This is a genomic window from Lentzea sokolovensis, assembly GCF_033949975.1.
Classification (GTDB): Bacteria; Actinomycetota; Actinomycetes; order Mycobacteriales; family Pseudonocardiaceae; genus Lentzea; species Lentzea sokolovensis.
Map to the genome: position 1 here is coordinate 1 of NZ_JAXAVU010000011.1, position 55,709 is coordinate 55,709.

Annotated in this window: 59 protein-coding genes, 3 tRNA genes, 1 rRNA gene and 1 other RNA gene (1 of these 64 running past the window's edge); 43 read left to right on the forward strand and 21 right to left on the reverse strand. The window is 68.3% G+C overall.

What is annotated here, in order from left to right; translation table 11 throughout:
• Nucleotides 1-71: 71 nt before the first annotated feature.
• The 3 genes from rrf to SK854_RS26730 all read left to right on the forward strand — a co-directional run bounded on the left by rrf (nt 72) and on the right by SK854_RS26730 (nt 1,916).
• Nucleotides 72-188: ribosomal RNA gene (gene rrf, locus SK854_RS26720) — 5S ribosomal RNA — on the forward strand.
• 100 nt (nt 189-288) lie between these two features.
• Entirely contained in the window at nt 289-1,116 is an 828-nt protein-coding gene (locus tag SK854_RS26725; protein WP_319977872.1) for a GNAT family N-acetyltransferase, read from the forward strand.
• The gene (locus tag SK854_RS26730) at nt 1,104-1,916 is read left to right on the forward strand and encodes a GNAT family N-acetyltransferase (protein ID WP_319977873.1); all 813 of its coding nucleotides are present in this window, start codon (nt 1,104-1,106) and stop codon (nt 1,914-1,916) included. The genes SK854_RS26725 and SK854_RS26730 overlap by 13 nt, the downstream gene beginning before the upstream one ends.
• Here the strand turns inward: SK854_RS26730 and SK854_RS26735 are convergent.
• Nucleotides 1,909-2,358, reverse strand: coding sequence for an Lrp/AsnC family transcriptional regulator (locus SK854_RS26735; protein WP_319977874.1), 450 nt, complete (start codon nt 2,356-2,358; stop codon nt 1,909-1,911). The two genes, SK854_RS26730 and SK854_RS26735, sit on opposite strands and share 8 nt — an antisense overlap.
• A gap of 81 nt (nt 2,359-2,439) precedes the next feature.
• On the opposite strand from SK854_RS26735, the gene SK854_RS26740 reads away from it, so the two are divergent.
• The 6 genes from SK854_RS26740 to SK854_RS26765 all read left to right on the forward strand — a co-directional run bounded on the left by SK854_RS26740 (nt 2,440) and on the right by SK854_RS26765 (nt 8,913).
• Complete coding sequence (locus SK854_RS26740; RefSeq protein WP_319977875.1) at nt 2,440-2,871, forward strand: rhodanese-like domain-containing protein; 432 nt, start codon at nt 2,440-2,442, stop codon at nt 2,869-2,871.
• Nucleotides 2,872-2,896: 25 nt separating this feature from the next.
• Nucleotides 2,897-3,652, forward strand: a complete 756-nt coding sequence (locus SK854_RS26745; protein WP_319977876.1) for a type 1 glutamine amidotransferase — start codon at nt 2,897-2,899, stop codon at nt 3,650-3,652.
• Nucleotides 3,653-3,738: 86 nt separating this feature from the next.
• A complete protein-coding gene (locus SK854_RS26750; RefSeq protein ID WP_319977877.1) occupies nt 3,739-4,872 on the forward strand; it encodes an inorganic phosphate transporter in 1,134 nt (377 codons plus the stop codon).
• The gene (locus tag SK854_RS26755; protein ID WP_258953450.1) at nt 4,869-5,054 is read left to right on the forward strand and encodes a hypothetical protein; all 186 of its coding nucleotides are present in this window, start codon (nt 4,869-4,871) and stop codon (nt 5,052-5,054) included. Before SK854_RS26750 ends, SK854_RS26755 begins: the two co-directional genes overlap by 4 nt.
• A gap of 29 nt (nt 5,055-5,083) precedes the next feature.
• The gene (locus tag SK854_RS26760) at nt 5,084-7,984 is read left to right on the forward strand and encodes a bifunctional [glutamine synthetase] adenylyltransferase/[glutamine synthetase]-adenylyl-L-tyrosine phosphorylase (protein ID WP_319977878.1); all 2,901 of its coding nucleotides are present in this window, start codon (nt 5,084-5,086) and stop codon (nt 7,982-7,984) included.
• A complete protein-coding gene (locus SK854_RS26765; RefSeq protein ID WP_319977879.1) occupies nt 7,981-8,913 on the forward strand; it encodes an NADP-dependent oxidoreductase in 933 nt (310 codons plus the stop codon). Before SK854_RS26760 ends, SK854_RS26765 begins: the two co-directional genes overlap by 4 nt.
• A 64-nt stretch (nt 8,914-8,977) precedes the next feature.
• On the opposite strand, the gene SK854_RS26770 is transcribed toward SK854_RS26765, so the two are convergent.
• Nucleotides 8,978-9,211, reverse strand: coding sequence for a hypothetical protein (locus SK854_RS26770; RefSeq protein WP_030481542.1), 234 nt, complete (start codon nt 9,209-9,211; stop codon nt 8,978-8,980).
• 137 nt (nt 9,212-9,348) lie between these two features.
• Between SK854_RS26770 and SK854_RS26775 the strand changes: the two genes are divergently transcribed.
• Both SK854_RS26775 and SK854_RS26780 read left to right on the forward strand, forming a co-directional pair.
• Nucleotides 9,349-9,888 (forward strand): hypothetical protein, encoded by a 540-nt coding sequence (locus SK854_RS26775; protein ID WP_319977880.1) that lies wholly within the window; start codon nt 9,349-9,351, stop codon nt 9,886-9,888.
• 119 nt (nt 9,889-10,007) lie between these two features.
• Nucleotides 10,008-10,505 (forward strand): NADAR family protein, encoded by a 498-nt coding sequence (locus SK854_RS26780; protein ID WP_319977881.1) that lies wholly within the window; start codon nt 10,008-10,010, stop codon nt 10,503-10,505.
• Here SK854_RS26780 and SK854_RS26785 read toward each other — a convergent pair.
• Nucleotides 10,453-11,013 carry an NUDIX hydrolase gene (locus tag SK854_RS26785; RefSeq protein ID WP_319977882.1) on the reverse strand — a complete coding sequence of 187 codons (561 nt, stop codon included), beginning with the start codon at nt 11,011-11,013 and terminating at the stop codon, nt 10,453-10,455. The genes SK854_RS26780 and SK854_RS26785 overlap by 53 nt on opposite strands.
• A gap of 102 nt (nt 11,014-11,115) precedes the next feature.
• Here SK854_RS26785 and SK854_RS26790 point away from each other — a divergent pair, with 102 nt between their 5' ends.
• Nucleotides 11,116-11,379: a hypothetical protein gene (locus tag SK854_RS26790; protein WP_319977883.1), complete on the forward strand. Its 264-nt coding sequence runs from the start codon at nt 11,116-11,118 to the stop codon at nt 11,377-11,379.
• A gap of 56 nt (nt 11,380-11,435) precedes the next feature.
• On the opposite strand, the gene glnA is transcribed toward SK854_RS26790, so the two are convergent.
• Nucleotides 11,436-12,860, reverse strand: a complete 1,425-nt coding sequence (gene glnA / locus SK854_RS26795) for a type I glutamate--ammonia ligase (RefSeq protein WP_319977884.1) — start codon at nt 12,858-12,860, stop codon at nt 11,436-11,438.
• 169 nt (nt 12,861-13,029) lie between these two features.
• Between glnA and SK854_RS26800 the strand changes: the two genes are divergently transcribed.
• Nucleotides 13,030-13,503 carry an RDD family protein gene (locus SK854_RS26800; RefSeq protein ID WP_319977885.1) on the forward strand — a complete coding sequence of 158 codons (474 nt, stop codon included), beginning with the start codon at nt 13,030-13,032 and terminating at the stop codon, nt 13,501-13,503.
• A gap of 71 nt (nt 13,504-13,574) precedes the next feature.
• On the opposite strand, the gene SK854_RS26805 is transcribed toward SK854_RS26800, so the two are convergent.
• The gene (locus tag SK854_RS26805; protein ID WP_319977886.1) at nt 13,575-14,306 is read right to left on the reverse strand and encodes a DUF4191 domain-containing protein; all 732 of its coding nucleotides are present in this window, start codon (nt 14,304-14,306) and stop codon (nt 13,575-13,577) included.
• Nucleotides 14,307-14,366: 60 nt separating this feature from the next.
• On the opposite strand from SK854_RS26805, the gene SK854_RS26810 reads away from it, so the two are divergent.
• The 5 genes from SK854_RS26810 to SK854_RS26830 all read left to right on the forward strand — a co-directional run bounded on the left by SK854_RS26810 (nt 14,367) and on the right by SK854_RS26830 (nt 18,436).
• Nucleotides 14,367-16,436, forward strand: a complete 2,070-nt coding sequence (locus SK854_RS26810) for an ATP-dependent DNA helicase UvrD2 (RefSeq protein ID WP_319977887.1) — start codon at nt 14,367-14,369, stop codon at nt 16,434-16,436.
• 146 nt (nt 16,437-16,582) lie between these two features.
• Nucleotides 16,583-16,855 carry a hypothetical protein gene (locus tag SK854_RS26815; RefSeq protein WP_319977888.1) on the forward strand — a complete coding sequence of 91 codons (273 nt, stop codon included), beginning with the start codon at nt 16,583-16,585 and terminating at the stop codon, nt 16,853-16,855.
• 98 nt (nt 16,856-16,953) lie between these two features.
• On the forward strand, nt 16,954-17,274 hold the full coding sequence (locus tag SK854_RS26820) for a WhiB family transcriptional regulator (RefSeq protein WP_093598193.1): 321 nt from the start codon (nt 16,954-16,956) through the stop codon (nt 17,272-17,274).
• Nucleotides 17,271-17,489, forward strand: a complete 219-nt coding sequence (locus SK854_RS26825; RefSeq protein ID WP_319977889.1) for a hypothetical protein — start codon at nt 17,271-17,273, stop codon at nt 17,487-17,489. Before SK854_RS26820 ends, SK854_RS26825 begins: the two co-directional genes overlap by 4 nt.
• Nucleotides 17,490-17,563: 74 nt before the next feature.
• A complete protein-coding gene (locus tag SK854_RS26830; RefSeq protein WP_319977890.1) occupies nt 17,564-18,436 on the forward strand; it encodes a class I SAM-dependent methyltransferase in 873 nt (290 codons plus the stop codon).
• 910 nt (nt 18,437-19,346) lie between these two features.
• Here the strand turns inward: SK854_RS26830 and SK854_RS26835 are convergent.
• The 4 genes from SK854_RS26835 to SK854_RS26850 form a co-directional block, all read right to left on the reverse strand.
• Complete coding sequence (locus SK854_RS26835) at nt 19,347-19,889, reverse strand: hypothetical protein (protein WP_319977891.1); 543 nt, start codon at nt 19,887-19,889, stop codon at nt 19,347-19,349.
• 85 nt (nt 19,890-19,974) lie between these two features.
• Nucleotides 19,975-21,285: an ABC1 kinase family protein gene (locus tag SK854_RS26840; protein WP_319977892.1), complete on the reverse strand. Its 1,311-nt coding sequence runs from the start codon at nt 21,283-21,285 to the stop codon at nt 19,975-19,977.
• Complete coding sequence (locus tag SK854_RS26845; protein WP_319977893.1) at nt 21,282-22,046, reverse strand: TOMM precursor leader peptide-binding protein; 765 nt, start codon at nt 22,044-22,046, stop codon at nt 21,282-21,284. Before SK854_RS26845 ends, SK854_RS26840 begins: the two co-directional genes overlap by 4 nt.
• An 82-nt stretch (nt 22,047-22,128) precedes the next feature.
• The gene (locus tag SK854_RS26850) at nt 22,129-22,284 is read right to left on the reverse strand and encodes a DUF5679 domain-containing protein (RefSeq protein WP_169746029.1); all 156 of its coding nucleotides are present in this window, start codon (nt 22,282-22,284) and stop codon (nt 22,129-22,131) included.
• Nucleotides 22,285-22,479: 195 nt separating this feature from the next.
• Between SK854_RS26850 and SK854_RS26855 the strand changes: the two genes are divergently transcribed.
• A complete protein-coding gene (locus SK854_RS26855) occupies nt 22,480-23,007 on the forward strand; it encodes a M48 metallopeptidase family protein (RefSeq protein WP_319977894.1) in 528 nt (175 codons plus the stop codon).
• Between the two features lie 99 nt (nt 23,008-23,106).
• Here SK854_RS26855 and SK854_RS26860 read toward each other — a convergent pair whose 3' ends face one another.
• Nucleotides 23,107-24,417: a zinc-dependent metalloprotease gene (locus SK854_RS26860; RefSeq protein WP_319977895.1), complete on the reverse strand. Its 1,311-nt coding sequence runs from the start codon at nt 24,415-24,417 to the stop codon at nt 23,107-23,109.
• Between the two features lie 44 nt (nt 24,418-24,461).
• On the opposite strand from SK854_RS26860, the gene SK854_RS26865 reads away from it, so the two are divergent.
• On the forward strand, nt 24,462-25,541 hold the full coding sequence (locus tag SK854_RS26865) for a YlbL family protein (protein WP_319977896.1): 1,080 nt from the start codon (nt 24,462-24,464) through the stop codon (nt 25,539-25,541).
• A 279-nt stretch (nt 25,542-25,820) separates the two neighbouring features.
• Here SK854_RS26865 and SK854_RS26870 read toward each other — a convergent pair whose 3' ends face one another.
• Nucleotides 25,821-26,360, reverse strand: a complete 540-nt coding sequence (locus SK854_RS26870) for a PPA1309 family protein (RefSeq protein WP_319977897.1) — start codon at nt 26,358-26,360, stop codon at nt 25,821-25,823.
• Between the two features lie 89 nt (nt 26,361-26,449).
• On the opposite strand from SK854_RS26870, the gene SK854_RS26875 reads away from it, so the two are divergent.
• The 3 genes from SK854_RS26875 (at nt 26,450) to SK854_RS26885 (ending at nt 29,884) form a co-directional block, all read left to right on the forward strand.
• Nucleotides 26,450-29,455 (forward strand): UPF0182 family protein, encoded by a 3,006-nt coding sequence (locus tag SK854_RS26875; protein ID WP_319977898.1) that lies wholly within the window; start codon nt 26,450-26,452, stop codon nt 29,453-29,455.
• A 53-nt stretch (nt 29,456-29,508) separates the two neighbouring features.
• Nucleotides 29,509-29,582: transfer RNA gene (locus SK854_RS26880), tRNA-Met, on the forward strand.
• A gap of 228 nt (nt 29,583-29,810) precedes the next feature.
• Nucleotides 29,811-29,884 (forward strand) — tRNA-Met (locus SK854_RS26885).
• 196 nt (nt 29,885-30,080) lie between these two features.
• On the opposite strand, the gene SK854_RS26890 is transcribed toward SK854_RS26885, so the two are convergent.
• Nucleotides 30,081-30,290 carry a hypothetical protein gene (locus SK854_RS26890; protein ID WP_089922009.1) on the reverse strand — a complete coding sequence of 70 codons (210 nt, stop codon included), beginning with the start codon at nt 30,288-30,290 and terminating at the stop codon, nt 30,081-30,083.
• Nucleotides 30,291-30,677: 387 nt separating this feature from the next.
• On the opposite strand from SK854_RS26890, the gene SK854_RS26895 reads away from it, so the two are divergent.
• The 7 genes from SK854_RS26895 (at nt 30,678) to SK854_RS26925 (ending at nt 35,765) form a co-directional block, all read left to right on the forward strand.
• On the forward strand, nt 30,678-31,178 hold the full coding sequence (locus tag SK854_RS26895) for a PadR family transcriptional regulator (RefSeq protein WP_030470382.1): 501 nt from the start codon (nt 30,678-30,680) through the stop codon (nt 31,176-31,178).
• Between the two features lie 61 nt (nt 31,179-31,239).
• Nucleotides 31,240-32,343 carry a peptide chain release factor 2 gene (gene prfB / locus SK854_RS26900; RefSeq protein ID WP_319977899.1) on the forward strand — a complete coding sequence of 368 codons (1,104 nt, stop codon included), beginning with the start codon at nt 31,240-31,242 and terminating at the stop codon, nt 32,341-32,343.
• Nucleotides 32,316-32,729, forward strand: a complete 414-nt coding sequence (locus SK854_RS26905; RefSeq protein ID WP_319977900.1) for a hypothetical protein — start codon at nt 32,316-32,318, stop codon at nt 32,727-32,729. Before prfB ends, SK854_RS26905 begins: the two co-directional genes overlap by 28 nt.
• Before the next feature lie 69 nt (nt 32,730-32,798).
• Nucleotides 32,799-33,488 (forward strand): cell division ATP-binding protein FtsE, encoded by a 690-nt coding sequence (ftsE, locus tag SK854_RS26910; RefSeq protein WP_030470385.1) that lies wholly within the window; start codon nt 32,799-32,801, stop codon nt 33,486-33,488.
• A gap of 40 nt (nt 33,489-33,528) precedes the next feature.
• Complete coding sequence (gene ftsX / locus SK854_RS26915; RefSeq protein ID WP_319977901.1) at nt 33,529-34,431, forward strand: permease-like cell division protein FtsX; 903 nt, start codon at nt 33,529-33,531, stop codon at nt 34,429-34,431.
• Nucleotides 34,432-34,461: 30 nt separating this feature from the next.
• On the forward strand, nt 34,462-34,938 hold the full coding sequence (smpB, locus tag SK854_RS26920; protein WP_093598230.1) for an SsrA-binding protein SmpB: 477 nt from the start codon (nt 34,462-34,464) through the stop codon (nt 34,936-34,938).
• Nucleotides 34,938-35,765: an amidohydrolase family protein gene (locus tag SK854_RS26925; protein WP_319977902.1), complete on the forward strand. Its 828-nt coding sequence runs from the start codon at nt 34,938-34,940 to the stop codon at nt 35,763-35,765. The genes smpB and SK854_RS26925 overlap by 1 nt, the downstream gene beginning before the upstream one ends.
• Here SK854_RS26925 and SK854_RS26930 read toward each other — a convergent pair.
• Nucleotides 35,750-36,391: a response regulator transcription factor gene (locus tag SK854_RS26930; protein ID WP_319977903.1), complete on the reverse strand. Its 642-nt coding sequence runs from the start codon at nt 36,389-36,391 to the stop codon at nt 35,750-35,752. The two genes, SK854_RS26925 and SK854_RS26930, sit on opposite strands and share 16 nt — an antisense overlap.
• Nucleotides 36,379-37,620 carry a sensor histidine kinase gene (locus tag SK854_RS26935; protein WP_406601836.1) on the reverse strand — a complete coding sequence of 414 codons (1,242 nt, stop codon included), beginning with the start codon at nt 37,618-37,620 and terminating at the stop codon, nt 36,379-36,381. Before SK854_RS26935 ends, SK854_RS26930 begins: the two co-directional genes overlap by 13 nt.
• Nucleotides 37,621-37,742: 122 nt before the next feature.
• Here SK854_RS26935 and ssrA point away from each other — a divergent pair.
• From ssrA to SK854_RS26950, 3 genes are all read left to right on the forward strand, one after another.
• Nucleotides 37,743-38,120: a transfer-messenger RNA gene (ssrA, locus tag SK854_RS26940) on the forward strand.
• 229 nt (nt 38,121-38,349) lie between these two features.
• Complete coding sequence (locus SK854_RS26945; RefSeq protein WP_319977905.1) at nt 38,350-38,538, forward strand: hypothetical protein; 189 nt, start codon at nt 38,350-38,352, stop codon at nt 38,536-38,538.
• Nucleotides 38,535-38,780, forward strand: a complete 246-nt coding sequence (locus tag SK854_RS26950) for a hypothetical protein (protein WP_319977906.1) — start codon at nt 38,535-38,537, stop codon at nt 38,778-38,780. The genes SK854_RS26945 and SK854_RS26950 overlap by 4 nt, the downstream gene beginning before the upstream one ends.
• On the opposite strand, the gene SK854_RS26955 is transcribed toward SK854_RS26950, so the two are convergent.
• Nucleotides 38,755-39,681: a saccharopine dehydrogenase NADP-binding domain-containing protein gene (locus tag SK854_RS26955; protein WP_319977907.1), complete on the reverse strand. Its 927-nt coding sequence runs from the start codon at nt 39,679-39,681 to the stop codon at nt 38,755-38,757. The genes SK854_RS26950 and SK854_RS26955 overlap by 26 nt on opposite strands.
• Before the next feature lie 53 nt (nt 39,682-39,734).
• Here SK854_RS26955 and SK854_RS26960 point away from each other — a divergent pair, with 53 nt between their 5' ends.
• From SK854_RS26960 to menC, 4 genes are read left to right on the forward strand one after another with little or no spacing between them, the layout of a single operon-like run.
• A complete protein-coding gene (locus SK854_RS26960) occupies nt 39,735-40,679 on the forward strand; it encodes a GlxA family transcriptional regulator (RefSeq protein ID WP_319977908.1) in 945 nt (314 codons plus the stop codon).
• 28 nt (nt 40,680-40,707) lie between these two features.
• Complete coding sequence (locus SK854_RS26965; RefSeq protein WP_319977909.1) at nt 40,708-42,120, forward strand: amino acid permease; 1,413 nt, start codon at nt 40,708-40,710, stop codon at nt 42,118-42,120.
• Nucleotides 42,110-42,817, forward strand: coding sequence for a hypothetical protein (locus SK854_RS26970; RefSeq protein ID WP_319977910.1), 708 nt, complete (start codon nt 42,110-42,112; stop codon nt 42,815-42,817). The genes SK854_RS26965 and SK854_RS26970 overlap by 11 nt, the downstream gene beginning before the upstream one ends.
• Nucleotides 42,814-43,917, forward strand: a complete 1,104-nt coding sequence (gene menC, locus SK854_RS26975) for an o-succinylbenzoate synthase (protein WP_319977911.1) — start codon at nt 42,814-42,816, stop codon at nt 43,915-43,917. Before SK854_RS26970 ends, menC begins: the two co-directional genes overlap by 4 nt.
• Here menC and SK854_RS26980 read toward each other — a convergent pair.
• The 3 genes from SK854_RS26980 to hrpB form a co-directional block, all read right to left on the reverse strand.
• Nucleotides 43,902-44,504: an HD domain-containing protein gene (locus tag SK854_RS26980; protein WP_319977912.1), complete on the reverse strand. Its 603-nt coding sequence runs from the start codon at nt 44,502-44,504 to the stop codon at nt 43,902-43,904. The two genes, menC and SK854_RS26980, sit on opposite strands and share 16 nt — an antisense overlap.
• The gene (locus tag SK854_RS26985; protein WP_319977913.1) at nt 44,501-45,559 is read right to left on the reverse strand and encodes a macrolide family glycosyltransferase; all 1,059 of its coding nucleotides are present in this window, start codon (nt 45,557-45,559) and stop codon (nt 44,501-44,503) included. Before SK854_RS26985 ends, SK854_RS26980 begins: the two co-directional genes overlap by 4 nt.
• An 81-nt stretch (nt 45,560-45,640) precedes the next feature.
• Nucleotides 45,641-47,920, reverse strand: coding sequence for an ATP-dependent helicase HrpB (hrpB, locus tag SK854_RS26990; protein ID WP_319977914.1), 2,280 nt, complete (start codon nt 47,918-47,920; stop codon nt 45,641-45,643).
• Nucleotides 47,921-47,946: 26 nt separating this feature from the next.
• Between hrpB and SK854_RS26995 the strand changes: the two genes are divergently transcribed.
• The 5 genes from SK854_RS26995 to SK854_RS27015 are packed head-to-tail and all read left to right on the forward strand — an operon-like array spanning nt 47,947 to nt 51,956.
• Nucleotides 47,947-48,327 (forward strand): glycosyltransferase, encoded by a 381-nt coding sequence (locus SK854_RS26995; RefSeq protein WP_319977915.1) that lies wholly within the window; start codon nt 47,947-47,949, stop codon nt 48,325-48,327.
• Nucleotides 48,251-48,988 (forward strand): glycosyltransferase family 2 protein, encoded by a 738-nt coding sequence (locus tag SK854_RS27000; protein ID WP_319977916.1) that lies wholly within the window; start codon nt 48,251-48,253, stop codon nt 48,986-48,988. The genes SK854_RS26995 and SK854_RS27000 overlap by 77 nt, the downstream gene beginning before the upstream one ends.
• On the forward strand, nt 48,981-49,790 hold the full coding sequence (locus SK854_RS27005) for a GNAT family N-acetyltransferase (RefSeq protein ID WP_319977917.1): 810 nt from the start codon (nt 48,981-48,983) through the stop codon (nt 49,788-49,790). Before SK854_RS27000 ends, SK854_RS27005 begins: the two co-directional genes overlap by 8 nt.
• Before the next feature lie 50 nt (nt 49,791-49,840).
• Nucleotides 49,841-51,127 (forward strand): MFS transporter, encoded by a 1,287-nt coding sequence (locus tag SK854_RS27010; protein ID WP_319977918.1) that lies wholly within the window; start codon nt 49,841-49,843, stop codon nt 51,125-51,127.
• Between the two features lie 46 nt (nt 51,128-51,173).
• Nucleotides 51,174-51,956: a DsbA family protein gene (locus SK854_RS27015; RefSeq protein WP_319977919.1), complete on the forward strand. Its 783-nt coding sequence runs from the start codon at nt 51,174-51,176 to the stop codon at nt 51,954-51,956.
• On the opposite strand, the gene SK854_RS27020 is transcribed toward SK854_RS27015, so the two are convergent.
• The gene (locus tag SK854_RS27020; RefSeq protein ID WP_319977920.1) at nt 51,949-53,187 is read right to left on the reverse strand and encodes a phenylacetate--CoA ligase family protein; all 1,239 of its coding nucleotides are present in this window, start codon (nt 53,185-53,187) and stop codon (nt 51,949-51,951) included. The genes SK854_RS27015 and SK854_RS27020 overlap by 8 nt on opposite strands.
• A 123-nt stretch (nt 53,188-53,310) precedes the next feature.
• Between SK854_RS27020 and SK854_RS27025 the strand changes: the two genes are divergently transcribed.
• Nucleotides 53,311-53,383: transfer RNA gene (locus tag SK854_RS27025), tRNA-Ala, on the forward strand.
• A 464-nt stretch (nt 53,384-53,847) separates the two neighbouring features.
• Here SK854_RS27025 and SK854_RS27030 read toward each other — a convergent pair.
• Together SK854_RS27030 and SK854_RS27035 are read right to left on the reverse strand one after the other, a co-directional pair.
• A complete protein-coding gene (locus tag SK854_RS27030) occupies nt 53,848-55,140 on the reverse strand; it encodes a hypothetical protein (RefSeq protein ID WP_319977921.1) in 1,293 nt (430 codons plus the stop codon).
• 10 nt (nt 55,141-55,150) lie between these two features.
• Nucleotides 55,151-55,709, reverse strand: the 3' portion of a protein-coding gene (locus SK854_RS27035) for a hypothetical protein (RefSeq protein ID WP_319977922.1). The gene runs 41 nt beyond the window's last position; only the last 559 of its 600 coding nucleotides appear in the window; its start codon lies off the right edge, out of view; the stop codon is at nt 55,151-55,153.

Below are 55,709 nucleotides of genomic sequence, written 5' to 3' on the forward strand. Positions count from 1 at the left end.
TACGCATCCACTGTGCGGTTCTGGAAGAACCGAGCGGCATTCCGATCGCCGCAGGTATAATTCCATAGAGTTTCGGTGATCATAGCGTTGGGGAAACACCCGGTCCCATTCCGAACCCGGTAGTTAAGCCCTTCTGCGCCGATGGTACTGCACTGGTTACGGTGTGGGAGAGTAGGTCGTCGCCGAACATTCTTTCCAGAAGACCCCTGAGGGTCGAGCACTTCGGTGCTCCCCTCAGGGGTTTTTTGCGTGCCGATTTTCGCTTGCGCGCTCTGGTCTGATGGACCCATGGACGCGGTCGTGCACGCCACCCTGGAATCGTTCGACGCCGCCACCCACGATCGGCTGTCAGCCGATCCGGTGCGAAACACGGTGGCACTCACCTCGCTCGACCGCATCCGCCGCTCGCCGGCCACCGACCTCCTGCCGACCCTGATCACCTTCCACGACAACGGCGAAGTGATCGGTTCCCTGATCCGCACCCCGCCGTGGCCGTTCCAAGCGGCCGACCTCCCACTCCCCGCGGTGGAACTGGCGGCGAACCTAGCCGCGAGAATCGATCCGGACGCCCCAGGAGTGACTGGCCCGCGCGACAGATCCGAGGCCTTCGCCACAGCGACGGGCAAGAACTACACCGAGTCCCTGACCACCAGGCAGTACCGCCTGGGCACCCTCGCCCAGCCCACCGTAGAAGGCGCCGGACGGCTGGCCACCGAGGAAGACGTCGAACTCCTGGGCACCTGGCGCGAAGCGTTCCTCAGCGAAGCCGTGCCAGAAGCACCGAACGAGCCGGCGACCGAAGCCATGCGCGCCTCCCTGCGCCTGGGCAACGGCCACGCCCTCTGGGTGAGCAACGGCACACTGGTCGCCTGGGCCGTGGCCAGCCTCCCGCAGGCCGGCATGACGAGGCTCGGCCCGGTCTACACCCCGCCAGAACACCGCAAGCACGGCTACGGCGCCGCGGTCAGCGCGTTCGCGAGCCAGTGGGCGCTGAACCAGGGCGCCACCGACGTCCTGCTCTTCGCGGACCTGACCAACCCGGTCTCGAACTCGATCTACCAACGCATCGGCTACCAACCACTCGACGACTGGGCGGAGTTCTGGTGGAAGCACTGAGCCACAACGACATCAAGGACTTTCTTGCGGCAGCGGGCGACCTGCTCGCCGCCGACCCCGTGAACAACAGCGTGCACCTGACCGGTGTGGACGCGGCGCTGCGGGGACAGAGGACTCCGATCACGCTGATCTCGTTGCACGACAGCGGAACCGTGGTCGGCGCGGTCACCCAGATGGAGGGTCGTCCGCTGCACGTCGCCGCGATGCCGGTGCCTGCGGCTCCTGCGGTCGTGGACGCACTTCGGGACCGTGAGATCAACGAGGTCAGCGGAACACGGGACCGCGTCGAGGCCTTCCGCACGCTGTGGCGTGACGGTGGGAAGGAGCTCTACGCGCTGCGGCTCTACCGGCTGGAGGACCTGACGGTGCCGGACGTGCCGGGGGAGTCGAGGCTCACCACTCCCGCCGACGACGACCTGATCACCGAGTGGTGGATCGCCTTCGTGGCCGAACTGGACGGGCTTCCGCGGGAAGAGGCCGAGAAGCGGGCGATGGACAGCCGGTGGATGTCCGCGGGGCACGTCCTGTGGCTGGTCGACGGCGTCCCGGTGTCGTGGGCGGGCAGCACCTCCCCGGTCGGCGGGGTGTCGCGGGTCGGCCCGGTCTACACCCCACCCGAGCACCGGCGGCACGGCTACGCGGCCGCGGCCACCGCGGCGGTCAGCCAGTGGGCGTACGGCGAGGGCGTCGACCACGTCGTGCTCACCGCGGACCTCGCCAACCCCACGGCGAACTCCGTCTACCAGGGCCTCGGTTTCCGCGCGATCTCCGACTGGTCCGAGTACAGCTGGATCAGCTGAACAGCTCGGGCGCCAGCGGGCGGTTCCGGACGTGGGAGGAGAACACGAGCGAGGTCGTGGTGTCGCCGTAGCGCTGCATCACCTCGACGAGCTCCTCCAGCTCGACCATCGACCGGCAGACGACGCGCAGCAGCCAGCAGTCGTCACCGGTCACGTGGTCTGCGTCGAGGATCTGCGGCAGCACCAGCACCTGCGTGCGGAACCGCGGCGTGTCCAGCGACCGCACCCGCACGCGCACGATCGACTCGATCGGCAGGCCGAGCCGTGTGGGGGAGACGACCGCGGTGAAACCCGTGATCACGCCGAGCGACTCCAGGCGCCGGACCCGTTCGGTCACGGCCGGCGCGGACAGCGACACCTCGCGGCCCAGCGAGGTGAACGACATCCGCCCGTCCTGCTGCAGCAACGACAGGATCTTCCAGTCCACCGCGTCGAGTTCCACCTGGAAATCATAGGGAGAACGCCCAGAACGCCTGGACTTCCGCATGTCGGAGACAGGCACGTGCCCAGCAGGATCAAACGCATGACGAACGCACTGCGCTTCCCCGCCGCCGATCCCCGGACGGCCGCAACCCACTTCGCCGCCGAGCTCGCGTTCGAGGCCGACCCCGACGACGTGCACCGCGACCTCCAGGAAGGCAACACCCAGGGCTACGTCCTCGTGGAGACGCGCGCCCCGGAGGCGTTCGCGCAGGCCCGCATCCCCGGCGCGATCAACCTGCCCTACCGCGACCTGCCGTCCGAGCTCGACCTCGATCCGAGCCTCGTCTACATCTGCTACTGCGAGAGCTTCCAGTGCAACGCCGCCACCAAGGGGGCCCTCGCGCTCGCGCAACGGGGCTACCGGGTGAAGCGGCTGTCCGGCGGCATCACGGCCTGGCGCGAGGCGGGCTATCCGGTCGAGTCGGATCAGCTCGTCGGAGCAGGTGTATCCAAGGTCGCGTGTCATTGCTGACCTGGGCCCACCTAGGCTCAGGTGCGTGAACGCACCGCGCCTGCTCGTCCTTCAGCCCTCGCAGTCAGACCCGTTGGCCAAGCTCGGGGACTGGCTGGAGGCCGAGGGCATCGAGCTCGACCTCGTGCCGCTCAAGGACATGCCCGCGCCGCAGAACCTCGACGGCTACCAGGGCGTCGTCTGCCTCGGTGGTGAGATGGGCGCGCTCGACGACCTCGACCACCCGTGGCTCGCCGACGCCCGCCGGCTGCTGTCGAGCGCCGTGTCGAAGCGGCTGCCCACCCTGGCGATCTGCCTCGGCGCGCAGCTGCTCGCGGCCGCCACCGGTGGCCAGGTGCGCAAGGGGCCGCAGGGGCCTGAGGTCGGCGTGCTGCTGGTGGCGAAGCGCGACGCGGCGGCCGCCGACCCGTTGTTCGCCGACCTGCCGTTCACACCCGACGTCCTGCAGTTCCACAACGACGAGGTGCACCTGCTGCCGCCCGGCGCGGAACACCTCGCGGCGTCCCCGAAATATCCGAATCAGGCGTTTCGGGTGGGGGAGAGCGCTTACGGCCTTCAGTTCCACATCGAGACGACCCCGGAAATCGTCTTGAACTGGGCCTCGAAGGATCCTGATTCGGCATCCTGTGCGCGAGCTCACCACTTCGACCAGGAGTTCCTCGAAGAGGCCCACCGCGACTTCGAAGAGGTGTGGCAGCCGTTCGTCGGCAGATTCGCGAAACTCGTTCGGGGAGAACTGTTGCCGGCACTGGGTTCGGGCACACAACTTCCGTTGGTGTGACGTTACTTTCGTAGGTTTTAAGACATCCTCCGTTGGCGGTACCGTAATCTCCTGGACAGCTTGTTCGATCCAGCCGGAGGATCAGTGTGGATCCCGCACTTGTAGTGATCATCGTCGTTGTCACTGCTCTCATCTTCGACTTCACCAACGGGTTCCACGACACGGCCAACGCCATGGCCACCTCCATCGCCACGGGTGCCCTGAAGCCCCGCACGGCGGTCGCGCTGTCGGCGGTTCTCAACCTCGTAGGCGCGTTCCTGTCCGTTGAGGTGGCCAAGACCATCTCCGGCGGCATCGTCGACGACGCCCAGATCACCCCCGCCATCATCTTCGGCGGGCTGGTCGGCGCGATCATGTGGAACCTCGTCACCTGGTACGTCGGCCTGCCGTCGAGCTCGTCGCACGCGTTGTTCGGCGGCCTGATCGGCGCGGCCTGGGTCGCGTCCGGTGTGGACGCCATCCACTTCGCCAAGGTCGTCGACAAGGTCCTGGTGCCCGCGATCGTCGCGCCGCTGGTCGCCGGCCTGGTCGCGGCCATCGCCACGATCGTCGTCTACCGGCTGAAGAAGGCCGCGGACCCGCGCGTCTCGCACACCGGCTTCAAGGTCGGTCAGGTCGCGTCCGCCTCGCTGGTCTCCCTCGCGCACGGCACGAACGACGCGCAGAAGACCATGGGCATCATCACGCTCGCGCTGATCACGTCCGGCTCGCTCGCCCCCGGTTCCGGCCCACCCACCTGGGTGATCGTCAGCGCCGGTCTCGCGATCGCGGCGGGCACGTACCTCGGCGGCTGGCGCATCACGCACACGCTGGGCCGCGGCCTGACGACCATCGAGCCCGCACAGGGCTTCGCGGCGCAGACCTCGACCGCCACGGCCATCCTCGCGTCTTCGCACCTCGGCTTCGCGTTGTCCACCACGCACGTCGCGTCCGGCGGCATCATGGGCTCCGGCCTGGGACGCGACCGCCGCGGCGTCAACTGGGGCACCATGGGCAAGATGGCCGCGGGCTGGCTGTTCACGCTGCCCGCCGCCGGCATCGTCGGCGCCCTCGCGGGCAAGTGGGCGTCGACCGGCACGGTCGGCATCATCGGCGTCGCCGCCATCGGCGTCGCGGTGTCGATCTTCATCTGGATCCTGGCGCGGCGCGAGCCGATCAAGCCGGAGCACATCGTCGACGAGGTCGCCGCCCAGGCCGAGCTGCACAAGGTGGCGGCATGAAGGTCGACTGGACGGCGCTGCTCCAGGTCTTCGGCGCCACGCTGCTGGCCACGGTTCTCGTGGTGACGTTGTTCGTGGTCGGCATCCGCGCTCTGTCGGGTGACAAGAAGGTTCCCGCGTACGCGAGCTTCGCCGGTTGCGTGGCGGTCGTGCTCTACGGACTCTCACTGATCGTCTTCTAGCGGTGTGCGGGCATTAGGGTTGGCTCACGATGAGCGAACCAGTCCGCCACGCGTCCCCAGCAAGATTCGGGCTCACCGAGCCGCGCAGCGAGGAAGTGCTGCGCGGTCTGGGCCTGTGGGCTGACCGCCGGCCCACCGACGGCTCCGAGCCGGTCCTGGCGGCGCTCTCCCGTTCCCCGGACCCCGACCTCGCGCTGCGGGGCTTGGAGCGCCTGCACGCCGTCGCCGACTGGGACGCTCTGTCGGCCGCGGTGCACAAGGACGTCGCGGTGCGCGGGCGTCTGCTCGCCGTGCTCGGCTCGTCCACGGCGCTGTCGGACTTCCTCGTCGTGAACCCCGACCGGTGGCGTTCGCTGACCGACGAGGTCGACGTGTCGCTGGAGCTCGCCGACGACGACGTGCTGCGCACCGAGTACCGGGCGAAGCTGCTGCTCGTCGCCGCGAACGACCTGGCGCACGTCGTCGAGCCTGAGCTGCCGTTCGTCCCCTATGACACGGTGGCCGCGCAGCTGTCCGATCTGGCCGTGTCGGCGTTGCAGGCGTCGTTGAAGCTCGCTTCGGAGAAGGTGAACGGCGCCGACCGCTGTCGGCTCGCGGTGATCGCGATGGGCAAGTGCGGCGCGAACGAGCTGAACTACGTGAGCGACGTCGACGTCGTGTTCGTCGCCGAGGGCGATCTGGGCGTGGCGACCCGGCTGGCCAGCACGGTGATGCAGATCGCGGGCCAGTCGTGCTTCGAGGTCGACGCGGCGCTGCGGCCGGAGGGCAAGGCGGGCGCGCTGGTCCGCACGCTGGACGGGCACGCGTCGTACTACAAGAAGTGGGCGCGGACCTGGGAGTTCCAGGCGCTGCTCAAGGCGCGGCCGGTCGCCGGGGACGCCGAGCTGGGGCAGGCGTACCTGGAGGCCGTGCGGCCGTACGTGTGGACGGCGGCCGAGCGCGAGAACTTCGTCGAGGACGTGCAGGCGATGCGGCGCCGGGTCGAGGACCACGTGCCGTCGGGGCTGGCCGACCGCGAGCTGAAGCTCGGCCGCGGTGGACTGCGCGACGTCGAGTTCGCGGTGCAGCTGTTGCAGCTCGTGCACGGGCGCTCCGACGAGGACCTGCGCATCCAGGCGACGACGGCCGCGTTGGCCGTGTTGGGCCAGGGCGGGTACGTCGGGCGTGAAGACGCGGCCGAGTTCGGGCGCTCGTACCGGTTCCTGCGCACGTTGGAGCACCGGCTCCAACTGCAGCGTTTACTGCGCACGCACCTGTTCCCGGCCGACGACGACGTGACGGCGTTGCGCTGGCTGGCGCGGTCGACGGGGCTGGCGGCGGACGGGCAGAAGTCCGAGGGACAGGTGCTGCTCACGGAGTTCCGCAAGCACGCCAACCAGGTCCGGCGGCTGCACGAGAAGTTGTTCTACCGGCCGCTGCTGCAGTCCGTGGCGGGCGTGCCGACCGAGGCGCTGCGGCTGACCACGAAGGAGGCCGTGGCGCGGCTGGCGGCGTTGGGCTACACGTCGCCGGACGGGGCGTTGCGGCACATCCAGGCGTTGACGCAAGGGATGTCCCGGCGCGCTCGCATCCAGGGCGCCCTGCTGCCGGTGTTGCTCGACCTCTTCGCCGGCACGCCCGATCCCGACGGCGGGCTGCTCGCGTACCGGAAGGTGTCCGAGGCGCTCGCGGAAACCCCCTGGTACCTGAGGCTTCTGCGCGACGAGGGCGCCGTCGTCGAACGGCTCGCGGTGCTACTCGGCACCTCGCGCTTCGTGCCTGACCTGCTCGTGCGGGCACCGGAGGTGTTGAGGCTGCTCGCCGACACCGACGCGTTGGTCGGCGGTGATCCGCACTCGATCGGGAAACCCTTGCGCAGTGCCGTTTCCCGGTACGGCGAGGCGGCGCGGGCGATCGCGGCCGCACGATCGTTGCGGCGTCACGAGTTGCTGCGGATCGCCGCCGCGGACCTGCTGGGGTTCATGCCGCTGGAAACGGTGTGCGTCTCGCTGTCCGAGGTGTGGGGTTCGGTGCTGCGCAGTGCGCTGGACGCGGCGGTGCGCTCGTCCGGTGAAGCGGTGGCCGCGATCTCCGTGATCGGCATGGGCCGGCTCGGCGGGCACGAGCTCGGGTACAGCTCGGACGCGGACGTGATGTTCGTGTGCCGGCCGTTCGAGGGCGTGTCCGACGCCGAGGCGGTGAAGTGGGCGAGCGGGGTCGTGGAGAAGATCCGGCGGCTGCTCGGCGCCCCGTCGCAGGACCCGCCGCTGCAGGTCGACGCCGACCTGCGGCCGGAGGGCCGGCAGGGACCGCTGGTGCGGACGCTGGACTCCTATCGCGCGTACTACCGGCAGTGGGCCGAGCTGTGGGAGAAGCAGGCGCTGCTGCGGGCCAGGTTCATCGCGGGTGACGCCGAGCTGGGCGCCGAGTTCGAGGCCTTGATCGAGCCGCTGCGGTATCCGCCGGACGGCCTGGACGCCGCGTCCGTGCGGGAGATCCGGAGGATCAAGGCGCGGGTCGACGCGGAACGGCTGCCGCGCGGCGCTGACCCGAGCACGCACACCAAGCTCGGACGCGGCGGGCTCGCGGACGTCGAGTGGACCGTGCAGTTGTTGCAGCTGCAGCATTCCGGTGCCGTGCCCGGCCTGCGCACACCGTCCACAATGGCCGCGATGGAGGCCGCTGTCTCCGCTGGCCTGCTGGCCGCGGAGGACGCCGCCGCGCTGACCACCGCGTGGAACCTCGCGACGCAGGCCCGCAACGCCCTGATGCTGGTGCGGGGCAAGGCATCCGATCAGCTGCCGACGTCCGGGCGCGATCTCGTGGCGGTCGCGTCCGTGATGGGGTACCCGCCAGGCGGCGATCCGGGGGAATTCGTGGAGGAATATCGCAGGACCACTCGTCGTGCACGTGCGGTGGCGGAGCGTGTCTTCTACGGTGAGGGACTGTGAAAGCCATCGCGTTTACCCAGTTCGGCGACGCCGACGTCATGTCGTTGCAGGAGCTGCCCGACCCGCTGCTGGGACCTGACCAGGTCCTGGTGGAGGTGCGCGCGGCCGGCGTGAACCCGGTGGACTACAAGATCAGAGCCGGGTACCTGCAGGGTCTGATGCCGCACCACCTGCCGTTGATCCCGGGTTGGGACGTGTCGGGCGTCGTGCGAGCGGTCGGCATCGGCGTGCAGGACTGGAAGCCGGGCGACGAGGTGCTCGCCTATGCCCGCAAGGACCACGTCCAGTTCGGCACCTACGCCGAGTTGATCTCGGTGCCGGACCGGATGATCGCGCGCAAACCGTCCACCGTGGACTTCGTGACCGCGGCCGCGTTGCCGCTGGCAGGGCTGACGGCGTTGCAGGCGTTGAAGGCCGTCGGCACCGGTTCCGGCGACGTCGTCCTGGTGCACGCCGCCGCCGGTGGCGTCGGGCATCTCCAGGTGCAGATCGCACGCGAACTGGGCGCTTCGCGGGTGCTCGGCACCGCTTCGCCGCGCAACCACGAGTTCGTGCGCTCACTGGGAGCGGAACCGGTCTCCTACGGTGACGCGCTGGTCGACGCCGTGGCGGAGATCGTCGGCGGCGACGGCCTGGTCGACGTGGTGGTCGACAACGCGGGAGGGCTCGCGTTCGACCAGTCGTTGCAGCTGGTGCGCGACCGGGCGCGGATGACGTCCATTGTGGACGGACCGCGGGCGCTGGAGAACGGCGTGGTCAACACCTGGGCGCGGCCGAACGCGGAGCAGACGCAGTGGCTCGTGGATCTGGTCGCTGACGGAAAGCTGCGCGTCGAGGTGCAGCAGACTTTTCCGTTGGAGGAGGCCGTGAAGGCGCACAGGCTGCTCGAAGGTGGCCATGTACGAGGAAAAGTTGTACTGACCGTCTGAAATCTTCAGGTATTTCTTCAGGTTTGGGGGCACACCTGCCGGTGTGCCCCCTTTTCTGAACTGCTCAGTCCTCGTCGGAATCGGGGTCCACCGCGGGAGCGCTGGTGTAAACCTCGACCACCCACTCCTCCTCCAACGCTTCCGCGTCGTCGGCGTCGGGCACGAGCCGGTTGTAGACGCGGACACCGAGGTCGAGCACGTCAGCGGCCTGAACCGCTTCGAGAGCGTCCGGTGCCGAGTCGAAGATGTGAGTGGTGAGCAGCTGCGGAGCCGTGAATTCGGCGACATCTTGAGACACGGGCGGACCCTAGCGCATTGACGTTTCACCCAATCGAGATGAGACTAGGCCCGCTCAGTGGGGGAGCTGTAGTTCGTCACGGGGGTCTAGCAGAGGAAGTCATGCAGCATCGCAGGGTCACGCGCCGAGGAAAAACCGTGATCGCCATCGCGGGCGTGGCGGCTGGTGTGCTGGCACTACTCGGTGTGATCGAATATGCACTGAACGGCAGCAACTCCGCCGCGCAGCCCAACGTCACCGCCACGACGACCACGTCGAACGTCGTCGAAACCCCTGATGGCGCACTGGAAACCACCGAGCCGTCCGCGGACGTGAAGGTGCAGACGGGTTCGTTCAAGCAGCAGCGCGGCATGCTGACCGTAGAGGTCACTCGCGTGGAAGCGGCGAACGGCCGCGTGAAGCTGTTCGTGACGGCCACCAACGCCTCCCAGGCCAGAATGACCCTCCCCGTGGTCGGCATCGCTGTCCTGGACGATCTGAACCGCACCTATGCGGCGTCGAGCAGCAAGTGGGACGGCCCCGTCACGCAGGGCACCACCGCCTCGGGCACCGTCATCCTCGACGAGAAGCTCGGCACCGGTGTGAACTCGCTCACGCTGACGTTCTCGTCGATCTCCGGCCAGTTCGCGCCGACCGGCGCCGCCATCACGGTCACCGGAATCCCGCTGCCGAAGTGATCGGGCCCCGCTGCGCGGGTACGCCTGGTGCAACGGACCGACGCGTGGCGCGAGCCGGAAATGCCGGAGCCGGACGAAAACCCCGAGGACGTACGACGCCAGGCCGTTAGCCTGTCGCCGTGAAGTACCTGTTCTTCTGGGGCCACCAGCCCGAACGTGACGGCAGCATCGGCAAGGGCTGCCTCTCGCAGTGGTGGCCGTGCACGTTCGTCGTCGACGGCCAGGAGTTCGCCTCCGCCGAGCACTACATGATGTGGCGCAAAGCTTTGCTCTTCGGCGACGCGTCCGTTGCTTCGAGGGTGCTGGCCGCCCGCACGCCGGGCGAGGCCAAGGCGCTGGGCCGCGAAGTGTCGGGTTTTTCCGACTCCGCGTGGGAATCCACGCGGCTGGAGATCGTCGTCGAGGGAAACCTGGCGAAGTTCGGCCAGGACCCCGCGCTGCGTTCCTACTTGTTGGGCACGGGTTCCCGCGTCCTGGTCGAGGCCAGCCCGCAGGACCGCGTGTGGGGCATCGGCCTCGTGGCGTCGGACCCGCGTGCCCAGGACCCGTCCTCCTGGCTGGGCCTCAACCTGCTCGGCGAGGCCCTGATGGAGGTCCGCTCCAGGCTGTCAGCGTGAGGTAGGTGGTGAGTGCCGCCAGCGTGATCCCGCAGGGAACGAGTCCTTTTCGGATCAACCCGGGAATCTCGTCGAGCGGCACCCACTCCACCCGCGCGGCCTCGGCGGGATCGTGCTCGCCGGTCTTGGCCGCGTCCGTGCCGGTGAAGACGTGCGTGGTGTGAGAACTGAGGCCGTTCAACGGGTTGATCGTCACCAACGGCTCGACGCGGACCCGGTATCCGGTCTCCTCCTCGGTCTCCCGCACGGCCGCGGTCTCGGCCGTCTCACCCGCTTCGAGCCGACCGGCCGGAATCTCCCAGCCCCACACGTCGGTCGTGAAGCGATGGCGCCACATCAGCAACACGTGCTCGTCCCGCACCACGACCACCGCGGTCGAGGCGAACGGCAACCGCAGCACGTGATGCTCGAACCGCTCGCCGTCAGGGATCTCGACGTCGTCGAGGTCGACGCTCATCCACTCCGACTCGTAGATCCTGCGGGTGCCGTGCACCGTCCACTGCGTCACGCCGCAACCTCTATCACGCGGCCGTCGCCTCCTGCTCGATGAACCCCGCGGCCGCCCCGCCCGTGTGTCAGGGAGTCGGGGAGATCTGGCAGAGGAGAAGTGATGTTCAGCTACTCAGGGCCTGCCCGGCTCGTCTACGCGGACGGCAACGCGGTCGAGCTGGACCGGGTGGACCTGATCGAAACGGTGAACGACGGCGGGCTCTGGCAGTTGTCCGGCGCAGGGACCGCCATGACCGAGCTGACCGGTGGCGAGGCCCGGATCAAGCTGCCGACCGGCGGCGAGGCGGAGGTCCTGGTCTCGAACGTCCGGGTCAGCGAGGGGATGAACGGGGTGTCGTCCACCGTGACGCTGCTCGGTACCTAGACAGGCCGAAGGCCCGGCGGGAATCCCGCCGGGCCTTCGACTCAAAGCTCAACCGATCACACGTCGTAGTAGAGCGCGAACTCGTAGGGGTTCGGGCGCAGACGCAGCGGGTCGATCTCCTGTTCACGCTTGAACGAGATCCAGGTGTCGATCACGTCCGGGGTGAAGACGCCGCCCTCGAGCAGGAACTCGTGGTCGGCCTCCAGGTTGTCCAGCACCGCGTCGAGGGTGGCCGGGACCTGCTTGACGTCGCGGGCCTCCTCGGGCGGGAGCTCGTAGAGGTCCTTGTCGATCGGGGCCGGCGGCTCCATCTTGTTCTTGACGCCGTCGAGGCCCGCCATGACCATCGCCGAGAAGGCGAGGTACGGGTTGCCCGAGGAGTCGGGGCAGCGGAACTCGATGCGCTTGGCCTTCGGGTTGTTGCCCGTGATCGGGATGCGGACGCACGCCGAGCGGTTGCGCTGGGAGTAGACCAGGCTGACCGGGGCCTCGTAGCCGGGGACCAGGCGGTGGTAGGAGTTCACCGTCGGGTTGGTGAAGGCCAGCAGCGACGGCGCGTGGTGCAGGATGCCGCCGATGTAGTGGCGGGCGGTGTCGGACAGACCCGCGTAGCCGCTCTCGTCGTGGAACAGCGGCGAGCCGTCCTTCCACAGCGACTGGTGGGTGTGCATGCCCGAGCCGTTGTCGCCGAACAGAGGCTTCGGCATGAAGGTGACGGTCTTGCCGGCCTGCCAGGCGGTGTTCTTGATGATGTACTTGAACAGCATCAGGTCGTCCGCGGCGTGCAGCAGCGTGTTGAACTTGTAGTTGATCTCGGCCTGGCCGCCGGTGCCGACCTCGTGGTGGGCGCGCTCGACGGTGAAGCCCTGGGCCTCCATGTTGAGGACCATCTGGTCGCGCAGGTCGGCGTAGTGGTCGTTCGGGGTGACGGGGAAGTAGCCACCCTTGTACTTGACCTTGTAGCCGAGGTTGCCGCCCTCTTCCTCACGGCCGGTGTTCCACCAGCCGGAGACCGCGTCGACCTTGTGGAAGGAGCCGTTCGCGGTGGTGTCGAACTGGACCGAGTCGAAGATGTAGAACTCGGCCTCGGCGCCGAAGTACGCGGTGTCCGCGATACCCGAGTCGGTGATGTACTGCTCGGCCTTGCGCGCGATGTTGCGCGGGTCGCGGCTGTACGCCTCACGCGTGAACGGGTCGTGCACGAAGAAGTTGACGATCAGCGTCTTCTCGATGCGGAACGGGTCCAGCCGCGCGGTGTACAGGTCGGGCAGCAGCAGCATGTCCGACTCGTGGATGGACTGGAAGCCGCGCACGGAGGAGCCGTCGAAGGCGAGTCCCTCTTCGATCGCGTCGGCGTCGAACGCCTTGGCGGGCAGCGTGAAGTGCTGCATCACGCCCGGCAGGTCGCTGAACCGCACGTCGACGAACTTGACGCCCTCGTCGGTGATGAACTTCAGCACCTCGTCGGAATTCTTGAACACCCTCGTCGACTCCTTGACTATGGAATACGGCTGGCCATCGCGTGCGACCGTATGCGGGCGGTGTTGCCCGTCCGTCACTCCGATGTTTCGCCAGTGTTAACGGGGACGCTCAACCGGGCAAGGCGACCTGCCGGTGCTCACCCGTTGAGCACGGCTTTACTCTGGTGGGGTGAGCAGGTGGACCGGTTCGTGGCTGTCTGGACCTAATTCGGTGCTGTCGCCGGGTGACGACTCGAACGACGGCACGCAACAGCGCTGGCGAGGCGAGCGGCACGGCTTCCCCGAGAAGGGGCCGGGCTCCATCGCCTCGATCGGGCGGCGCACGTCGGCCATCTTCGTCGACTTCCTGCTGGCGGCCGGCGTCGCGGCGGTGTTCACCCAGCCCGACCTGCCGAAGAACTGGAGCCTGCTGGCCTGGTTCGTGATCACCGTGGTCGCGGTGGCGTTCTTCGGGTTCACGCCGGGGCACGCGTTGCTCGGGCTGCGGGTGGCGCGGATCGACGGCAAGACGTTCGTGCACCTGCCGCGCGCACTGCTGCGCACCGTGCTCATCTTCCCGCTGATCCCGGCGCTGGTCTGGGACGCGGACGGCCGCTGCCTGCACGACAAGGCCGCGGGCACCGTCGTCATCAAGGTCCGCTAGCGCACCTAGAACGTGAAGAGGCCCGCCGCACGAGATGTGCGGCGGGCCTCTTCGTGCTGGTGGGAGCGGGTTCAGCCCCGGCGGCGCATGGCGCGCTGGACGTTGCGCATCTTGGCGCCGGCCGGCATCGGGCCCTTGGGCAGTGCGGCGCCGCGGCTGGCCAGTGCGGCGAGGCGGGTCTCCAGCGTGTCGACCTGGGCGGCCGTGATGTTGCGCGGCAGCTTCATCAGCTTCGACTGGAGCTTCTTCAGCGGGACCTGGCCGTCTTCGGTGCCGATGATGAAGTCGTAGATCGGGGTGTCGCCGACGACGCGGGAGATGCGCTTCTTCTCCTGCGCGAGCAGCGGCTTCACCCGCTGCGGGGCGCCCTCGGCGACCAGGACGACGCCCGGCCGGCCCAGCACGCGGTGCACGGCGTCGAGCTGCGTGGTGCCCGCGACGGCGGGCGTGACGCGCCAACGGCCGCGAAGGTTCTCCAGGGCCCAGGCACCGGCACCCGGCTGGCCGTCCGCCTTGCGGAAGACGTTGCTCTGCACGCGGCGGCCGAAGATGATCACGGCCAGCAGCGCGCCGATCGCGACGCCCAGCGGCACGAACATCCAGACCGCGTCGAAGACGATGCCCAGGACCACGGCGATCGCGGTGACGCCCAGCAGGGCGCCCAGCATCATCGGGATCAGCGCCTTGTCCTCGCGGCGCTGCATCTTGAACGCCTCGAAGATCTGCTTGCGCCGTTCGCGTGAGGCCGCGCGGCGAACCTTCGCCGCTTCCTTTGCCGCCGCCTTGTCCTGCTTACCAGCCATGTGGACAGGATACGGCGCGGTGGTATCAGACTCGCATCGGCCGTCTGCGAGACTGCCGGGATGGACGCGTTGCTGGAGGGTCTTGATCCTGAACAGCGCGCCGCGGTCGAGGCCCCACGTGGCCCCGTGTGCGTGCTCGCGGGCGCCGGTACCGGCAAAACGCGCACCATCACCCACCGCATCGCCTACCTGTGTCAACGCGGTCACGTCGCTCCGTCGCAGGTCCTGGCCGTCACGTTCACCAAGCGGGCCGCGGGGGAGATGCGCACACGTTTGCGCTCTCTGGACGTGCAGGGCGCACAGGCCGTGACGTTCCACGCCGCCGCATCACGCCAGCTCCGCTACTTCTGGCCGCGCGTCATCGGCGGTCCGCGCTGGGAGCTGGTCGACCAGAAGATCCGCGTCGTCGCCCGCGCCGCGTCCCGGCTGGGACTGCCTACGGAGCCGGACGCGCTGCGCGACCTCACCAGCGAGATCGAGTGGGCGAAGGCGTCGCTGCTGACGCCGGAGGACTACCCGGTCGCCGCCGCTCGCGCCGCGCGGGACATCCCGGCGCCCGCCGAGCAGATCATGAAGCTCTACACGACCTACGAGCAGCTCAAGAACGAGGCGCAGCTGCTCGACTTCGACGACCTGCTGCTCTACACGGCCGGCGCGCTGGAGGACAACGCGGAGGTCGCGCAGGAGTTCCGCGACCGCTACCGCTGCTTCGTCGTGGACGAGTACCAGGACGTGACGCCGTTGCAGCAGCGCGTGCTCGACTCGTGGCTGGGCAATCGCGACGACGTGACCGTGGTCGGCGACGCGAACCAGACCATCTACTCGTTCGCGGGCGCCTCTCCGCAGCCGCTGCTGAACTTCGGGCGGAGGTTCCCCGAGGCGGTCGTCGTGCGGCTGGAGCGCGACTACCGGTCGACGCCGCAGGTCGTGGAACTGGCCAACGACGTGATCAAGTGGGCGCGTGGGCGTCCCGCCGGCTCACGGCTGCAGCTGATCGGGCAACGCCCGGAGGGACCGAAGCCGCGGTTCCACGAGTTCGACGACGAGCCGAGCGAGGCCGACGCCGTCGCGGGCCGCATCAAGACGCTGCTCGACGAGGGCGTCGCGGCGTCCGAGATCGCGGTCCTCTACCGCGTCAACGCGCAGTCCGAGGCGTACGAGCAGGCACTCGCCGGGCTCGGCATCCCGTACCTCGTGCGCGGCGGCGAACGCTTCTTCGAGCGCGCCGAGGTGCGCCAGGCGATGATCACGCTGCGCTCGTCGGGTGACGTCTCGGGGAGCCTGCCCGAGGTCGTTCGCTCGGTGCTGCACCGCGTCGGGCTCACCGACGAGCCGCCGACCGGTGGCACGGCGCGGGAACGCTGGGAGTCGTTGCTCGCGCTGGTCGAGCTCGCCGAGGAGTTCGCCGTCACCGTGCCCGACGCCGACCTGCCGCGGTTCTGCGTGGAACTGGACGTGCGGGCCGAGGCACAGCACCCGCCGACGGTCGAAGGCGTGACGCTGGCGTCGCTGCACGCGTCGAAGGGCCTCGAGTGGGATGCCGTGTTCCTCGTCGGACTGGTCGAGGGCACGATGCCGATCCAGTACGCCGACGGCGACGACGCGAAGATCGAAGAAGAGCGCCGCCTTCTCTACGTAGGTGTCACGCGCGCGCGTGAGCACATCTGGCTGTCGTGGGCGCTGGCGCGCGCGGCCGGTGGGCGCAAGTACCGCCGCCGTTCGCGGTTCCTCTACAACCTCGTTCCCGAGAACCACCCGGCCGCACGCGTATCCGCCGCCGCTCAGCGCCCTCCTCTCATGAAGAAGGAGAAGCCGACCTGCCGCGTGTGCGCGTCGACGCTGGTCGACGCGCAGGCCGTCAAGCTCGGCCGATGCAGGTCCTGCCCGTCCGATGTGGACGAAGAGCTGCTCGAGTCGCTGCGCCGATGGCGTGCGGGACGGGCGCGGGAGCTGAAGGTGCCCGCGTACGTCGTCTTCACCGACGCGACCCTGGTGGCGATCGCGGAGCAGCGACCCACGGATTCGGCCGGACTCGTCGCGATCTCGGGCATCGGCGCCTCCAAGCTTGATAAGTTCGGCGACGACGTGTTGGGCCTGGTCCGAGACGGTGTCGGGTACTCCGCCACCTGATCGGGACAAGTTTCGTTAAATAGGTTGCGAGCCCCCGGGACGGGGTCATAACCTGCTCATGCCGGGTCCGGAGGACCCGTCTGGGGAAGAAGAACTACTACTAGCTCTCGATGCAGAGCTCTCTCGTTCGGAGGAGGTGGCCCGTTGTGAAGATCTTCAGCATCTCCCGCGCGCTCGGCCTCCCGTTGACCGAGGGCATCTGCACGTCCGCATCCGCTCAGGCCATGTGGCACACCTCTGCCCACAAGCCAGTGGCACTGCTGGGCCGTGAGCGGGGCACCGCTCTGCGCGGCACCGCTCTGACTGTCTCGGAACTGGGCAGCGAGCAGCCGATCGCGCTGCCGGTCATCGATGACGTCGACAACTACACGAATGCGCTGTCCGCGCATCAAGTGAGAAGGCTCCTGCCGACCCCATAGAGGGTCGAAGGACCACCAGGCTCACGAAAGCCGCGGACTCGCCAAGAGTCCGCGGCTTTCGTGTTTTTTGCTGTACCCCACACAAGGAGAAAACCCTGATGTTGACCGCGACTGTCCCGCTCACGGGCGAGACACTTCCGGACCTCGCGGAGGGGCTGGACATCCCCTGCCGCACCCACAACCCCGACCTCTGGTTCGCCGACGCGCCTGCTGACCTCGAGAAGGCGAAGTCCTTCTGCGGGACCTGCCCGGTCCTCGCGGAGTGCCTCGCCGGCGCGATCGCACGTCACGAGCCGTGGGGCGTCTGGGGTGGAGAGATCTTCGAGCGCGGTGTCGTCATCGCGCGGAAGCGGCCCCGTGGCCGTCCGCGCAAGGACGCGACCGTTGTCACTGCCAGCAAGACGGAGGCGGCGGCGTGAACACCGACCAGCTCAACAACAACGGCACGATCCCCGCCTACCTGAACGAGGGCCTGACACCCATGTCTCTGAATGAAGAACTCGTGCGAATACGAATACAAGAAGCCCAGAGGTTCGCGGAAGAGCAACGCCTGGCGAACCGCCTCGCGTCAGCGCAACGTTGGCGCAGGTTGTCGCGATGGGCGGGACGCAGAGCGGCTCGCTTCGACCTCTGACAGTCTCGAGCTGAGGCCGTCATCCACGAGAAGGTGGATGGCGGCCTCGGCCGTTCCTCCGTACCGTTCCCTTTGTGCCGCACCACACTCACGACGGAATCGACTGGTCCGCCCGCCTCCACGCGATGAGGCGCTACGGCTCGCTGCAGGCGGAGGCGTTGTCCTCGGTCGCGCGCAGGCTCGTCGCCCCACTACCGGACTCGCCGGTGGTGATGGACGTCGGCTGCGGCGCCGGCTCGATGAGCGTGCCGCTCGTCTCGGCCCTGCGCGAGCACGGCGGAGGCGTCCTCGTACTGGTGGACGCCACACCCGAACTGCTGGACGCGGCCTGCGCCGCGGCCCGCACCGAAGGCGACGGCGTCGTCACGGTGAAGCCCGTGCTGGCAGACCTCGCCGCGGAAGACCCGCTGTCGTTCGCCGGCCCGGTCGAGCTCATCTGGGGCTCGCGGGTGATCCACCACCTCCCTGATCAGTTGCGCGGAGTGAAACGCCTGGTAGAAGCCTTGGCTCCCGGCGGATGGCTCGCCCTGGCGGAAGGCGGCCTCGAAACCCGCTTCCTCCCGTGGGACCTCGGCGTCGGCTCACCAGGCCTCCAGGACCGCATGGCCGCGGCCCGCGCGTCGTGGTTCACGGCGATGCGCGAGAACATGACCGGCTCAGTCCGCCTCCCGGTCGGCTGGAACGTGGCCCTGGCCGACGCGGGCCTGGGCGAGATCAGCGCCTTCAGCTTCGTCGTCGACCACCCGGCCCCGGCCAAACAACTCGTCCGCGACTGGGCGGTCGACCGCCTGACCTGGCTGTCCGAGATCACCGGCCCGCACCTGCACCCGTCCGACCGCGACGCGTTGCGCCGCCTGCTCAACCCCTCCGACTCGGAGTACGCGGGCGCCCGCGAGGACGTGTTCCTGCTGGAGACCGACACCGTTCACGTGGGACGGCGCCGGTGACCGCCTGCCACAGATGCGGGCGGCAGCGTTCCTCCGTTTCCGACCTGGAGTTCCTGGCCTGGTCGTCTGAACGGACCGGTGGGTCGATCGGTGGTTGTGTCAGGTCTGCTCGAAGACCCACGTGCGGGACATCGAGGGCAAACTGCCGGACGAGTACTGGCGCTGACTCACCTGGGCTCGCGGATCGCGCGACGGGGTGAGGTGGCTGGCGGCCCGTGGGTGTGGGCTGCCTTCGGTACACGTCCGAGCCAGGGTGGCGCGAGGTCCGGTGCGGGTCACGCGAGACGCCGATGGTGGATGTCGTTCGCCGGAGATGCCGTCTGACCTGGGTTTTCAGACATTGTGAGGTTCGGTGATCCGATCGCGCGGCGTTGGCGAGAGGGATCATGGGCGGTGAGGTGCCGCGGGCCTGTGGGTGGGGCCGTGCCGGGCACCGGTGCGAGCCAGGATGGGCAGGCGCGAGTTCCGGTGCAGCTCGCGCGGGATGCCGTAGGCGAATGTCGTTCGCCGGGCATGTCGTCTGACCTGCGGTGACTCAGACGTGGTGAGGGCCGGTGGTCTGATCTCGCGAAGGCTGGCGGGCAGAATCGCGCGGCGGTGAGGTGGGCGCGTGGGTGTGGGCCGCCGCTAGGTACAGGTCCGAGCCGGGTGTGGGCAGGTGCGAGTTCTGGTGCGGCTCGCGCTGGATGCCGTAGGTGATGTCGTCCGCCGGGCATGCCGTTTGAACTGCGGTGACTCAGATGTGGTGACGGTCGGCGGTCCGATCGCGCGGCGGGCCAGGTGACGTGAAGCCCTTCGGTGTGGGCCTGCGTCATGGGTGAGGGGCTGGCTCCGAGGCTTGTCGTGCTCGCGCGACACCGAACGTGACCCCTGCCGACCTGCGGCGACACCTACCGCGAGCGTCGAGGCGTCAGGTCGGGTAGAGGTGGCGTAAAGCCTGCCTGACCAGCGCCGTTCCTCTCCTGCTGCTCACCCGCAGCTCCTCCAGAAGATCCGCCGGTGAGCACAGCCGTGCTCCCACCACGGCGTCGAGGATCTCCACGACCGCGCGTGGGTTCAGCTCCCGCCGGGCCATGTCCAGGGCGGCCCGGGCGGGACCTGCCAGCCGAAGGCCGTGGCGCTCCACCACGTCCGGCGGGCGGCTGGTGCGTTCGAGCAGAATCCACGGATGTGCTCTTCGCGCATTCATTCCCGCGAGCACGTGAATGTGTCGCGGAAGAGGAAGTGCGGCGCCTTGGCGGACCAGTGCGTCGGCTCCCGTGATCACCGAGGAAGGGCCGGCGAAGGAAAGAACAGCACGCAGCCGATCGAGCCGGGTCGGTGGGGACGGCTTGGTCAGAACCACGCCGGGCAGCAGCTGCTGCCACGACCCGGCGGGGGTGCAGTGACGCAGGATCTCGCGCGGCGAGATACCGGATTTCCGCAGCTCAGTGGTGGTCGCGATGTGTGTCATGTGTTCATCGTGGCGCACTGGGAGGACGCTGAACCGGGCTGGAAGCCAACCTGTGGACAACTTCCCGCAGGTTCACTCGGACGAGTTAGTCGTCGAATCCCGGCTGCCAGCGCGCGACGATTTCCCGTGCGGTCACATGGGCGTCCAACTGGCAGAGAATGCCCGTCGCTCCCATTGTCACGCGGTGAATCAGCAGGTATTGCGGCGGCAGGTTCAGCGAGCGGCCCGTCTGCGAATCCGGGCTGCGCAGATCGCCCACCCGCTCGGCCTGCGACTGCAGCCAGCGGCGGGTGAAGTGGAACGACTCGGCGCGCAGCGGCTCCACGAAGGGCGCCAGGTAGCCGAGCACGTCCTCGCCGTGCAGTTCCATGCCCTCACGGATGAAGTTCTCGGTGCGCAGCAGCTCGACCAGGTCGGCGGAGCGGCCGTCCAGCGCCAGCCTCGTCATCAGGCCCAGGGTCTTCGGCAGGCCGTCGGGCAGGCGGGCGACGGCGCCGAAGTCGAGCACGCGCAGGCGGCCGTCGTCGCCCAGCATGAAGTTGCCGGGGTGCGGGTCGGCGTGCAGCAGGCCCGAGCGCGACGGGGCCGAGAAGTGGAACTCGGCGAGGAGCTGGCCCGCCAGGTCGCGGTCCTCGGCGGTGCCTTCGCGGATGATGTGGGACAGGCCCACCCCCGACGTCCACTCGGTCACCATGACCTTGGGCGACGAGGCGATGACGCGGGGAACCAGCACGTGCGGGTCGTTCTCGAAGGCCTTGGCGAACGTGCGCTGGTTCGCGGCCTCGTCGCGGTAGTCGAGTTCCTCCAGGTACCGGTCGCGCAGCTCCTCCAGCAGGGGGCGCACGTCGGTGCCGGGCATGATCGCCTGCAACAACCGGCTGAACCGCAGCAGCTGCTTCAGGTCGGCGCGCAGGGCCTCGTCCGCGCCGGGGTACTGGACCTTCACCGCCACGTCGCGGCCGTCGTGCCACACGGCGCGGTGCACCTGGCCGATGGACGCCGACGCGGCCGGGGTGTCGTCGAACTCCTGGAAGCGCTTCGCCCAGGACGCGCCGAGCTGTTCGGCGAGCACGCGGTGCGTGGTGCGGGCGGGCATCGGCGGGGCCGCGGTCTGCAGCTTCGTCAGCGCCTCGCGGTACGGGGCCGCCAGCTCGTCCGGCACTGCGGCCTCGAACACGCTCAGGGCCTGGCCGAACTTCATCGCGCCGCCCTTGAGCTGGCCCAGCACCGCGAAGACCTGTTCCGCAGTCTTGGCCGTCACCTCGGCGTTGACCTCGTCGGCCGCGCGTCCGGTCAGTCGCTTCCCCCAGCCGCCGACAACCCGGCCGGCCACCCCGAGCGGGAGGCTCGCCAGCTTGGCGGTGCGCTGCACGGCCTTGCGCGGAATCTCGGTCACTCGGCCATGTTATGTGCGGAGCACTGACAGTCAGGGTGCGGATACCAGCTTCGCCTCTCAGCGACGCCCGCCGCGAGGTCCAGTTCGAGAGTGGCGTTCAACACGGGCGGAGGGGCCAGGTCGCGGCCGCGGACGTAGATCAACGACTCCAGGATCTGCGCCACCGCCAGCGCCGCCGTGCCCGACGCGAACAGCACGTCGGTGGAGGCCGGTCGGCCCGCGAGCTGGGCGGCGATGACGGGCCACGCCGGATCCTGGTCGGCGCGGTGCAGGTCCGCGCAGTTCAGGCAGGACGAACGACCAGGTAGGACCAGCGGTCCGACGATGCCCACGCCCTCACGGACCCGCACGGCCAGATGAGGCGTCCGGAACGCCATCAGCGTGCTCACGAGGTTCGGATCGGGGACCTGCGTCGCCGCCAGCACCGTCAGATCGGCGTTGTGCGCGAGCTGAACGCTGGACACAGCCAGAAGCGAAGTGATGGAGAGGGCGAGGTGCCCGGACCCGTGGACCGCGGCCGTTCCGCCCCTCGAAGGCGGGCCGTCGTCGAGCAGGCCGGCTTCTTCGAGTGAGACGAGAACTTCACTCAACTGGGTGGGGTCCTCGCCGCGGGATTTCAGTCTTTCACCCAGTTCAGCGACGGTGTGGCGGCCGTCGAGGGTGATCAGTTCGTCGACCACCGCCTCGGGCAGCGAGTCGATCACGACGGCGTGTTTCGGGTCGGTGCCGACCTGGACGACGCCGGGGGCTCTGCGCACCACGGCCAGTCCTGCACGCACACGGGGTCTTGTGTCCACGAGGGTAGAGACTGGCAGGGGGCGGGGCCCCCTGCCAGCGCAAACGTCAGACCTTGGCCTTGCCGAGGATCCGCGTCATCTTCGTACCGCAGACTGGGCAGGTGCCCTTCGCCATGCGCCGCCCATTGGTCTCCTCGACGTTTCCGTCGAAGTCGCGCTTCTCGCGACACTTGACGCAGTAGCCGTTGTAGGTGTCGGCCACAGCCCCTCCCTTGCAGTTGTGAGTGCGGACACACTCGGGGACCTTGGCGCGACGGTACCTCCGCAGGCGTGCGAAACCGCGCATGTCGATCCCGCGCGTGTCCAGCCGCCGTTCGGTGGAACTTCACCCGCCGGGTGCGCGCCTGCCGCCGGTTGGGGGCCGAAAATTGTCGGTGGCGACGTTTACGGTGACTGCATGGCCGAACCGCGGGTGGAAGTGCGGCGGAGCCCCCGGCGCCGCCGCATGGTCAGCGCGTACCGGGAGGGCGACACCGTCGTCGTCCTTCTGCCGGCACGGATGACCAAGGGGGAAGAGAAGCACTGGGTGGCGGAGATGTTGAGCCGCCTCCAGCGCAGTGAGACGCGCAGGAAGTCCCCTGCGCGCACATCGGACGAGGCGCTCATGGAGCGCTGCGCCGAACTGTCGGCGCGTTATCTCGACGCGCTGGCCGAACCGGTGAGCGTGCGCTGGGTGCCGCCCATGCGCACGCGCTGGGCGTCGTGCACGCCGACAGAGGGCACGATCCGCGTGTCCGAACGGCTGCGCGACGTGCCGCCGTGGGTGCTCGACTACGTGCTGGTGCACGAACTCGCGCACCTGCTGGTGCCAGGGCACGGCAAGGACTTCTGGGAGTGGGTCCACCGCTACCAGAAGACCGAGCGGGCCATGGGCTATCTGGAAGGACTCTCGGCCGCCGCAGGCTGGGGGATCTCAGAAGACTGACCGTCCGCGGAACCGCTCGGCGCGGGTGTGCGCGCTGAGCCCAGAACGCAACGCGCCCGGCGAGGAAGTCCTCGCCGGGCGCGTCGTTCAGAACTTCGATCAGGCCTCGTCGGGCTTGTCGCCCTTCTCGCCCTTCTCGCCGTCCTCGCGCATGGTGCGCTCCAGCTCGGCGATCGGGTCCTCGAGAGCCTTGCGGGTGTTGGTGAGGCGCTCGGCGAACTCCAGCGGGTCGTCGAGGTCCTCGGCGGTCGGGACGAGCTCGGCGTGCTCCCACACGCTGTCGCGCACCTCGACGCCGTGCTGGTCGCCGATGAGCTTCCACAGCGCCGAGGCGGCCCGCAGCTTGCGCGGGCGCAGTTCCAGGCCCACGAGCGTCGCGAACGTCTGCTCGGCCGGGCCACCGGAGGCGCGGCGGCGGCGCAGCGTCTCGCGCAGGGCCGGAGCGCCGGGCAGGCGGTCAGCGACGGCGGCGTCGACCACGACGTCCACCCAGCCCTCGACGAGCGCGAGGAGCGTCTCGAGGCGGTTGAGCGCCGCCTTCTGCTCGGGAGTGGTCTGCGGTTCGAGCAGGCCCGAGCTCATGGCCTCCTCGATGGAGGCGGGGTTCGACGGGTCGATCTGGCCCGCGAGCTGCTCCAGCGCCGAGGTGTCGACCTTGATGCCCTTGGCGAACTCCTCGACGGTGTCGAGCAGGCGCTGCCGCAGCCACGGCACGTGCGTGAAGAGACGCTGGTGGGCTGCCTCGCGGGCGGCGAGGAACACCATCACCTCGGACGCGGGGCGCTCCAGGCCCTCGGTGAACTTCTCGATGTTCGCCGGCAGCAGAGCCGCGGTGCCCTCGGGCCCGAGCGGCAGGCCGACGTCGGTCGAGGTGAGCACCTCGGAGCCGAGCTGCGCGAGCGCGTTGCCCAGCTGCGAGCCGAACGCCATGCCGCCCATCTGCCCGAGCATCGCGAGCAGCGGGCCGGCCGCCTGCTTCGCCTCGGCGGGCATGGCCTCGACCCAGGCACCGGACATGCGCTGTGCGACCGGGTCGCACAGGCGCTGCCACGTCGGGATGGTGCGCTCGATCCAGTCGCGCGCCGTCCACGCCTGCGTCGTGCGGGTGCCCGCGGGCAGTGACGTGACCGGGTCCAGCCACATCTCGGCCAGGTGCACGGCATCGGTGACCGCGCTCGACTGGTCGGACGCGAACCCGATCGTGGTCGTCGTCGAGGACAGCTGCTGGAACGCGATCTGCTTCGCGAGGTCGTAGTTGACCGGCCCGCTCGACGACCCCGCGTTGCTCAGCATGGAGCCCAGCTGACTGAGCATGTTGCCCAGTTGGCTGAAGTCGAACGGGTTGTCTCCCGGCTTCCCGCTCTTGTCCTCGGGGTCGTGCGGGCTGAACCCGAACGGCACGTCACTCATGCCTCTACCGTACGCGGACGGACATGGTCGTACGCTGTTCAGCCGTGAGTGAAACCGTCGCGACCGCACCCCAACCCGCGCTCCCGCCGAGGGAACGCGGACTGACCCGCCGGACGTGGACGCTGATCGTCAGCTTCCTAGTGGTGGCGGCGCTCGGACTGCTCGGCGGTTTCGCCAGAGTCCCGTACGTCGCACTGGGCCCCGGCCCGACCTACGACGTGCTCGGCAAGGTCAAGGACGCCGACGTCGTCTCGGTCGACGGCCAGGACACGTTCCCCACCAAGGGCACCCTGCGCATGACGACGGTCTCGCTCACCGACGACGTCTCGCTGTTCGGCGCACTGGGCCTGTGGCTGTCGGGCCGTTACGCCCTGGCGCCGCGCGAGGAGTTCTTCAAGCCCGGGGAGTCGGAGGAGGAGGTGCAGAAGAACAACGAGCTCGCGTTCAGCGAGTCGCAGACCTCCGCCGAGGTCGCCGCGCTGCACTACCTCAAGTATCCGGGCATGGTGATCGCGAACCAGGTCACCAAGGGCAGCCCCGCGGACAACGTCATCCCGCTCGGCGCCCGCATCATCTCGGTCAACGGCAAGCAGGTGCAGAGCGCGGCCGACGTCAGCAGCGCCCTGGAGAACACCAAGCCCGGCGACCGCATCGAGGTGGCGTTCGAGAAGGACGGCACCTCCCAGTCGACCCAGCTCACCCTCGGCACCCGCGACGACGGCCGCACCGCGGGCTTCATCGGCATCTCGCCGGTCGACCGCGCCGACGTGCCGTTCAAAATCAAGATCAGCCTGTCCGACGTCGGCGGCCCCTCGGCCGGCCTGATCTTCGCGCTGGCGATCGTCGACAAGCTGACGCCGGGCGAGCTCAACGGCGGCAAGGCCATCGCGGGCACCGGCGAGATCGCGGGCGACGGCACGGTGAAGCCCATCGGCGGCATTGCGTTCAAGATGGTCGCCGCGAAGGAAGCGGGCGCGACGGCGTTCCTCGTGCCGGCCGCCAACTGCACGGACGCGAAGCAGCAGGCGCCGAGCGACCTCAAGCTGATCAAGGTCGAGAACCTGTCGGACGCCGTGTCGTCGCTGGAGGCGCTCAACTCCGGCAAGGACACGCCGAGCTGCTGACGGCGCTCACATGGGGGAGCTTTCGCGCCTGTTCCGGGGCGAGGGAGCTCCCCTGAGTGCGTGTAGGGCTGCTGAACGCTGCACACGCCACGAGGCCGGAGCACGCTGCGAGCCGACAAACGCCCCGTTGACTCGTCACGGGCGGGAGCGCGCTTTCGCAGGGGGAGTTGATCGCTTCTGGCGGCGCGCGAGCTGTCCGCTTGCCGCGAACACCGGGCAGGAGATCACAGCCCCGGCGCGAGCTCGTGCCGGGGCTGTGCCAGCCTGGGGACGTGACGACTAGGGCCGCAGCGTGGCGAGCAGGGCGTCGGTGAGGTTGGGCGCCAGCTCGGGGTGCTCGACGACCTCCTCTGGCACCTCGACCGTGCCGCGCAGCCGCAGCAGGCAGGAGACCGAGCCGTCACGCAGCACCACGGCCACCAGGCGGGCCTCGCGCCGCGCCGGGTGTGCTGCCGCGAACTGGCGGGCCGCCTCGTCGTCCAGGTCGCCGTGGCTCAGTTCCGTCTCCGCCTCCGGGGGCAGCACGACGATCTCCTGGGCCAGCGCGCAGCCGGTGACGGCCGGGGGCCATTCGATGCCCGCGAGCGCGTCGGCCAGGTCGCCTTCCAGGGCGTCCTGGGCGATCGGGGTCAGCGGGCTCGCCTCGGGGTCGAGCTGGCTGCGCAGCTCCGGCTGCTGGTCGATCAGGTCTGAGGTCGCCACGAGGGCGAAGAGCTGCGGAGGCTGCTCCCAGCCGCCTGCCGCTACGAACTCCTCAACCTCGCGGGCGACCGTCGGGAGGATGACCGCTGGCGTTTCACTCGCTGACACGCGTGTCATCGTAAGACTGCGGGCTTCACGGGAACCCAGGGCGTCGTCCGTAGAGTTGGACTAAACGTACGTAATACCGCGATCCAGGAGCGTGCCTCGTGGCCACACGGCCTCCGGTCGGACTGCCGAAACTGTCCCGGCGAAGCCGAATACTGCTCATCGTAGGTGTTGTGCTCCTGTTCGGTCTCATCACGGGATCGCGGCTGCTCGACACCTACGTGAACTGGCTGTGGTTCGGCGAGGTGAAATTCCGCGACGTCTACAGCACAGTGCTGCTCACCCGGCTGGCCTTGTTCGTGGCCGTCGGGGCCGTCGTCGGCGGCGTCATCGCGCTCAACCTCTACCTCGCCTACCGCGCCCGGCCGGTGTTCGTGCCGGTGTCCGGGCCGGACGACCCGGTGGCGCGCTACCGCACCGTCGTGATGCGGCGGATGCGCCTGTTCGCGATCGGCATCCCGGTGTTCATCGGGTTGATCGCGGGCGCGTCGGCGCAGGACGACTGGCAGCATGTCCAGCTGTTCCTGAACTCCCAGCCGTTCGGCGTGACCGACCCCCAGTTCGGGCACGACATCGGCTTCTACGCGTTCCAGCTGCCGTTCTACGAGTGGCTGCTGTCGTGGCTGTTCATCACGGTCGCGGTGTCGTTCATCGGCGCGGTGATCGCGCACTACCTGTTCGGCGGCATCCGGCTGGCCGGTCGCGGCGGTCAGCTCTCCGGCCCGGCGCGGCTGCACCTGGCGCTCGTCGCCGGCACGTTCGTGCTGCTGAAGGCCGTCGCGTACTTCTTCGACCGGTACACGCTGCTGCTGCACGAGAACGAGAAGTTCGTCGGCGCCAGCTACACCGACCTCAACGCGGTGCTGCCGGCCAAGCTGATCCTGCTGTGCATCGCGGTGTTCTGCGCCGTCGCGTTCTTCGCGGGCGCGTTCATGCGCAACGTGCAGCTGCCCGCCATCGCGACCGTCCTGCTGGTGCTGTCGAGCGTGCTCGTCGGCGCGGCGTGGCCCGCGGTGCTGGAGCAGTTCTCGGTCAAGCCGAACGCCATCCAGAAGGAAGCCGAGTCGATCACCCGCAACATCGCGGCGACACGGCAGTCGTTCGGGCTGACCGACGACAAGGTCGAGACGAAGCCCTACGAGGGCAAGCAGAACGTCAGCAACGACCAGGTCAAGACCAACGACGCGGCCACGCTCGGCAACATCCGCCTGCTCGACCCGGCGGTGCTGTCGCGCACCTTCACGCAGTTCCAGCAGCTGCGGCCGTTCTACGGCTTCCCGAACAAGCTCGACGTCGACCGGTACACAGTGGACGGGAAGCTGCGCGACTACATCGTCGCGGTGCGCGAGCTGAAGCTCGACAGCCTGCCGCAGGGCCAGCGCGACTGGATCAACCAGCACCTCATCTACACGCACGGCAACGGCTTCGTCTACGCCGAGGCGAACAAGGTGAACGCGGTCGCCGACGAGTCCAACGGCGGCTACCCGGACTTCAAGACCGGTGAGGTCAAGTCCAACGGCGACGTCGGCAACGTGCAGAACGGCATCAAGGTCGACCAGCCGCGCACCTACTACGGCGAGCTGTTCGGCCAGAACGACTACTCGATCGTCGGCGGCCGCCCGGCCGGTTCGGCGGCGGAGTACGACACGGACGCCAAGTCCTACACCTACACCGGCACCGGTGGCGTCCCGATCGGCGGCCTGTTCGACAAGCTCGCCTTCGCGGCCTACTACGGCGAGCGCAACATCCTCTTCAACCAGTCGATCGCGGACGACTCGAAGATCCTCTTCAAGCGCACCCCGCGCGACCGCGTGCAGGCCGTCGCCCCGTGGCTCACGGTGGACAGCGACCCGTACCCGGCCGTCGTCAACGGCCGCATCACGTGGATCGTCGACGGCTACACCACGCTGGAGAACTACCCGTACGCGCAGCGCACCCAGCTCGGTGACGCGACGAACGACTCGCTCACCGCGGACGGCGTCGTCATCTCGCAGGTCAACAAGCCCGTCAACTACATCCGCAACTCGGTCAAGGCCACTGTGGACGCCTACGACGGCTCGGTGAACCTGTACCAGATCGACGACAAGGACCCGGTCCTCAAGGCGTGGATGGGCGTCTTCCCCGGCACGGTGAAGCCGGGCAGCGAGATCTCGAACGAGCTGCGCCAGCACTTCCGCTACCCCGAGGACCTGTTCAAGGTGCAGCGGCAGATCCTGTCGAAGTACCACGTCTCGTCGCCGTCGGACTTCTACTCCGGTGTCGCCTACTGGGCGCCGCCGCAGGACCCGACGATCGACAACGTGACGACTGCTGACGCCCAGCGCGACGCCGCGAGCAAGCGCAGGGACGCCCAGCCGCCGTTCTACGTCCTCGCCGGTGACCCGAGCGACCCGAGCAAGGTCCGCTTCCAGCTGACCAGCCCACTCGTCCGGGAGAACCGCGAGTTCATGGCGGCCCACGTCTCGGTCGGGTCCGACCCGGACAACTACGGCAAGATCAGCGTCCTGCAGCTCAGCCAGGACGCCAAGGGCCCGCAGCAGATCCAGACGCAGTTCCTCACGTCGGACAACGTCAGCCGCGAGCTCAACCTGCTGACCCAGCAGAAGACGACCGTCGTCTACGGCAACCTGCTCACACTTCCCGTGGGTGGAGCGCTGCTCTACGTCGAACCCGTCTACATCGAGCGCGCGTCCAACAACACCTCGTACCCGCAGCTGTCCAAGGTCCTCGTCTGGTACGGCGACCGGGTCGGCTACGCGTCCACGTTGAACGAGGCGCTGGACCAGGTCCTCAGCGGTGCCGGCGCGGTCGTGCCACCGCCGAGCGACAACAGCAACGGCAACGGCCAGACCTCCACGCCGCCGTCGACCACGCCGCCGACCAACGGGGCGCTGAGCCCTGAGCTGCAGAAGGCGGTCAGCGACATCGACGCGGCGCTGGCCGACATCAAGAAGGCCCAGCAGAACAGCAACTTCACCGAGCTCGGCCAGGCGTACGCGAAGCTGGACGACGCGACGAAGAGGTTCAAGCAGTACAACACCGGTGCCGCGGCGCCGCCGGCGACGGGCCAGTCGTCGGTTGTGCCGAGCCCCACACCGTCCGGCTGACCATACGATTTGCTTTATCCGCTCCACCCCGCGTAAGGTTCTATTCATACCGACGCGGGGTGGAGCAGCTCGGTAGCTCGCTGGGCTCATAACCCAGAGGTCGCAGGTTCAAATCCTGTCCCCGCTACAAAGGCAGAAGCCCGGAGCCATCAGGTTCCGGGCTTCTTGCTTTAACGCAGCTACATCGACAACTACATCCACGACCACGTCGGCCGCCGTTTCCTCGGCGCAACTGGCACATGCGACGCCCACGCTGCCCCTGAACTGCGAAAACCTCGTTTAGAGGGGGGTGGTAAAAACGGGTTTCCAGAGGGTGTATAGTTCTACTTACAACAGCAAGACAAGCAAGAAGCGGCGCGGGGTGGAGCAGCTCGGTAGCTCGCTGGGCTCATAACCCAGAGGTCGCAGGTTCAAATCCTGTCCCCGCTACAAAGTAGGAAAGCCCTGTTCGCGGAGATCGCGAACAGGGCTTTCCTGTATTTGCATTGGGGGCGGAGCCCTCACACCACACCCTGGGGCAAGCCCTCAGACCCCCGTAGGTGGCCAGTCGGGCAAGGCCCCAGACCTCCGCGGGTGGCCCGTTGGAACGAGCCCCCGGACTCCGCAGGTGCTCAAGTGGGGTCGTTCAGGTCATGTTCTCCGCCCAGTACTGGGCGCACAGCATGCTGGAGCAGATGCGGCCCTCGCCGTTGACGGTGCGGTGCTTGCGGATCTGTTTGCCGCACACCATGCACTCGTCCTTGCCGGCCTGCTCCGGGATGCCGCCCGTCACCCACGCCCTCGTGTGCGCGGCCACCTTCTTGTGGTCCAGCCACTTCAAGTTCAGGTTCTTCATGGGTCCCCGACCTCCGTCGTCTCGCGCCGCTGCCTGGCAGTGATCATTTTCCCGCAACGGCGGGCATGGGAAAGGGGTCTGCGCGGACATCACCAGGTCGTGCGACGAACGACCCCGACCGTCCATTCGGGTGGCTTCGGCCGGTGAGACTCGTACCGCCGATCGAGTGAGAGAGGGGGACTTTCGTTTCAGCGAAAGGACTTTTCCATCCGGGATGGACACGGACGGTCAAGCGGCCAAACGCGTGAGGCTGGAAAACTGCCGCTTACTCAGCGAGACTTTTCGTTGCTCCGCATGGCCCATCAGACTAGCCCGGTGATCAGCCACTGTGGACAGAACGGCTGACCATTGTGGACAGCTTCCCCCAGACGTGGGAACGTTGTCGTTGTGTCAGACCTGAATGCGACCGCAGCCGCCCTGCTCGGGCTGCTGCACGACGGACCCAAGACCGGTGGCCAGTTGGTGGCGGAGGCAGGAGACCGCTTCGGCGCGTTCTTCAGCGTGACCCGCTCCCAGGTGTACCGCGAGCTGCCCGCGCTGGCTGACCAAGGCCTGCTGCGCCTCGGCAAGCAGGGACCGCGGTCCAGTCAGCAGTACGTGCTGACGGCCGCGGGCAAGAAGGCCTTCAAGAACTGGCTGCTGTCCGAGCCTGGCCCGGACCACCTGCGCAGCCCGCTCATCCTTCGTCTGGTGCACGCCGGTTCGCTGACCGCGAAGCAGCGTGAATCCCTGATCACGACCGCGCGTTCGACGTACGGTCAGGAACAGGAGAGCGCGAAGAGCGCGGCCAAGACGGCGGAGGACCCCTACGCCAAGGCGGTGGCCGAGTTCGGCCTCGCTCACGCCAAGGCCGTTCTCAAGCTGCTCGACGCGATCCCCACCGCGTAACAAGAGAGCGCCAGTGAGCACCGGTCGCGTACGGCGGCCGGTGCTGGCGTAATCTTTTTGCGTGAACCCGGACGTCGAAGCAGACATCAAGGACCTCTCCGCCACCCTTTCGAGCATCGAGGCGGTGCTGGACCTCGATGCTTTGCGCGCCGCTGTCGCGGACCTGGAGGCGCAGGCGACCCGCCCCGACCTCTGGGACGACCAGGAGAAGGCGCAGAAGGTCACCAGCGCGCTCTCCCACAAGCAGGGTGAGCTCCGGCGCGTGACCGGCCTGCGTTCGCGTCTCGACGACCTGCCGCTGCTCTACGAACTCGCCGAAGAGGCAGAGGACGCGGACGCGGCGGCCGACGCGGACAACGACAGGGCCAAGCTCCGCGACGAGATCGCGAGCCTGGAAGTGCGCACGCTGCTGTCCGGCGAGTACGACGAGCGCAACGCCCTCGTCACCATCCGCGCCGAGGCCGGTGGCGTCGACGCCGCGGACTTCGCCGAGATGCTGTTGCGCATGTACTCCCGCTGGGCTGAGCGTCACAACTACGGCGTCGACGTGTTCGACACGTCCTACGCCGAAGAAGCGGGCATCAAGTCCGCCACCTTCCGCATCAGCGCCCCGTACGCCTACGGCACGCTGAGCGTCGAGCAGGGCACGCACCGTCTCGTGCGCATTTCGCCGTTCGACAACCAGGGCCGCCGCCAGACGTCGTTCGCCGGCGTCGAGGTCGTGCCCGTCGTCGAGCAGACCGACCACGTCGAGATCGACGAGAAGGACCTGCGCGTCGACGTCTACCGCTCGTCCGGCCCCGGTGGCCAGGGCGTCAACACGACGGACTCGGCGGTGCGCCTCACGCACATCCCGACCGGCATCGTGGTGTCCTGCCAGAACGAGCGCTCGCAGCTGCAGAACAAGGCCACGGCCATGAACGTCCTGCAGGCCAAGCTCCTCGAACGCCGCCGGCAGGAGGAGCAGGCCAAGATGGACGCGCTGAAGGACTCCGGCTCCAGCTGGGGCAACCAGATGCGCTCCTACGTGCTGCACCCGTACCAGATGGTCAAGGACCTGCGGAACAACCACGAGGTCGGCAACCCGTCCGCGGTGCTCGACGGTGAGATCGACGACTTCCTCGAGGCCGGCATCCGGTGGCGCAGGCAGTCCCAGCAGGGGTAAGCGAGTTCAAAGCCCTGGCCCACGAAGCCGCCCGCCGCACCGGTGGGCGGCTGACGGCGTTCACGCCCGCACAGGACGTGACCCCGAACTTCCACCAGGCGCTCATCACCTACCGCGACCGCACGGTCGCGATGCTCTGTTCGCGTGACGACGGCTCGGTCGTGATGACCGAGCCCTTCGGCGTGCGCTCCGACTGGTCACTTGCCTTCGTCGACGAACCGGAACTCGCTGCCGTGGTCAGGCGGTCCGAGGGCTTCACCGTGCTGTCCAAGGACGACGCGGAGCGACCGTTCGAACACTCGGATCACCCTCACGTGTCGGGGCGCGATTTGGCCTACTGGAAGCCTGAAAACACCGGTCAGGCCCTCTTCCACTGGTGGGACTGACCGGCCGTTCCGGTGCGGAAGTTAACCGGAACGGGGGCTTTACCCCGGCCATGAGTAGACTCGCGCCTCGTGATTCGTCTCGAACACGTTTCCAAGGTCTACAAGACCTCCACGCGTCCTGCGCTCGACGACGTGTCCGTCGAGATGGAGAAGGGCGAGTTCGTCTTCCTGATCGGGCCTTCGGGGTCCGGCAAGTCGACGTTCCTGCGTCTGCTGCTGCGCGAAGAGGTGCCGACCAGGGGACGCGTCTACGTCTCCAACTTCGACGTCGCCAAGATGTCGCGACGCAGGGTCCCCCGCCTGCGCCAGTCCATCGGCTGCGTGTTCCAGGACTTCCGCCTTCTGCCCACGAAGACGGTCGCCGAGAACGTCGCGTTCGCGCTGGAGGTCATCGGCAAGCCCCGCAACACCATCGTCAAGGTGGTGCCGGAGGTGCTGCAGCTGGTGGGCCTCGACGGCAAGGAGGACAGGTTCCCGACCGAGCTGTCCGGTGGTGAGCAGCAGCGCGTCGCGATCGCCCGTGCGTTCGTGAACCGCCCGCTGGTGCTGATCGCCGACGAGCCGACCGGAAACCTGGACCCCGACACGAGCCAGGACATCATGTTGCTGCTGGAGCGGATCAACCGCACCGGCACGACCGTCATCATGGCCACGCACGACCACGGCATCGTCGACTCGATGCGCCGCCGAGTGGTGGAGCTGTCGTACGGCAAGGTCGTCCGTGATGACGCGCGCGGCGTTTACGGCGTTGGCCGTTAAGCGTCCCTAAGCCCCCGAACCCCAAGGAACCCCGCCCCCGATGCGTACCAGCTTCGTGTTCAGCGAGGTCATCACCGGACTTCGCCGGAACGTCACGATGACGATCGCGATGATCCTCACGACCGCCATCTCGCTCGGGCTGCTCGGCGGTGGCCTGCTCGTCGTCCGCATGGTCGACAAGATGCAGGCCAACTACGCGGGCAAGCTCGAGGTCTCCGTGCTGCTGACGAACGATGTCAGCGCCAACGACAAGGACTGCACCCAGCAGCCGTGCGCGGGCCTGCGTTCCGCCCTGGAGCAGACGTCCGGCGTCGAGACCGTGGTGTTCCAGAACCGCGACGAGGGCTTCGAGCGCTTCAAGAAGATCTTCGAGGCCCAGCCGGAACTGCTCAAGCTCGCGCGTCCGGAAGCCATCCCGGCGACGTTCCGCGTGAAGCTCGAGGACCCGGAGCGCACCGACGTCATCAAGCAGGCCTTCGAGGGCAAGCCCGGTGTGAAGGGCGTCGACGACCAGGGCAAGTTCCTGGAACGGTTCTTCGAGGGCCTCAACGGCATGCGTGACGTCGCTCTGATCCTCGCGCTCATCCAGGCGTTCGCCGCGCTGCTGCTGATCTCGAACACCATCCAGGTGTCGGCGTTCACCCGCCGCGTCGAGGTCGGCATCATGCGACTGGTGGGCGCGACCCGGTGGTACACGCAGTTGCCGTTCCTCATCGAGGCGGTCGTCGCGGGCATCATCGGCTCGGTCACCGCGGTCGGCGGCCTGGTGCTGTTCAAGGCGTTCTTCCTCGACCGGATCACCAGGAACCTCACCGAGTCGGGCATCATCCCGCCGATCGGGTATCTGGACATCCTGATCGTGTCGCCCTGGCTGTTCCTCGTCGCGATAGTCATCTCGGCGACCACCGGCTACGTGACACTCCGTCTCTACGTGCGCCTTTAAGAGTTTTGCGAACCACTTAGACTGGTCGTCATGGTCAAGGAACGCGGGCAGAAGGTCATCGCGTCGAACCGCAAGGCTCGGCACGACTGGTCCATTCTGGACACCTACGAGGCGGGCATTCAGCTCGTCGGCACCGAGGTGAAGAGCCTGCGCATGGGACGGGCGTCCCTGGTGGACGCCTTCGCCCAGGTCGACGACGGCGAGATCTGGCTGCACGCGCTGCACATCCCGGAGTACGTCGCGGGCACCTGGACGAACCACGAGGTCCGGCGCAAGCGCAAGCTGCTGCTGCACAAGAGCGAGATCGAGCGGCTGATCGGCAAGACCAAGGAGTCCGGTCTGTCGCTCGTGCCGCTGCAGATGTACTTCAAGGACGGCTACGTCAAGGTCGAGATCGCGCTGGCGAAGGGCAAGAAGTCCTACGACAAGCGCCAGGACCTGGCGAAGCGCGACGCGAACCGCGAGATCGCGAAGGCGCACGGACGGGCGTTGAAGGGCCGTTACTGATGGCACTGGTGGACGTCCACGTCCACTTCATGCCGCAGAACGTCCTGGACAAGGTCTGGTCTTACTTCGACCGCGTGCGTGAATCCGGTGTCGACTGGTTCATTCAGTACCGCACTGACGAGAACGCCCGGCTCACCGCACTGCGGGAGCTGGGCGTCGTCGCGTTCGCACCCCTGCTCTACCCGCACAAGCCGGGGATGGCGCAGTGGCTGAACGAGTGGGTGGCCGACTTCGCCGCGCGAGTTCCCGAGGCGGTGCCGACGGGCACGTTCTACGCGGAGCCGGGCGCCGAGGCGTACGTGCGCAAGGCCCTGGAAGCCGGTGCGCGGTGCTTCAAGTCGCACGTCCAGGTCGGTGGCTACGACCCGCGTGACACGTTGCTGGACGGTGTCTGGGGTCAGCTCGCGGAGGCCGGCGTGCCGGTCGTGGTGCACTGCGGCGATGGGCCGATGCCGGGCGAGTTCACCGGGCTCGGCGTCTTCGAGGGAGTGCTGAAGAAGCATCCGCGGCTGACGGCGGTCATCGCGCACGCCGGGATGCCGGACTACTCAGGTGCGCTGGACCTGGTCGGGCGCTATCCGAACGTGCACGTCGACACCACGATGGTGGGCGTTCCGTTCACCGAGCGGATGGTGCCGCTGCCGGCTGACTGGCGTTCCCGGATCGCGGGGATGGTGGACCGGGTGGTGCTGGGCACCGACTTCCCGAACATCCCGTACCCCTACGACGTGCAGATCGACGCCATCAGGTCGTGGGGCCTGGACGCCGCCGCCGAACAGGCGATCCTGCACGACAACGGCGCCCGTCTGCTTCAGCTGTCGAGGTAGGCGAGCACAGCGCGCACCCGGCGGTGCTCGGAGTTCGACGGCTCCAGTCCGAGCTTGGCGAAGATGTTGCCGACGTGCTTCTCGACCGCGCCGTCGGACACCACGAGCGTGTTGGCGATCGCCGTGTTGGACAGTCCCTGCGCCATCAGCCCGAGCACCTCGCGTTCGCGGGGGGTCAACTTGTCGACCGGGCTCTTCTTGCTGCGCACCATGAGCTGCGTGATCACCTCGTGGTCGATGCTCGTGCCACCGTCGGCGACCCTCCGCACCGCGTCGACGAACTCCTTCACGTCCGCCACCCGTTCCTTCAGCAGATATCCGACGCCGCTCGCACCGCCCGCGAGGAGTTCCACGGCGTAGCGCTCCTCGACGTACTGCGACAGCACCAGCACCGGCAGCCCCGGAAAGCGGCGGCGGCACTCGATGGCGGCCCGCAGGCCCTCGTCGGTGAACGTCGGCGGCATCCGCACGTCCACCACGCACAGGTCGGGCCTGTGCTCGGTCACGGCGTCCAGCAGGTCGTCGCCGTTCTCCACCGCCGCGACGGTCTCGATGCCCTCGTCGGCGAGCAACCTCTGCACGCCCACCCTCAGCAGTACCGAGTCCTCGGCGATCACCACGCGCACGGCAACTCCGCTCGAATAACGGTCGGCCCACCAACGGGGCTGACGACGACAACCACACCGTCGATCGTGGCAGCACGGTCCGCGAGCCCGGCGAGTCCGCCGCCCGGCTTCAGCTCCGCGCCACCCTGACCGTTGTCGGTGACCTCGACCAGCACCCCGGTGTCCACCCTGTTGACCCGCACGGTCGCCCTGGTGCCGTTGGAGTGCTTGGTGATGTTCGTGAGCGCCTCGCCGACGGTGAAGTACGCGGCGCTCTCCACCGATGTCGGCGGCCGCGGCTCCACGTTCACCTGCAACTCGACCTCGATCGGCACACGGGCGGCGAGCGCGGACAACGCGGCGTCGAGCCCCCGGTCACCCAGGACCGACGGGTAGATGCCCCGCGCCAGGTCCCGCAGTTCCTTGATGGCGAGCTTCGCGTCCGCGTGCGCCTCCGCGATGAGCTCCGCGGCACCCTCCGGATCGGTGTCCATTTTGGACTTCGCCCGGCCCAGCCCCATCGCCACGGCCACGAGCCGCTGCTGCGCGCCGTCGTGCAGATCGCGTTCGATGCGCCGGCGCTCCGCCTCGGCCGCCTCCACGCCGCGGGCCCGGCTCGACGACAGCCGCTCCGCCTCGATGGCCAGCGCGTCCGCCCGCGTCGGACCGAGCATGCCCCGCGCGAACTTGCCGTGCACCGTGCCGAGCGCCCTGGTGCCGAGGACGGCGAACGGGATCAACGCCAGCCCGATCAGCGAGACCGGCAGGGCCGACACGAACGAGTCGATCGTCCAGAACTCGCCGACGATCACCGCGAACGGCGCCTCGCCGATCCAGAACGGCACCGCGATGAACGCCGCCACCACAGTCCACATCGCGAGGACGGACGCGAACTCCACGATGCCGACCGGCAGCAGCAGCAACAGGTAGCCGTAGTCGCGCCAGGTCGCCGGATCGGTGAACTGCGCCTTCCAGCGCTGCCACAGCGTGACACCCGACGGCGTCTCGCGGTACGGGCTGGGGATGTCCGTGCGCAGCGCCGCCCTGACCCACGACCGCTCCATCGTCGCGCCACCCCGCACGACGTTCATCGCGAGCCACAGCAGCGGGATGCCCACCCAGACGATCGCCGTCGCGAACCCGACCACGGTCAGCACGACCGAGAGGGTGAACCAGAAGATGCCGGTCACCAGGTTGGTCAGCAGGTAGAACCCGGCTGCGAGCGCGTTCGGTTTCCTCATGACGTCCATGGTGTCGTTCCCGCTGGTCAGAGACCATCTGGCTAGCTATCCGGTCGGAGGTGGGGACAGCCCTACCTGCCTCGGGAAGAACTCAGTGGCCGCAGTCGTTATGCTAGGCGCAACCACTACAAGGGGGTGAACGGTTTCGACTGTGGACGTTGATTCAGGGGAAGCGTGTCGGTGCAGGCGAGAGACCACCGTTAAGCGTCATCGCAAACCAATAAGCGCCACGTCTAACGACAAGCGCACCGCGTACGCTCTCGCTGCCTGACAGCGGAGCTAGCGGTTGTCGGCCTAGGAGTGCCTTCGGCCTAGTTCCCGGCATCAGCTAGAGGGCTTACCTGCAGTCTCGGTCGCGGAGACTGTTCGGGAAACTCACAGCGACTGGGCCCGTCACACCTGCTCGTTCGCGTGACAGGTGGGGTCAAGCAGAGACACAGCGGACTGCGCACGGAGAAGCCCTGATGAACCGGCACAGGACCCGGGTTCGATTCCCGGCACCTCCACTTCGGTGGGCGGCGAGTGCTCGCACCCTGCGGGCGCTCGCCGTTCCTCGTTTCGGGTGTCTTCTGGGGGCCGAGCCCCCAGAAGACACGCCGGGGGCAAGCCCCGGACCCCCGCCGCCTCGTCGCTTCGCGACCTTGGCGGCCATCCGGCCTGGCTGGTTGCCGTCCACGTAGTAGGTGTTCACCGCGCAAGGCCAGGGCCTTGTGGCATCCGCAGGTCAGGGTGGAGGCGGTGGCGGGGCGGGAGATCGTCTTCGTCGTGTTCGACGGGATGAAGATGCTTGATGTCACGGGGCCCGCTGAGGTGTTCGCCGAGGCGAATCTGGCTGGTGCCGACTACTCGATTCGCTGGGTGTCGCCGTCTGGGCGGCTGGTGCCGGAGCACCTGTCGCCGGAGGTCTTGGCGGTGGCGTTGGGGTGAAGACCGATGTGCTCGGGCTAGGGCTGGACGAGCTCACCGGACAGCAGCGGGCGGAGGTGGTGGCCGCGCATCCTCGGCCCGACTTCAAGAATCGGATCCTGCGAGCGTTCTACGACGGCATGGCTCACCGGCCTGAGACCACGTACGGAACGATGAACGACGATGTGCTCGCGCACTTCGATCCCTCGTTCCGGCGCACGGACTTCGTGGACGTCATCAAGAACAGTCCCTGGTCTGAATGACGTCACCCAAAGCAGCCAGGAAGTCCGGGGCGTCGAACATCGCGCCTGCTGACACGACGCCGGTGACGTTGTAGCGGTTGGTCAGCAGGCGTTCTGCTGCTTCTACGGCCAGAGGGGCGCTCACGGCGTAGATGTCCTTGCCGGAGGCGGTCAGGCGGCGTTCCTCGCCCGCCCTGCGGACTCGGACGTCCACCTCGAAGGTCTCGGGGGCCTGTCGGGCTTCGGCGGCGTGCAGGCCGGTGGCCGCTTCCGTTGACATGTAGCTGGTCACCGACGGGATTTCGAGGTGGCTGGGGATCGTGACGATGTCGGCCATCGAGAACTCGGCGATGACCTGGCGTTCGCCGTCGGGGAACTCCCACTTCAGGGGTGGGCGCGGGGTGTCGTGGTGGTACTGGAGTTCGCCGTCGCGGAACCGGACGCGCTGGTTGTCGCGTCGGTCGCGGGAGACCTGACCCGCGGTGATGGTGCCTGCGGTGGGCTGCCAGCCGCTGAGGCCGTAGGCGATGTGTGCCTCGTCCGCCGTGGTCCAGTCGGCCATCGCGGTGGTGATCAGGAGGTCGGCGAGGCCGCCGAAGAAGGCCATCGCGGGTACCACCGGGATCGAGGCGCCTCGGGTGAACGTGTCGGCGTTCGCCTCGATCTCCGCCGCCACGTCGACGTACGGGATGCCGGCGCGTTCGGCGGCGGCGATCAGCGGGAGAGCGGTCGTCGCGAACGGGCCCGCCGTGTTGATCACCGCGTCGGCGTTCGCCAGGGCTTGGTCCAGGGCCGCGGGGTTGTCGGCGGTGGCCTGGGCGCGGCCGAACGGGAGTGGGGTGTGGCCGCGCTTTTCCAGTTCTGCCAGGACGAAACGTCCCGTGTGGCCTGACGCGCCGTAGACCGCGATCTTGTGTCCCATGTGGACCATTCAAGTGCTGGGGGCGGATGGGGGCTAGTGTCTGGAACGACACGATGCGTACAGTTTCGGACATGCTGGCGTTCGCTGTGACGGACGGGATGCTGCACTTCGAGCTGACCGCCACCTACGAGATCTTCACCGCCCCACAGCTCGGGTACCGGGTCCGGATCTGCGGGGACGGGCCGGTTCGTCTCGGCAAGTTCACGCTGGAGCCGGACCTGCCGCTCGACCAGTTGCAGAGCGCGGACACGGTGATCGTGCCCGCGATCGAGGACTTGGACGAGCCACTCGACCCCGCGCTCGTTCAGGCTGTGAAAGCTGCCCACGACAAAGGGGCGCGGATCGTCTCGTTGTGCACCGGTGCGTTCGTGCTGGCCGAGGCGGGGCTGCTCGACGGGCTTCGGGCGACGACGCACTGGGCGCACACCGACGAGCTGGCCAGGCGGTATCCGCGGGTCGAGGTCGACCCGGACGTGCTGTACGTCGACAACGGGCAGGTGCTGACGAGCGCGGGCAAGGCGGCGGCGATCGATCTGAGCCTGCACGTGATCCGCAACGACTACGGCGCCGCCACGGCCAACACGGCGGCGCGCAGGCTCGTCGTGCCGCCGCACCGGGACGGCGGGCAGGCGCAGTTCGTGCTCGCGCCGGTGCCGTCCGGGGAAGGGCATCCGCTCACCGAGTTGTTCGACTGGGTGTCGGCGCGGTTCGACCAGATGATCACCGTGGAGGACATGGCTCGGCAGGCCAGCATGAGTTCGCGGCACCTCGCGCGGCTCTTCCGGGCCGTGACGGGCACCACGCCGTTGCAGTGGCTGCACACCCAGCGGATCCGGCGCGCGCAGGAGTTGCTGGAGATGACGGACGACAGCGTCGACCAGATCGCGGAGGCGTCCGGGATGGGCACGGCCACGACCTTGCGCCGGCACTTCCACCGGACCGTCGGTGTGCCACCGGACACATACCGCCGCACGTTCCGCCCCGTTGGTGGCCGCTAGACGCATCGGTGAGCGTTAGGTTGTCCTGATGAGCAACGAACAGCGCATCGGGGCGCGGGTGTTGCGGCGCAAGCCGATCGACCAGCTGACGCATCCGGGGAGCGAGCTCAAGCGCACCATGGGCGTCGGGCACCTCACCATGATCAGCATCGGGGCCACGCTCGGCACCGGCATCTTCGTCGTGCTCGGGGAGGCGGTGCCACTCGCGGGGCCCGCCATCGTGCTGTCGTTCGTGCTGGCCGGCATCACCGCGTTGTTCTCCGCGCTGTCCTACGCCGAGCTCGCGGGTCTGATCCCCGCGTCCGGTTCCTCGTACTCCTACACCTACGCCACGCTCGGCGAGATCGTCGCCTGGGTCTGCGGCTGGTGTCTCGTGCTGGAGTACGGGGTCTCGGTCGCCGCGGTCGCGGTCGGGTGGGGGCAGTACGTCAACGAACTGCTGCATCTCGTGACGGGACTGCGGATTCCGGACGTGCTGAGCCAGCCGCCCGGTGCGGGCGGGATCGTCAACATTCCGGCCGTGGCGGTCGTGGTGATCGCGATGCTGGTGCTGCTGGGTGGCGCCAAGGGCAGTGCGCGCACGAACACGATCCTGGTGTGGGTGAAGATCGGCGCGCTGCTGATGTTCTGCGCGGTCGCGTTCACCGCGTTGAAGGCCGGCAACCTGCAGCCGCTGTTCCCGTTGGGGCTCGCCGGGATGAGTGCCGGGGCGGCCACCTTGTTCTTCTCCTACATCGGGTTCGACGCCGCGTCGACCGCCGGTGAGGAGGCCAGGAACCCGCAGCGCGACCTGCCGCGCGCGATCATCATCTCGCTGGTCGTGATCACCGCGCTGTACTGCGCGGTCGCCTTGGCCGCCGTGGGTGCGATGCCGTGGCAGACGTTCGAGGGCACGGAAGCCGCGCTGAGCCGGGTGCTGACCGACAACGTCGACGGCGCGATCTGGCCGATCCTGCTGTCGATCGGCGCGGTGGTCGCGACCACGTCGGTGGTGCTGACCGTCCTCTACGGACAGACGCGCATCCTGTACGCCATGTCGCGGGACGGGCTGGTGCCGTCGGTCTTCGCGAGGCTGAGCCCGAAGACCGGGGTGCCGTTCGTGAACACGCTCGTGATCGGCATCTTCATCGCCGTGCTGGCCGCCCTGGTGCCGCTGGGGTCCCTGGCCGACGCGACGAGCATCGGCACGCTGTTCGCGTTCGGGCTGGTCAACATCGCGGTGATCATCCTGCGCCGCACCGAACCGGATCGGAAGCGCACCTTCCGGGTGCCGTTCTCGCCCGTGACGCCGTTGCTGGGCCTGGGTTTCTGCGTCTACATGATGTTCAGCCTCGGGCTGGACACGTGGATCGCGTTCCTCGCCTGGATGGTCCTCGGGTTCGTCATCTACTTCGGGTACAGCGTCAGGAAGGCACGCCTTGCGGTTCCAGGTGATCAGTGACGTCGCCGGCATCGCCCGCGCCGCCAGGTACTACGCCGAGGTCTGGGACACCACCGAGGACGTCCTGTCCTCGGAGACGTTGCACTGCGTCCGGCACGCGGGCGGCGCGACGATCGGGGCGTTCGACGGCGACGAGCTGATCGGCGCCACGACAGGGCTCTTCTGCCCGGACGGCTCGGTGTACTCGATGATCGCGGCCGCACGCCAGGGTGCCGGGCATCCGTTGAAGCTCGCGCAGAAGGACTGGGCGGTCGGACTCGGTGCGAAGTCGATGCGGTGGACCTACGACCCGCTGGTGTCGCGCAACGCCCGGTTCAACCTGGTCAAGCTCGGGGCGATCGTCACCGAGTACACAGTGGACTTCTACGGGCCGATGCGCGACGGCGTGAACGACGGCGACGAGACCGATCGGCTCACCGTGCGCTGGGACCTCACCGGGGCCCGCGAGCCGCACGAGTCGGCGCCCGCAGGGGAGGTCACGCACACCGCGCCGGACGGGAAACCGTTGGCGCGCATGGACGGCGAAAGGATCTGGTGCCGGGTGCCGCGCGACATCGTGCTGGTGCGCAAGGAATCGCGGGATCTCGCCAAGCAGTGGCGGGAGGCGGTGCGAGAGGTGTTCGTCGACGCCTTCGAGCAGGGCTACGTCGCCACGTCGATGTCCCGTGAGGGCTGGTACGAGCTGGAGCGCCGATGAGGATCGAACGGATCGAGCTGCTGCACGTCGCGATTCCGCTGGTGTCGCCGTTCCGCACGTCGTTCGGGACGATGACGACCAAGGACACGTTCCTGCTGCGGGTCGTCACGGACGCGGCGGAGGGCTGGTCGGAGTTCGCGGCCGACCCGGAGCCGTTGTACTGCTCGGAGTTCGTCGGCGGCGCGGAACTGGTGCTGGAGCACCACCTCGTGCCGCGGGTGACGCCCGGGATCACGGCTGCGGAGGTCGCTCCCCGGACTGAGGCGATCAAGGGGCACAAGCTCGCCAAGGCCGCGCTGGAGACCGCGATCCTGGACGCCGAGCTCCGATCGTTCGGGATGCCGCTCGGCACGTTCCTCGGCGCCACGGCCACCAAGGTGCCCGCCGGGGTGTCGGTCGGGATCAAGAACTCGATCCCCGAGCTGATCAGCGACGTCGAGGGCTACCTGGCCGAGGGCTACGCGCGGATCAAGCTCAAGATCGAGCCGGGCTGGGACGTCGAACCGGTGCGGGCCGTGCGCGAACGCTTCGGCGACGTCCTGCTGCAGGTCGACGCGAACACCGCGTACGCGCTGGCCGACGCCGAACACCTGCGCAGGCTGGACGAGTTCGGCCTGCTGCTGATGGAACAGCCGCTCGACGAGGACGACATCCGCGGGCATTCGCTGCTCGCGCAACGGATCCGCACGCCGATCTGCCTGGACGAGTCGATCACCTCGGCCAGGGACGCGGCGACGGCCATCGCGCTGGACGCGTGCCGGGTGATCAACGTCAAGCCCGCGCGGGTCGGCGGTTACCTGGAGGCGCGCCGGATCCACGACGTCGCGGTGGCACACGGGATTCCGGTGTGGTGCGGCGGAATGCTGGAGACCGGCATCGGGCGCGGGCCGAACCTCGCGCTGGCCGCGTTGCCCGGATTCGTGCTGCCCGGCGACGTCTCGGCGTCCCGCCGGTACTTCGCCGCGGACCTCACCGAACCGTTCGAACTCCAGGACGGCCACATGCACGTGCCGGCCGGACCGGGCATCGGCGTCGAGCCGATCCCGGAGACGGTGAAGCGCTTCACGACCGCGACGAAGGTCCTCTACCCCAGGGACTGAAGCTCGCGAGCCAGGTTGGTCCGCGCGGCGGCGTCCCAGAGCTGCCGCGCGGGCTCGGTCACGAACAGCACCTCGCGATCGAGCAGCGTCTTCACCACGCGGGCGCGGCCCGCGCGCCACGCCGGGTCGTCGTACTGCGAGTACTCCTGGCGCACGGCCTGGCTGTAGCGCTCGTAGTGCTCCGGTTCCGAGCCGAGGATGGCCAGGTCGGCGTCGAGCAGCACGTGCGCCAGCGGGTCGCTGGACGAGTGCGTGATCGTGGCCAGCACCAACGACTCCACGCGCGCGATGTGCTCTTCTTCCACCCCGGCCAGGCGTTCGCGCGCCCAGGCGGCCGACGCGCGTTCGTCCTCGCCGGGCTTGCCGTCGTAGATCACGTCGTGCGCGCAGGCCGCCAGCGCGAGGATCGAGCGCTCCTCCACGGTGAACGCGAACGCGTCGGCCAGCGCCGACGAGTCGCGGACGACGGACATCACGTGGAAGGTGTTGTGGTAGGTCCGATGCGGTTCGGCGTAGCGCTCCATCAGATCGCCCGCGTCCGGTGCGCCACCGAGCGTGCGGACCGCGTCGTCCCAGATCCGTCTCACCGCGCCAGTTCCTCCTCGACGACGTTCGCGGCAGCCGCGCTGCCGCCCGCCTGGTGAATCATGCGCCGCATGTCCTTCACCCGCGCGGAGATCGCGGAATCCGACGTCAGCTGACTCACCAACGAGCGCACCCCCTCCACGGTCACCGTGTCGAGCAGCACACCGAGCCCGAGTTCCTCGACGCGCTGGCCGTGCAGCCGCTGGTCGGTCATGTGCGGCACGACGATCATCGGGACGCCGTGGTGCAGCGCCTCCATCACGCCGCCCATGCCGCCGCGCGTGATGAACACGCCCGCGTGCTCCAGAACTGCCAGTTGCGGCACTTCGTCGTGCGTTTCGACGTTCATCGCGGGACTCAGCACCTTGCCCTTCGTGACGAGGTGCCACGGCATTCCGCGTGCCGCGTCCGCGCAGATCTGCGTGCCGGTCGTCGCGAGCACCACCGGTCTGTCGCGGGGTGGTGTCCACGTGCCCTGGAACGCGCGTTCGGTCAGGCACGGGCCGGCGAAGGTGAAGCGCTCGTCGAACGTGTGGCCCTCGGGCTGGAACTCCCTGGGGAACAGGGCGATCCGGCGGCGCGCGCCCGAGACGAACTCCGGCAGCGAGCTGCCGACGAATTCGTGCACCCTGGTGAAGAACCTGATCGCGGCCCTGTCGAACCGGCGCGGCGGCACCACCGCGGTGCCGAGCGACCAGTGCTGGTTGCTGGTCAGGAGGACTTCCAGCAGCACGTTCCGCACGTCCAGGCGGTGCGCGATGACACCGCCGGACCAGGCCGCGATGTCCCACGCGATGACGTCCGGCCGGTCGTCGCGGAACGTGTCCTCCAGCTGCGGCAACGCCGACTCGGCCTCGGTGAGCGCGAGCTGCGCGGCGTCGTAGAGCGACGCGGGAAGCTCGTCGGGGAGCGTCGACTCGTAGGGGATCGCGGTCGCGCCGCACTCCGCGACGGCGGGGGCGAACCGCGCGGTGACCGGGCAGCTCACCCGATGGCCTCGGCGCACCAGTTCGGCGATCAGACCGAGCGCGGGCAGGACGTGTCCGCGCTCAGACATGAGGAAGACCGCGATGTGCGCCATAGCCCAGAATAACGTTGTTCGATTCCTAATGGTTCAACGAGATCGTGGTGACTCGGTTCAGGTTTTGTTGTTATTACCTTTGTCGTAAGGGCGTTCAGGCCAGTGGTGCTTGGGATAGCGGCCCTTGAGCTCACTGCGCACCCGCAGGTAGCCGTTGCGCCAGAACGACCTGAGATCGCTGGTCACGGCGGTGGGGCGGCCGGCGGGGGACAGCAGGTGCACCACCACCGGAACTCCGGCGATGAGCGGCGTGTCCGCCCACTTCATGGCGTCCTGGAGCCGGACGTGCAGGGCCGGCTGGTCCTGCGTGTAGTCGACCTTGCCCTGGCCGATGCGTTCCGGGGCGAGTTTGTCGAACTCCGATGCTTCCGGCCACGGAAGCAGACTCCGCAGCAGTGCCACTGTGTCGATCTTGGCCAGGTCGGAGCGCTTCTTCGCCTTGCCGAGATCGATCGCGCGGATCAGGCGCTCGTCGTCGACGCTCGGCCAGTCGCGGGTCCGGTGCAGGAACGCCATCCGCTCGCGCAGGCGTTCGGCGGCGTCGGTCCACTTGAGCAGGCCCAGGCCTTCGGCTTCGAGGCCGAGGCGGAGTGCCTGCTGCGACTTGGCGAGGTCGTTGAGCTTGCGTTCGCCGAGGGTGATGGCGCCGAGCTTGCGGACCTCGTTCGCGATGACGTCGCCGTTCCACCGGATGTCGTCGACCGTGTGCACGAGGGCTGCCGCGGCGGTGACGGCGAGTTCCTCGTCGGCAGGGGCGGCGAGGCGCACGCGGCCGTGCTTGCTGCCCGGTTCGCGGTCCGCGATCGCGACCGCCAGCCATTGGAACTGCGAGTCGGTGTGCTCGACGGCCGTGCCGTTGGCCATCAGGTAGACGTTGCTGTTCTTGGACCGGCGTTTCGCCAGCCGTTCCGGGTAGGCGAGGGCGACGACCAGCGCGGGGTCGCCGTTGCCTGCCGGGTTGGAGCCGAGCTTCTCCAGCTTCTTGACCTCCTGGCGCCACTTGCCAGGGGCTTTCAGCGCGGTCGCGAGGTCGGTCGTGCTGGTGTGCGTGCTGTCGTCGAGCAGCGCCACGACCTCGGCGGCGGTCCGGTTGCCCGCGAGCGCGCTGCCGTCGATGAGGGCGCGGCCGAGCCGGGGGTGCAGGCCGACGCTCGCGATGCGGTCGCGCCGATCGGGGGCGAGCGCGCCGATCGCGTCGAGGGTCTCCTGCGCCGCCTTGAGCGCGCCCTCCGGTGGGGCGTCCCACCAGTTCAGGCCGCTGCCGTCCGGGGTGCCCCACACCGCCAGTTCGAGGGCGAGCCTGGTGAGGTCGGCGGTCTTGATCTCCGGTTCCGGGTAGCGGGGGAGCGTCGAGTGCTCGTGTTCCGGCCAGCAGCGGTAGACGCGGCCGGGGGCCTCACGTCCGGCACGTCCGGCGCGTTGCTCGGCGACGGCCTGGGAGACGCGGATCGTGGCGAGGCCGGCGAGACCTCGGCGGTGGTCGACCCGCGGCACTCGGGCCAGGCCTGCGTCCACGACCGCTCTCACGCCGGGGACGGTGAGGCTGGACTCGGCGATGCTCGTGGCGAGGACGACCCGTTGGTTCGAGCCCCGTTTGAGGGCCGCGTCCTGGGTCTGGGCGTTGAGCTGGCCGTGCAGGATCACGGTTTCCACGTTGAGCAGGCTCGCGGTCCGGTTGATCTCCCGGACTCCCGGCAGGAACGCCAGCACGTCTCCGTCCACTTCGGACAATGCTTTGTTGATGGCCCTGGCGACCGTGGTCTCGATGTGCTCTTTGCGCGCGGGCGGGACGTAGGTGATCTGCGTCGGGAACATGCGCGACTCGGTGTGCAGGACCGGGGCGCCCAGCAAGTCGGAGAGTCGTTGCGCGGCAACGGTTGCGCTCGTGGCGAGGAGTTTGAGGTCCGGGCGCAGGCCTGCCTTGGCGTCCAGCAGGAGCGCGAGCAGGAGGTCGGCGTCGAGGTGGCGTTCGTGGACCTCGTCCAGCAGGACCGTGCCGACGCCCTTCAGCTCCTGGTCGTGTTGCAGCCTGCGGACGAGGAGACCGCTGGTCACGACCTCGATGCGGGTGTGCCTGCTGGTCTTGCGGTCGCCCCTGACCGAATAGCCCACGGTGTGGCCGACGGGTTCGCCCAGCAGGCTCGCCATGCGTGCGGCGGCGGCTCGTGCGGCGATCCTGCGTGGTTCGGCGACGATGACCTTGCCGTCGAGCGCGAGCGGGACCAGCGTCGTCTTGCCGGTTCCCGGCGGTGCGACCAGCACGGCGGCCCCGTGTTCCTGGAGTTGCTCCAGGAGTTGGGGGAGAACGGATTTCACCGGGAGATCGGGCAGGTCCACGCCGATGAGTGTGTCAGGGTGGTCGCATGGGGATGATCGGCGTGGCTACCGCGGTCCTGTCGGTGCTGCGGTCCGGGCGGACCGTGCGGCAGTGGAGGCACGTGCCGGAGGTGTCGGCGTCGTCCGTGGACGCGTCCGTTCTGGCCGTCGTGCCGGCGCGCAACGAGGAAGCCACGTTGCCGCGGTTGTTGCCCGGTCTGGTCGGGCAGCCGGGTGTGCGTGTCGTGGTGGTGGACGACGCTTCCGAGGACGGGACGGCCGCCGTCGCTCGGCGCCGAGGTGGTCGAGTCGTCCGGTCCGGCACCTGGCTGGGCGGGGAAGACGCACGCGATGCATCTCGGCGTCGCGTCCGCTCAGGACGAAGAGTGGCTGTTGTTCGTGGACGCCGACGTGACCTGCACGCCTGATCTGGTCGGACGGCTGGTGGCGTCGGCGACGGAGCTCGGTGCGGACCTCGTGTCGTCGGCGGCGCGTGGGACCGGGCCGGCCTGGTGGTTCTTGCTGCCCGCGTTCAACACACTGGTGTTCGAGGGCTCACCACCGGACGGCCGCGGGGCCACGGCGCTCGCGGTAGGCCATTGCGTCCTGGTGCGGCGGGCCGCGTTCGAGGCCGCCGGTGGCTGGGAGGCGATCGCGGGGACCCACGCGGACGACGTCGGCCTGGGGACGTTGATCAGGGACTCCGGCGGGTTCGTGAAGTTCGTCGACGCCTCGGCGCTGCTGACGACCTCGGGCATCGACACGTTCGGTGACTGCTGGCGGTCGTTGCGCAAGAGCATCCAGCCGGCGTCCCGGGAGATGTTCGGGCCGTGGGGACGCGTGCTGCTGGTGGTCGCGGGGCTGCTGCACCTCGCGTACGGGCTGGTCCCGCTGCTGCGGTGGCGGTCGCCGTGGTCGTGGCTGGCCTGGTTCGCGCAGACCGTGCCGCACCGCGAGTTCCTGCGGCGGACCGGGCAGCCGGGGACCGCGGCTGTGCTGGCGCCGCTGTCGTGGGCGACGATTGGGGTGTTCCTGTTGGACTGCGCGTTGCGTCCAGGTGCCCAGTGGAAGGACCGCCGCGTTGGTTGACCCGTTGCGCGACCCGGACGACCCGGAGCTGCTCGACCCCTATCAGTCGAGGTCGCTGGCGATCCTGGTGGAAGGGGCGCGGCTCGCGTCCGGCGCCGTCCGGTACGGCAAGGTCGGCAAGGTCGGTTCCGCGGCCGTCGTGATCAACCGCGAGAACCCGCTGCCGTCCGGCAACTTCGGCTGTGCGCTGGACGGGACGTCGGTCGAGGTCGCGTCGACGTTGCTACAGCTAGAGCACACGTTCGCCGCGGTGGGGCGCGCGGAGGCCGTCGTGTACGCCTCGCCGACCACTGTGGACGAGATCGAGGGCATCGCCGACGACTCCGGCTGGTACGCGGTCGAGGAGCTGCAGACCGTGGTTCATCGCGGGTCTGCTTCGGCTGCCCCGGACGTCCGGCGGGCGGTCGACGCGGACGTTCCCGGGATCGTCGAGCTGCTGTCCGACGAGCTGGTCGGCAACCGGGAGCGGTTGTCGCGGTGGCTCGGGCATCGGCTGGACGACCAGCGGTGTTTCGTTCTGGTGGTGGACGACGGCGACCGGATCGGCGGGTTCGTGTCGGGGTTCGCCGAACGCGGCGTGGGCCTGGTCGAGCAGTGCGTCGTGCGTCCGGCGCGGCGGCGTCGGGGCGTGGGGCGGTCGTTGGTGGTGTCCGCTGTTGCCGCTGTGCGTTCGTCCGGCGCGATGCTGGTCGCGTCCCAGGTGGACGAAGGTCCGGGGGAGCGGTTCGCCGAGGCGTGCGGGTTCGTGGCGGCCTATCCGGTGACGGCATATGTACGCAGAGTGGATGAGCTGCTCGACTGAATTAGTTAGTTGCCGCGTGACATATCCTTAGCAGGGCTAAGGGAGGCTTTGTGCGCGAGCGGTTGCCGGTCGAGGTGTGGGTTCTGGTCGCGGCGAGTTTCATCATCGCCGTGGGGTTCGGGATCGTGGCACCTGTTCTGCCGGTGTACGCGTCCTCGTTCGGTGTCGGTCACACCGCTGTCGCGGCTCTGATCAGCACCTTCGCGTTCGTGAGGCTGGCGTTCGCGCCGGTGAGCGGCAAGCTGGTCAACCGGTTCGGCGAGCCTCGGGTGTACATCGTCGGGATCCTGATCGTCGCGTTCGGCACCGCGATGTCCGGGTTCTCGACGAGCTACGCCGAGATGCTGTCGTGGCGCGCGCTGGCCGGTGTCGGGTCGACGATGTTCACGGTCGCGGCTCTCGGGCTGCTGATCCGGATCACGCCGGCGCCGATGCGCGGGCGGGCGTCCGGGATGTGGGCGGCGGGGTTCCTCATCGGCAACATCGCCGGTCCGATCATCGGCGCCGGGCTCGTGCCGTTCGGGCTGTGGGTGCCGTTCGTGTCGTACGGCCTGCTGCTGTGCGTCGCGGCGTTCGTGGTCTGGATCTTCCTCCGGCGGTCGACGCTGGTGGCGCTGGACCGGACCAACACCGAAGTGCCCATGACGGTGCGTGAGGCCGCACGGCATCCCGCTTACCGTGCGGCGCTGGCGTCCGGGTTCGCGAACGGCTGGGCCGTGTTCGGCGTGCGGATCTCGCTGGTGCCGGTGTTCGTCATCGAGGCGCTGGAACACAGCGCGGCCGTGGCGGGCATCTCGATGTCGGTGTTCGCGGCCGGCAACGCCGCGATGCTGTTCCTGTCCGGCCGGATCGCCGACACCCGCGGCCGCAAGCCCGTCGCCATCGTCGGTCTCCTGGTGAGTGGCCTCGCGACGGTCGGGATGGGCTTCACCGGCGACCTGTGGACGTTCATGGCGGCGTCGCTGATCGCCGGCATGGGCGCGGGCCTGCTGAACCCGCCGCAGAACGCGGTCGTGGCCGACGTCATCGGCGCCCGCGGCAAGGGCGGACCCGTGCTCGCGGGCTTCCAGATGGTGACGGACCTGGGCGCGATCATCGGCCCGATGGCCGCGGGCGTGCTGGCCGACTCGTTCGGCTTCGGAGCGTCGTTCGCCATCACCGGCGCCTCGCTGCTGCTGGCCCTGGGCTTCTGGTTCGTCGCTCCCGAGACCCTGCCCACACACGAGGAGGAGCACACGGCTGCCACAGTGGCGCCGGAGTGCGGCTGCCTCGACGAAAGCGCCGAGATTCCGACCGGCGAACGCGTCGGCGGCAAGCCACGTCACCCTGAAGCGTGATTGCGCGCTCAGCTTTCTTTTAGTTTGTGTCGCTACCCTCGTCGCCGTGGGTGGAGCAGAGCGCAGTGCGCGGAAGAAGAAGCAGGCCGCGCGTGCGGTGGTCCAGGCTCGTTCGTCGGGCTCTGACCGCACGAAGGTCATCGCGGGCATCGCAGTCGTGGCGGTGCTCGCCGTCGCGGTCATCGGCTACGTCATCTTCCAGCAGATGAAGCCGTCCACGTCGGCCACGGACGCCATTCCGCTGGCGCCGGCCGACCACACGATCTCGGCGCCCGCCGTCCGTGACGGCAACACCGTGCTCGTCGGCAAGGACACGGCCACCGTGACCGTCGACGTGTACGAGGACTTCCTGTGCCCGATCTGCGGCACGTTCGAGAAGACCTACGGCACCGACATCAAGAAGGCCGTCGAGGACGGCAAGGTCAAGATCCGCTACAACATCCTGCCGATGCTCAACCGCGCGTCGAAGCCGGAGGGCTACTCGACCGAGTCGGCCAACGCCGCCCTGTGCGTGGCCGACGACGGCAAGTTCAACGCGTTCCACGCGGCGCTGTTCAACTCGCAGCCCGAGGAAGGCGACGCCGGCTACACCAAGGACCAGCTCATCAAGCTGGGCAAGGAAGTCGGCGTGACCTCCGCCTCGTTCGAGTCGTGCGTGCAGAACCAGACCTACAAGTCGCAGCTGGACGAGCTGATGTCCAAGACCAGCAACGATCCCGTTCTGAAGGACGGCGAGACGGGCCGCTTCCGCGGCACGCCCAGCGTCGCCTCCGGCGGCAAGCTCGTCGACCTGGACAACAAGAACTGGCTGTCCGACCTGGCTAAGTAAGTCCGTCGATCGGCGCCTGGCCCTGAGTCCATCGGGCCAGGCGTTGTGCTTTGCCCACCTCGGTGCGCGGCAGCTTGCCCGGTTCGAGGACGTGCACCTGGCACGTGATGCCGAGGCGTTCCTTGAGTTTGTTCGTCAGTCGCTGCTTCACGTCCTCTGTGGACTCGACGGCCACGTGCAGCTGCGCCGTGGTGGTCCGGCGGTCCTCGACGATCAGGTAGTGCGGGCTCGCGAGGTCCAGCACGACGGCCTCGATCTCCGTCGGGAACACGTTCACGCCCCGGATGACGAGCATGTCGTCCTTGCGTCCCTTGAGCTTGCTCATGCGCTTGAGGGTTCGCTGCCCTGCCGGTTCGTGCAGGGTCGCCACGTCTCCTGTGCGGTAGCGGAGCAGCGGCATGCCGGTCTTCGTGAGCGTGGTGAAGATGAGCTCGCCGTCCTCCGTCTCCGGGTAGAAGTGGTCCTCGGCGATGTTGAGAAGCCCTTCGGAGTCAAGGGATTCGCACGCCACACCCGGTCCGATGATCTCGGACAACCCGTAGATGTCCAGCGCCCTGATGTCCAGCCGCTGCTGGATCTCCTGCCGCATCTCGTCCGTCCACGGCTCGGCGCCGAAGATGCCGACCTGGAGGGAGTTCTCGCCGAGATCCTCCGCCAGCCGCAGCGCGTACGACGGCGTGCAGCACAGCACGTCCGGCCTGAGGTCCTCGATGAGCCGGACCTGCCGCTCCGTCATGCCGCCCGACATGGGGATCACCGTGGCGCCGAGCTTCAGGCCACCGTGATGCACCCCAAGACCGCCCGTGAAAAGCCCGTAGCCATAGGCGTTGTGGACGATCGAACTCGTGGTCGCGCCCGCGCCCTTCAACGCCCTGGCCATCACCGTGGCCCAGATCTCGACGTCGTTGGCCGTGTAGGGGATGAGCGTCGGCCTGCCACCCGTGCCGGACGACCCGTGTACGCACACGATGTCTTCCTGCGGCGCGATCCGCAGCCCGAACGGATAGTGGTCCCACAGGTCCTGCTTGCTGATCGTGGGCAGCAAGTGGATCTCGTCGAGCCGCACGTCTGTGCCGCGCGTCACTCCCGAATCCCTGAGCCTGGCACCCTGGAGGTTGTCCGTGCTCAGCAGGCGGTCGACGAGTGCTCGCAGACGCTGTTCCTGCAGCTCGTGACGGGCCTCGGGGTCCATGCACTCGATCTTCGGGTCAAGCGGTGCTCCGGCGGTCATCACCCGGTCCTACCAGCCCGAATGCGCTTTGGATACCCCCGATTTTTATCTTGTGGCGTCGATGTTGTACGGTATTGCCACACGAGAACGGCAGGGAAACCTACCGGGAACGTGGACCTTCAAGGGGCTGTGGCGCAGCTGGTAGCGCATCACACTGGCAGTGTGAGGGTCAGGGGTTCGAGTCCCCTCAGCTCCACTTGTAGGTAGAACCCCTCTGAACTGCGGTTTGCGCAGGTCAGAGGGGTTCTTTGCGTTTGGCGGTCGATCATCGGTGATCGTTCCTGTCGGTCCCGGTTTGCTCGACGTGGAGGAGATCAGGAGGACAGTCCTCCAGGAACATCGCCCTGGATGTTGCCTTCGGCGGCCGACAGCCAGGGCGTTTCCGTTGCGGGCGTTCGGTTCTGCGGCGCGACCATCCCGCCGGCGATGGGAAGGGCAGCCGGATTCGTTGTGCGGCTTCGTTTCCGTGACGTGCAGGGGTGGGTGGCATCGGGTGCGTTCGGCATTTCTTGGTCGCGGTCTGCCGGTGCTGTTGTAGCGCGTTGAGGAGTTGTTGTTCGGCTTCGGGCGCGATGTGTGAACAGACCTCGGTGACTCGGTCGTGGAAGGTAAGGTCTGGTCGTCGGACGGCCGTCCGTGAGACCCGCGGGCGCCTGCGATTCATGCTCCGGGAGGAACGGCAATGCTCCTCAGGTTGAACTCGAGGCCGAGCTGTTCCGCCAGTCCGGACACGGCGATCTCGGTGACCAGGTCTCCGGTGGCGCGGTCGAATCGCTTGATCTTGACGGGTGTCTTGCCGTCGAACGTTTCTTGGATCAGGTGAATCGACTGCTCCGTGAAGGCTGCCTGGCTGGACGAGTTGATGCCTGAAGCTAGGCCGGTGTCGAACCGCGGCTCGGTGAGTCCCGACGCGATGTCGGTGCTCATGATCCGGCCGTCGCCGGCCAGCCATTCGAGGCGACCGTCTCGGGCCGCCCGTGCGTCGTAGGACTTCTGGGAGAACGTTTCGGGGTCGAACAGTTCCTCGGTGATCGGGCGTCTCTGCGCATCGACGAGGGGCCGTTCGGTGTACGCACCGGTCCTGGTATCCCAGGAAACGATGGTCATGTGAGGCTTGCCGTCGGCATCGGCGTAGTCGGAGAGGAACGTGACCACGCCGTTGTGGCATGGCACGTGGCGGTTGTGGTCTCCCGCGTCGAAGGCTGCTCGCCAGGCGAGGACTTTTTCGCGTCCTTCGGTCGCCGGATACAGCTGGGAAAGCAGCTCCGGTTCAGCGGCGGTGTCGACCTTCGAGCGCATACCTGGAACGTCGGCCGATGCCGGGAGATGGGTGCCCGCCTGAGTGGCGATTCCATTGAGGACACCGCCGCAAAGCGCGTTCATGTAGTAGTTTCCTTCGACCTGGTAGAGCTGCGAACTGGCCGAGGTCGTGACGGCCACCTGGTTGGTGTACCCGGAGTCGGACTCGGAGAAGCCTTCGTTGTAGACCGCTACAAAGCCCTTGTCGTCGGGTAGCGCGAAAGCCGACTGTTGCAGCGATGACTTCTTGTTTTCGAAGCTGACCAGTCCGTCCTTGCCGAGGATGTAGTCGCGTGTGTCGTCACTGAAGAACAGTCCGCGCCCTGACCACGCGATGTGCGGCTCGCGCATGCCGCTGGTCTCGATCAGCTTCTTGCTGCCGTCCGCCTGCACCAGGACCAGATAGGCCGGCAGATTCTCCACCTTGCTCGTCCCGGCCTCGGAGTCCGGACTGAGGTAGAACGCGAGGACGGTGTCGCCGAGCTTCGCCTCAGCGGGCTTGACGATGTGGGCCTTGGTCGCGCCGTCGGGTGTGGTGCAGGCCGTCAAGGCCAGAACGGCACAGGCAGCGAGTGCGGCGAGTCGGGGCAGGGGCACCGTTGAGTCCTCTCGGGCGGACGGTGCGGCTTGCGCTCGGCAGGCCGCACCGCACACTGGAATGTCGTTACCTGCGGATGCTGTAGATGACGGTGCTGCCGTCGTTCTTGATGTCGTCGGCGTGCACGGCTGTTCCGCCGTCACTGTCGAGATCAATGCTCGCGGCCTGGTAGGCCCGCCACACGAGCTCGGAGCTGTTCAGCTCGTGGTCGCCGTTGTGCTTGTTCTTGTTGGAATGCGTGTCGAACGGCTTGCCGCGGAGCTTTCGGTGGGCGTAATCGGCTGCCTTGTCGCGGTTGGCCTGCGTCGTCTTGACGTACATCTTGTGGACGGGGCCGCATTTGGTGAGCGTGGCCGCCGTACGGGACTGGCTCTTGCTGCCTGGTCCAGGCGCCTCCACGATGATCTTCGTCGTGTAGTAGATGCCGACGTGATTGCTGGTCCCGCGGTCGAGCTTCGCGTAGGAGTGGAAGATGTCCCCCTTGTACCGCGAGTTTCCGACCTTCACCTTCTCGGTGCAGTCGCTGTCGGAGGAAATGCCGGCGTCCGAGTTCGGTGCAGCCGTCTCCGTGGCCTGTGCGGGTGCGACGAGCAGGCCGGCTATCGCCGTTCCCGCCACCACGCCG

Bases quoted from the DNA above. Each gene is read 5' to 3' on its own strand.
- SK854_RS26725 (WP_319977872.1), top strand. From the start codon at position 289: ATGGACGCGGTCGTGCACGCCACCCTGGAATCGTTCGACGCCGCCACC.
- SK854_RS26740 (WP_319977875.1), top strand. From the start codon at position 2,440: ATGACGAACGCACTGCGCTTCCCCGCCGCCGATCCCCGGACGGCCGCA.
- SK854_RS26755 (WP_258953450.1), top strand. From the start codon at position 4,869: ATGAAGGTCGACTGGACGGCGCTGCTCCAGGTCTTCGGCGCCACGCTG.
- SK854_RS26760 (WP_319977878.1), top strand. From the start codon at position 5,084: ATGAGCGAACCAGTCCGCCACGCGTCCCCAGCAAGATTCGGGCTCACC.
- SK854_RS26790 (WP_319977883.1), top strand. From the start codon at position 11,116: ATGTTCAGCTACTCAGGGCCTGCCCGGCTCGTCTACGCGGACGGCAAC.
- SK854_RS26805 (WP_319977886.1), bottom strand. From the start codon at position 14,306: ATGGCTGGTAAGCAGGACAAGGCGGCGGCAAAGGAAGCGGCGAAGGTT.
- SK854_RS26810 (WP_319977887.1), top strand. From the start codon at position 14,367: ATGGACGCGTTGCTGGAGGGTCTTGATCCTGAACAGCGCGCCGCGGTC.
- SK854_RS26820 (WP_093598193.1), top strand. From the start codon at position 16,954: ATGTTGACCGCGACTGTCCCGCTCACGGGCGAGACACTTCCGGACCTC.
- SK854_RS26835 (WP_319977891.1), bottom strand. From the start codon at position 19,889: ATGACACACATCGCGACCACCACTGAGCTGCGGAAATCCGGTATCTCG.
- SK854_RS26855 (WP_319977894.1), top strand. From the start codon at position 22,480: ATGGCCGAACCGCGGGTGGAAGTGCGGCGGAGCCCCCGGCGCCGCCGC.
- SK854_RS26860 (WP_319977895.1), bottom strand. From the start codon at position 24,417: ATGAGTGACGTGCCGTTCGGGTTCAGCCCGCACGACCCCGAGGACAAG.
- SK854_RS26870 (WP_319977897.1), bottom strand. From the start codon at position 26,360: ATGACACGCGTGTCAGCGAGTGAAACGCCAGCGGTCATCCTCCCGACG.
- SK854_RS26890 (WP_089922009.1), bottom strand. From the start codon at position 30,290: ATGAAGAACCTGAACTTGAAGTGGCTGGACCACAAGAAGGTGGCCGCG.
- ftsX (WP_319977901.1), top strand. From the start codon at position 33,529: ATGCGTACCAGCTTCGTGTTCAGCGAGGTCATCACCGGACTTCGCCGG.
- smpB (WP_093598230.1), top strand. From the start codon at position 34,462: ATGGTCAAGGAACGCGGGCAGAAGGTCATCGCGTCGAACCGCAAGGCT.
- SK854_RS26925 (WP_319977902.1), top strand. From the start codon at position 34,938: ATGGCACTGGTGGACGTCCACGTCCACTTCATGCCGCAGAACGTCCTG.
- SK854_RS26935 (WP_406601836.1), bottom strand. From the start codon at position 37,620: ATGGACGTCATGAGGAAACCGAACGCGCTCGCAGCCGGGTTCTACCTG.
- SK854_RS26955 (WP_319977907.1), bottom strand. From the start codon at position 39,681: ATGGGACACAAGATCGCGGTCTACGGCGCGTCAGGCCACACGGGACGT.
- SK854_RS26960 (WP_319977908.1), top strand. From the start codon at position 39,735: ATGCGTACAGTTTCGGACATGCTGGCGTTCGCTGTGACGGACGGGATG.
- SK854_RS26965 (WP_319977909.1), top strand. From the start codon at position 40,708: ATGAGCAACGAACAGCGCATCGGGGCGCGGGTGTTGCGGCGCAAGCCG.
- menC (WP_319977911.1), top strand. From the start codon at position 42,814: ATGAGGATCGAACGGATCGAGCTGCTGCACGTCGCGATTCCGCTGGTG.
- SK854_RS26985 (WP_319977913.1), bottom strand. From the start codon at position 45,559: ATGTCTGAGCGCGGACACGTCCTGCCCGCGCTCGGTCTGATCGCCGAA.
- SK854_RS26995 (WP_319977915.1), top strand. From the start codon at position 47,947: ATGGGGATGATCGGCGTGGCTACCGCGGTCCTGTCGGTGCTGCGGTCC.
- SK854_RS27000 (WP_319977916.1), top strand. From the start codon at position 48,251: ATGCATCTCGGCGTCGCGTCCGCTCAGGACGAAGAGTGGCTGTTGTTC.
- SK854_RS27020 (WP_319977920.1), bottom strand. From the start codon at position 53,187: ATGACCGCCGGAGCACCGCTTGACCCGAAGATCGAGTGCATGGACCCC.